General features: G+C 67.4%; 54 protein-coding genes and 2 pseudogenes (2 of these 56 running past the window's edge). 27 read left to right on the top strand and 29 right to left on the bottom strand.

Annotated elements, in window-relative coordinates; genetic code table 11:
• The 3 genes and pseudogenes from IB232_RS17740 to rsmD all read left to right on the top strand — a co-directional run.
• Positions 1-1,329: pseudogene (locus IB232_RS17740) on the top strand (M16 family metallopeptidase); its annotated part reaches 37 nt to the left of the window's first position; the annotation flags it as partial.
• A complete protein-coding gene (locus tag IB232_RS17735) occupies positions 1,325-2,809 on the top strand; it encodes a M16 family metallopeptidase (protein WP_192399908.1) in 1,485 nt (494 codons plus the stop codon). The pseudogene IB232_RS17740 and the gene IB232_RS17735, both read left to right, overlap by 5 nt.
• On the top strand, positions 2,809-3,402 hold the full coding sequence (gene rsmD, locus IB232_RS17730) for a 16S rRNA (guanine(966)-N(2))-methyltransferase RsmD (RefSeq protein WP_192399907.1): 594 nt from the start codon (positions 2,809-2,811) through the stop codon (positions 3,400-3,402). Before IB232_RS17735 ends, rsmD begins: the two co-directional genes overlap by 1 nt.
• Before the next feature lie 248 nt (positions 3,403-3,650).
• On the opposite strand, the gene IB232_RS17725 is transcribed toward rsmD, so the two are convergent.
• A complete protein-coding gene (locus IB232_RS17725; RefSeq protein ID WP_192399906.1) occupies positions 3,651-4,589 on the bottom strand; it encodes a UDP-glucuronic acid decarboxylase family protein in 939 nt (312 codons plus the stop codon).
• 20 nt (positions 4,590-4,609) lie between these two features.
• Here IB232_RS17725 and IB232_RS17720 point away from each other — a divergent pair, with 20 nt between their 5' ends.
• Both IB232_RS17720 and IB232_RS17715 read left to right on the top strand, forming a co-directional pair.
• Positions 4,610-5,503, top strand: coding sequence for a glycosyltransferase family 2 protein (locus IB232_RS17720; protein WP_192399905.1), 894 nt, complete (start codon positions 4,610-4,612; stop codon positions 5,501-5,503).
• A 72-nt stretch (positions 5,504-5,575) separates the two neighbouring features.
• A complete protein-coding gene (locus IB232_RS17715; protein ID WP_192399904.1) occupies positions 5,576-6,559 on the top strand; it encodes a hydrolase in 984 nt (327 codons plus the stop codon).
• On the opposite strand, the gene IB232_RS17710 is transcribed toward IB232_RS17715, so the two are convergent.
• The 5 genes from IB232_RS17710 to IB232_RS17690 form a co-directional block, all read right to left on the bottom strand.
• Positions 6,556-7,590 (bottom strand): HlyD family secretion protein, encoded by a 1,035-nt coding sequence (locus IB232_RS17710; RefSeq protein ID WP_192399903.1) that lies wholly within the window; start codon positions 7,588-7,590, stop codon positions 6,556-6,558. The two genes, IB232_RS17715 and IB232_RS17710, sit on opposite strands and share 4 nt — an antisense overlap.
• Positions 7,591-7,597: 7 nt before the next feature.
• On the bottom strand, positions 7,598-9,658 hold the full coding sequence (locus IB232_RS17705) for a TolC family protein (protein ID WP_192399902.1): 2,061 nt from the start codon (positions 9,656-9,658) through the stop codon (positions 7,598-7,600).
• Entirely contained in the window at positions 9,659-10,987 is a 1,329-nt protein-coding gene (locus tag IB232_RS17700; RefSeq protein ID WP_192399901.1) for a glycosyltransferase family 2 protein, read from the bottom strand.
• Positions 10,988-10,990: 3 nt separating this feature from the next.
• Complete coding sequence (locus tag IB232_RS17695; RefSeq protein WP_192399900.1) at positions 10,991-12,385, bottom strand: diguanylate cyclase domain-containing protein; 1,395 nt, start codon at positions 12,383-12,385, stop codon at positions 10,991-10,993.
• A 138-nt stretch (positions 12,386-12,523) separates the two neighbouring features.
• Positions 12,524-13,186: a TetR/AcrR family transcriptional regulator gene (locus IB232_RS17690; protein WP_192399899.1), complete on the bottom strand. Its 663-nt coding sequence runs from the start codon at positions 13,184-13,186 to the stop codon at positions 12,524-12,526.
• A gap of 145 nt (positions 13,187-13,331) precedes the next feature.
• Between IB232_RS17690 and IB232_RS17685 the strand changes: the two genes are divergently transcribed.
• The 7 genes from IB232_RS17685 to ggt all read left to right on the top strand — a co-directional run bounded on the left by IB232_RS17685 (position 13,332) and on the right by ggt (position 20,034).
• Positions 13,332-14,762 carry a coniferyl aldehyde dehydrogenase gene (locus tag IB232_RS17685; protein WP_192399898.1) on the top strand — a complete coding sequence of 477 codons (1,431 nt, stop codon included), beginning with the start codon at positions 13,332-13,334 and terminating at the stop codon, positions 14,760-14,762.
• 9 nt (positions 14,763-14,771) lie between these two features.
• A complete protein-coding gene (locus IB232_RS17680; protein WP_192399897.1) occupies positions 14,772-15,317 on the top strand; it encodes a twin-arginine translocation pathway signal protein in 546 nt (181 codons plus the stop codon).
• Positions 15,318-15,362: 45 nt separating this feature from the next.
• A complete protein-coding gene (locus IB232_RS17675; RefSeq protein WP_192399896.1) occupies positions 15,363-16,955 on the top strand; it encodes a GMC family oxidoreductase in 1,593 nt (530 codons plus the stop codon).
• 3 nt (positions 16,956-16,958) lie between these two features.
• Positions 16,959-17,345: a phosphopantetheine adenylyltransferase gene (locus IB232_RS17670; protein WP_192399895.1), complete on the top strand. Its 387-nt coding sequence runs from the start codon at positions 16,959-16,961 to the stop codon at positions 17,343-17,345.
• Between the two features lie 78 nt (positions 17,346-17,423).
• The gene (gene coaD, locus IB232_RS17665) at positions 17,424-17,903 is read left to right on the top strand and encodes a pantetheine-phosphate adenylyltransferase (protein WP_192399894.1); all 480 of its coding nucleotides are present in this window, start codon (positions 17,424-17,426) and stop codon (positions 17,901-17,903) included.
• Positions 17,904-18,028: 125 nt separating this feature from the next.
• Entirely contained in the window at positions 18,029-18,280 is a 252-nt protein-coding gene (locus IB232_RS17660) for a YfhL family 4Fe-4S dicluster ferredoxin (RefSeq protein ID WP_137974688.1), read from the top strand.
• A gap of 80 nt (positions 18,281-18,360) precedes the next feature.
• Positions 18,361-20,034 carry a gamma-glutamyltransferase gene (gene ggt / locus IB232_RS17655; RefSeq protein WP_192399893.1) on the top strand — a complete coding sequence of 558 codons (1,674 nt, stop codon included), beginning with the start codon at positions 18,361-18,363 and terminating at the stop codon, positions 20,032-20,034.
• Between the two features lie 58 nt (positions 20,035-20,092).
• Here the strand turns inward: ggt and IB232_RS17650 are convergent, their stop codons facing one another.
• The 4 genes from IB232_RS17650 to IB232_RS17635 all read right to left on the bottom strand — a co-directional run bounded on the left by IB232_RS17650 (position 20,093) and on the right by IB232_RS17635 (position 22,840).
• Positions 20,093-20,431 (bottom strand): multidrug transporter, encoded by a 339-nt coding sequence (locus IB232_RS17650; RefSeq protein ID WP_192399892.1) that lies wholly within the window; start codon positions 20,429-20,431, stop codon positions 20,093-20,095.
• An 83-nt stretch (positions 20,432-20,514) separates the two neighbouring features.
• Positions 20,515-21,093, bottom strand: coding sequence for a lysophospholipid acyltransferase family protein (locus tag IB232_RS17645; RefSeq protein WP_192399891.1), 579 nt, complete (start codon positions 21,091-21,093; stop codon positions 20,515-20,517).
• Positions 21,094-21,143: 50 nt separating this feature from the next.
• Positions 21,144-21,956 carry a bifunctional DNA-formamidopyrimidine glycosylase/DNA-(apurinic or apyrimidinic site) lyase gene (gene mutM, locus IB232_RS17640; RefSeq protein ID WP_192399890.1) on the bottom strand — a complete coding sequence of 271 codons (813 nt, stop codon included), beginning with the start codon at positions 21,954-21,956 and terminating at the stop codon, positions 21,144-21,146.
• Between the two features lie 71 nt (positions 21,957-22,027).
• Entirely contained in the window at positions 22,028-22,840 is an 813-nt protein-coding gene (locus IB232_RS17635; RefSeq protein ID WP_192400073.1) for an HDOD domain-containing protein, read from the bottom strand.
• A 190-nt stretch (positions 22,841-23,030) separates the two neighbouring features.
• Here IB232_RS17635 and IB232_RS17630 point away from each other — a divergent pair, with 190 nt between their 5' ends.
• On the top strand, positions 23,031-23,570 hold the full coding sequence (locus IB232_RS17630; RefSeq protein ID WP_192399889.1) for a type 1 glutamine amidotransferase domain-containing protein: 540 nt from the start codon (positions 23,031-23,033) through the stop codon (positions 23,568-23,570).
• A 189-nt stretch (positions 23,571-23,759) separates the two neighbouring features.
• On the top strand, positions 23,760-24,956 hold the full coding sequence (locus IB232_RS17625) for a class I SAM-dependent rRNA methyltransferase (RefSeq protein WP_192399888.1): 1,197 nt from the start codon (positions 23,760-23,762) through the stop codon (positions 24,954-24,956).
• 49 nt (positions 24,957-25,005) lie between these two features.
• Here IB232_RS17625 and IB232_RS17620 read toward each other — a convergent pair whose 3' ends face one another.
• Positions 25,006-25,842: an alpha/beta hydrolase gene (locus IB232_RS17620; RefSeq protein ID WP_192399887.1), complete on the bottom strand. Its 837-nt coding sequence runs from the start codon at positions 25,840-25,842 to the stop codon at positions 25,006-25,008.
• Between the two features lie 486 nt (positions 25,843-26,328).
• On the opposite strand from IB232_RS17620, the gene ilvD reads away from it, so the two are divergent.
• Entirely contained in the window at positions 26,329-28,167 is a 1,839-nt protein-coding gene (gene ilvD, locus IB232_RS17615) for a dihydroxy-acid dehydratase (RefSeq protein ID WP_192399886.1), read from the top strand.
• 210 nt (positions 28,168-28,377) lie between these two features.
• On the top strand, positions 28,378-28,836 hold the full coding sequence (locus IB232_RS17610) for a metallophosphoesterase family protein (protein ID WP_192399885.1): 459 nt from the start codon (positions 28,378-28,380) through the stop codon (positions 28,834-28,836).
• Between the two features lie 9 nt (positions 28,837-28,845).
• Here IB232_RS17610 and IB232_RS17605 read toward each other — a convergent pair whose 3' ends face one another.
• From IB232_RS17605 to IB232_RS17595, 3 genes are all read right to left on the bottom strand, one after another.
• A complete protein-coding gene (locus tag IB232_RS17605; RefSeq protein WP_192399884.1) occupies positions 28,846-29,490 on the bottom strand; it encodes a YitT family protein in 645 nt (214 codons plus the stop codon).
• 85 nt (positions 29,491-29,575) lie between these two features.
• Positions 29,576-30,088, bottom strand: a complete 513-nt coding sequence (locus IB232_RS17600; RefSeq protein ID WP_192399883.1) for a dihydrofolate reductase — start codon at positions 30,086-30,088, stop codon at positions 29,576-29,578.
• A gap of 28 nt (positions 30,089-30,116) precedes the next feature.
• On the bottom strand, positions 30,117-31,304 hold the full coding sequence (locus IB232_RS17595; protein ID WP_192399882.1) for a sensor domain-containing diguanylate cyclase: 1,188 nt from the start codon (positions 31,302-31,304) through the stop codon (positions 30,117-30,119).
• A 127-nt stretch (positions 31,305-31,431) separates the two neighbouring features.
• Between IB232_RS17595 and IB232_RS17590 the strand changes: the two genes are divergently transcribed.
• The 3 genes from IB232_RS17590 to IB232_RS17580 all read left to right on the top strand — a co-directional run bounded on the left by IB232_RS17590 (position 31,432) and on the right by IB232_RS17580 (position 34,938).
• Complete coding sequence (locus IB232_RS17590) at positions 31,432-32,826, top strand: DUF2868 domain-containing protein (protein WP_318652285.1); 1,395 nt, start codon at positions 31,432-31,434, stop codon at positions 32,824-32,826.
• Positions 32,827-32,904: 78 nt separating this feature from the next.
• Entirely contained in the window at positions 32,905-34,278 is a 1,374-nt protein-coding gene (locus IB232_RS17585; RefSeq protein ID WP_192399880.1) for a GTPase/DUF3482 domain-containing protein, read from the top strand.
• A gap of 144 nt (positions 34,279-34,422) precedes the next feature.
• Positions 34,423-34,938, top strand: coding sequence for a hypothetical protein (locus IB232_RS17580; protein WP_192399879.1), 516 nt, complete (start codon positions 34,423-34,425; stop codon positions 34,936-34,938).
• Between the two features lie 6 nt (positions 34,939-34,944).
• Here IB232_RS17580 and IB232_RS17575 read toward each other — a convergent pair whose 3' ends face one another.
• The gene (locus IB232_RS17575) at positions 34,945-35,826 is read right to left on the bottom strand and encodes a DMT family transporter (protein WP_192399878.1); all 882 of its coding nucleotides are present in this window, start codon (positions 35,824-35,826) and stop codon (positions 34,945-34,947) included.
• An 87-nt stretch (positions 35,827-35,913) separates the two neighbouring features.
• Here IB232_RS17575 and IB232_RS17570 point away from each other — a divergent pair, with 87 nt between their 5' ends.
• Positions 35,914-36,816, top strand: a complete 903-nt coding sequence (locus IB232_RS17570; protein WP_192399877.1) for a LysR family transcriptional regulator — start codon at positions 35,914-35,916, stop codon at positions 36,814-36,816.
• Positions 36,817-36,843: 27 nt separating this feature from the next.
• Here the strand turns inward: IB232_RS17570 and IB232_RS17565 are convergent, their stop codons facing one another.
• The 3 genes from IB232_RS17565 to IB232_RS17555 are packed head-to-tail and all read right to left on the bottom strand — an operon-like array spanning position 36,844 to position 39,228.
• Positions 36,844-37,638, bottom strand: coding sequence for a thymidylate synthase (locus IB232_RS17565; protein WP_192399876.1), 795 nt, complete (start codon positions 37,636-37,638; stop codon positions 36,844-36,846).
• Positions 37,638-38,435 (bottom strand): prolipoprotein diacylglyceryl transferase, encoded by a 798-nt coding sequence (gene lgt / locus IB232_RS17560; protein WP_192399875.1) that lies wholly within the window; start codon positions 38,433-38,435, stop codon positions 37,638-37,640. The genes IB232_RS17565 and lgt overlap by 1 nt, the downstream gene beginning before the upstream one ends.
• A 10-nt stretch (positions 38,436-38,445) precedes the next feature.
• Positions 38,446-39,228, bottom strand: a complete 783-nt coding sequence (locus IB232_RS17555) for a sulfite exporter TauE/SafE family protein (RefSeq protein ID WP_192399874.1) — start codon at positions 39,226-39,228, stop codon at positions 38,446-38,448.
• Between the two features lie 120 nt (positions 39,229-39,348).
• On the opposite strand from IB232_RS17555, the gene IB232_RS17550 reads away from it, so the two are divergent.
• Entirely contained in the window at positions 39,349-40,107 is a 759-nt protein-coding gene (locus IB232_RS17550; protein WP_192399873.1) for an NRDE family protein, read from the top strand.
• 40 nt (positions 40,108-40,147) lie between these two features.
• On the opposite strand, the gene IB232_RS17545 is transcribed toward IB232_RS17550, so the two are convergent.
• Positions 40,148-40,714: a DUF6436 domain-containing protein gene (locus tag IB232_RS17545; RefSeq protein ID WP_192399872.1), complete on the bottom strand. Its 567-nt coding sequence runs from the start codon at positions 40,712-40,714 to the stop codon at positions 40,148-40,150.
• A 110-nt stretch (positions 40,715-40,824) separates the two neighbouring features.
• On the opposite strand from IB232_RS17545, the gene IB232_RS17540 reads away from it, so the two are divergent.
• Positions 40,825-41,766 carry an alpha/beta hydrolase gene (locus tag IB232_RS17540; RefSeq protein WP_192400072.1) on the top strand — a complete coding sequence of 314 codons (942 nt, stop codon included), beginning with the start codon at positions 40,825-40,827 and terminating at the stop codon, positions 41,764-41,766.
• Between the two features lie 91 nt (positions 41,767-41,857).
• On the opposite strand, the gene IB232_RS17535 is transcribed toward IB232_RS17540, so the two are convergent.
• Positions 41,858-42,625, bottom strand: coding sequence for a DUF2059 domain-containing protein (locus tag IB232_RS17535; protein ID WP_192399871.1), 768 nt, complete (start codon positions 42,623-42,625; stop codon positions 41,858-41,860).
• A 63-nt stretch (positions 42,626-42,688) separates the two neighbouring features.
• Between IB232_RS17535 and IB232_RS17530 the strand changes: the two genes are divergently transcribed.
• From IB232_RS17530 to IB232_RS17520, 3 genes are all read left to right on the top strand, one after another.
• On the top strand, positions 42,689-43,300 hold the full coding sequence (locus IB232_RS17530; RefSeq protein ID WP_192399870.1) for a 2OG-Fe(II) oxygenase: 612 nt from the start codon (positions 42,689-42,691) through the stop codon (positions 43,298-43,300).
• Positions 43,300-43,797, top strand: coding sequence for a DUF523 domain-containing protein (locus IB232_RS17525; RefSeq protein WP_192399869.1), 498 nt, complete (start codon positions 43,300-43,302; stop codon positions 43,795-43,797). Before IB232_RS17530 ends, IB232_RS17525 begins: the two co-directional genes overlap by 1 nt.
• Positions 43,798-43,871: 74 nt before the next feature.
• The gene (locus IB232_RS17520; protein WP_225592409.1) at positions 43,872-44,309 is read left to right on the top strand and encodes a DUF4399 domain-containing protein; all 438 of its coding nucleotides are present in this window, start codon (positions 43,872-43,874) and stop codon (positions 44,307-44,309) included.
• 147 nt (positions 44,310-44,456) lie between these two features.
• Here the strand turns inward: IB232_RS17520 and ppk1 are convergent, their stop codons facing one another.
• The 3 genes from ppk1 to IB232_RS17505 all read right to left on the bottom strand — a co-directional run bounded on the left by ppk1 (position 44,457) and on the right by IB232_RS17505 (position 49,065).
• On the bottom strand, positions 44,457-46,673 hold the full coding sequence (gene ppk1 / locus IB232_RS17515; protein ID WP_225592380.1) for a polyphosphate kinase 1: 2,217 nt from the start codon (positions 46,671-46,673) through the stop codon (positions 44,457-44,459).
• Between the two features lie 22 nt (positions 46,674-46,695).
• Entirely contained in the window at positions 46,696-47,709 is a 1,014-nt protein-coding gene (gene hemB, locus IB232_RS17510; protein ID WP_192399867.1) for a porphobilinogen synthase, read from the bottom strand.
• A gap of 126 nt (positions 47,710-47,835) precedes the next feature.
• A complete protein-coding gene (locus tag IB232_RS17505) occupies positions 47,836-49,065 on the bottom strand; it encodes a sterol desaturase family protein (protein ID WP_192399866.1) in 1,230 nt (409 codons plus the stop codon).
• Between the two features lie 172 nt (positions 49,066-49,237).
• Here IB232_RS17505 and elbB point away from each other — a divergent pair, with 172 nt between their 5' ends.
• Together elbB and IB232_RS17495 are read left to right on the top strand one after the other, a co-directional pair.
• Positions 49,238-49,909, top strand: a complete 672-nt coding sequence (gene elbB, locus IB232_RS17500) for an isoprenoid biosynthesis glyoxalase ElbB (RefSeq protein WP_192399865.1) — start codon at positions 49,238-49,240, stop codon at positions 49,907-49,909.
• 94 nt (positions 49,910-50,003) lie between these two features.
• Complete coding sequence (locus IB232_RS17495; RefSeq protein ID WP_192399864.1) at positions 50,004-50,468, top strand: thioesterase family protein; 465 nt, start codon at positions 50,004-50,006, stop codon at positions 50,466-50,468.
• 80 nt (positions 50,469-50,548) lie between these two features.
• On the opposite strand, the gene IB232_RS17490 is transcribed toward IB232_RS17495, so the two are convergent.
• The 6 genes and pseudogenes from IB232_RS17490 to IB232_RS17465 all read right to left on the bottom strand — a co-directional run.
• Complete coding sequence (locus IB232_RS17490; protein WP_192399863.1) at positions 50,549-50,998, bottom strand: YaiI/YqxD family protein; 450 nt, start codon at positions 50,996-50,998, stop codon at positions 50,549-50,551.
• Between the two features lie 11 nt (positions 50,999-51,009).
• A pseudogene (locus IB232_RS17485) lies at positions 51,010-52,542 on the bottom strand (FTR1 family protein); the annotation flags it as partial.
• 193 nt (positions 52,543-52,735) lie between these two features.
• Complete coding sequence (gene rhtB / locus IB232_RS17480; protein ID WP_192399862.1) at positions 52,736-53,368, bottom strand: homoserine/homoserine lactone efflux protein; 633 nt, start codon at positions 53,366-53,368, stop codon at positions 52,736-52,738.
• A gap of 74 nt (positions 53,369-53,442) precedes the next feature.
• Entirely contained in the window at positions 53,443-54,201 is a 759-nt protein-coding gene (locus tag IB232_RS17475; RefSeq protein ID WP_192399861.1) for a TerC family protein, read from the bottom strand.
• A gap of 33 nt (positions 54,202-54,234) precedes the next feature.
• Complete coding sequence (locus IB232_RS17470) at positions 54,235-54,774, bottom strand: mechanosensitive ion channel family protein (protein ID WP_192399860.1); 540 nt, start codon at positions 54,772-54,774, stop codon at positions 54,235-54,237.
• Positions 54,774-54,877: the 3' portion of an ATP-binding cassette domain-containing protein gene (locus IB232_RS17465; protein WP_192399859.1), read on the bottom strand. The gene runs 1,807 nt beyond the window's last position; the window shows 104 of its 1,911 coding nt (coding positions 1,808-1,911); its start codon lies beyond the right edge, outside the window; the stop codon is at positions 54,774-54,776. Before IB232_RS17465 ends, IB232_RS17470 begins: the two co-directional genes overlap by 1 nt.

The following is a 54,877-nucleotide window of genomic DNA, read 5'->3' as shown; positions in this document are numbered from 1 at the left end:
TCAGCGCGTTCTGCATGCCCCTGGCGGCCATCGCCGCCGAACCCCAAGCGACCCACGAATTCCAGTTGGACAACGGCCTCAAGGTCATCGTCCGCGAGGACCACCGCGCCCCCGTGGTGGTCTCCCAGCTCTGGTACAAGGTCGGCTCCAGTTACGAGACGCCCGGCCAGACCGGCCTGTCCCATGCCCTCGAACATATGATGTTCAAGGGCAGCCGCAAGCTCGGCCCCGGCGAGGCCTCGCGTATCCTGCGCGACCTCGGCGCCGAGGAGAACGCCTTCACCAGCGACGACTACACCGCCTACTACCAGGTGCTGTCGCGCGACCGCCTGGCCGTGGCCTTCGAACTTGAGGCCGACCGCCTGGCCAGCCTCAAGCTGCCGGCCGACGAGTTCGCCCGCGAGATCGAGGTGATCAAGGAAGAGCGCCGCCTGCGCACCGACGACAAACCCACCTCGCTGGCCTACGAGCGCTTCAAGGCCATGGCCTACCCGGCCAGCGGCTACCACACTCCCACCATCGGCTGGATGGCCGACCTCGATCGCATGACCGTCGAGGAGCTGCGTGCCTGGTACCAGGCCTGGTACGCGCCGAACAACGCCACTCTGGTGGTAGTCGGCGATGTGACCCGCGACGAGGTGCAGGGCCTGGCCCAGCATTACTTCGGCGCCATCCCGCGTCGTGACGTACCGCCGGCCAAGGCCCCGCGGGAGCTGGCCGAACCGGGCGAGCGACGCATCAAGCTGCACGTGAAGACCCAGCTGCCGAGCCTGCTGATGGGCTTCAACGTGCCCGGCATCGCCACCAGCGCCGACGCGCGCGAGGTGCATGCCCTGCGCCTGCTCTCCGCCCTGCTCGATGGCGGCTACAGCGCCCGTCTGCCATCGCGCCTGGAGCGTGGCCAGGAACTGGTGTCCGGTGCCTCCGCCTGGTACGACGCCTTCGCCCGCGGCGACAGCCTGTTCATGCTCTCCGCCACGCCGAACGTGCAGAAGGGCGTCACGCTGGAGCAGACCGAAGCCGGCCTGTGGGCCCAGCTCGACGACCTCAAGCGCACCCCACCAAGCCCGGATGAGCTGGCCCGGGTCCGCGCCCAGGTGATCGCCGGCCTGGTCTACGAGCGCGATTCGATCACCAGCCAGGCCACCACCATCGGCCAACTGGAAACCGTCGGCCTGTCATGGACCTTGATGGACAAAGACCTCGCCGCCCTCGAAGCGGTGACCCCGGCCGATATCCAGAAGGCCGCACGCACCTACTTCAGCCCGTCGCGCCTGTCGGTCGCCCACATCCTGCCCGAGAAAGCCGCAGAAGGAGCCCAGCCATGAGCGAACGCAACGGCATCCGTTACGGCCTGCTCGGCCTCGGCCTGATCCTACTGATCGGCCTGCTCACCTATATCGCCAGCCGCAGCGCCCAGGCCCCGACCCTGGCGGAAGCGCCCGCGCCATCCACCGGCCTGGAATCGCTGGCCGCCCTGGAAGGCAAGGCGCCGAGCAAGCGCACCCTGGATATCCAGCAATGGCAGACCACCGAAGGCGCCAAGGTGCTGTTCGTCGAGGCGCGCCAGCTGCCGATGTTCGACCTGCGCCTGACCTTCGCCGCTGGCAGCAGCCATGACGACGGCGTGCCCGGCCTGGCCGCCCTGACCAACGCCATGCTCAACGAGGGCGTGCCCGGCAAGGACGTCACCGCCATCGCCGAAGGCTTCGAAAGCCTGGGTGCCGAGTTCGGCAACGGCGCCTACCGCGACATGGCCATCGCCAGCCTGCGCAGCCTCAGCGCTGCCGAGCAGCGCGAGCCGGCCCTGGCCCTGTTCAACAAGGTCGTCGGCCAGCCGACTTTCCCGCAGGATGCCCTGGCGCGGATCAAGAACCAGCTGCTGGCCGGCTTCGAGTACCAGAAGCAGAACCCCGGCAAGCTGGCCGGCCTGCAACTGTTCGAGCGCCTGTACGGCACGCACCCCTATGCCCACCCGAGCGAAGGCAGCGAGCAGTCGATTCCCGGCATCTCGGTGGCGCAGTTGCGTGCCTTCCATGCCAAGGCCTATGCGGCCGGCAACGTGGTGATCGCCCTGGTCGGCGACCTGTCCCGTGCCGAGGCCGAGGCCATCGCGGCCAAGGTCTCCGCCTCCCTGCCCAAGGGTCCTGCGCTGCCGCGCATCGCCCAGCCCGAGGAGCCCAAGGCCGGTCCCAGCCATATCGAATTCCCGTCCAACCAGACCCATCTGATGCTGGCCCAGCTCGGCGTCGACCGCCGCGAACCGGACTACGCCGCGCTGATGCTGGGCAACCAGATCCTCGGTGGCGGCGGTTTCGGCACCCGCCTGATGGAAGAGGTACGCGAGAAGCGCGGGCTGACCTACGGCATCTATTCCGGCTTCAGCGCCATGCAGGCCCGCGGGCCGTTCATGATCAACCTGCAGACCCGCGCCGAACTGAGCGAAGGCACGCTAAAGCTGGTGCAGGACATCCTCAGCGACTACCTGGCCAACGGCCCGACCCAGAAAGAGCTGGACGAAGCCAAGCGCGAGATGGTCGGCAGCTTCCCGCTGACCACCGCGAGCAACGCCGATATCGTCGGACAGCTCGGCAGCATGGGCTTCTACAACCTGCCGCTGACCTACCTCGACGACTTCATGAGCGAAGTGCAGGGTCTGAGCGTGGAGCAGGTGAAGGCCGCCATGGCCAAGCACCTGGCGACCGACAAGCTGGTCATCGTCACCGCCGGCCCCACGGTCGCGCAGAAACCGCTGCCCCCACCCACCGACAAGCCCGCCGAACAACCGGCCGGCCCGCCGGAGCACTGATGCGCAAGTCCCCAGGCAACAAACCCGCAGACCACAACGGCAGCGGCCAGCTGCGTATCATCGCAGGCGAGTGGCGCAGCCGACAGTTCAGCTTCCCAATGGCCCACGGCCTGCGCCCGACGCCCAACCGCGTGCGCGAGACGCTGTTCAACTGGCTGGCGCCCTATGTCGAAGGCGCCCATGTGCTGGATTGCTTCACGGGCAGCGGCGCGCTGTTCCTCGAAGCCCTGTCGCGCGGCGCCAGCAGCGCGCTAGCCCTGGACAGCAACAGCAGCGCCATCGCCAGCCTGCGGCAGATACTCACCACGCTGAAATGCAGCAATGGCCAGCTGCTGCAGACCAATGCCCTGCAGCATCTGGAAAGCCAGACGCCCCACCCCTACGACCTGGTGTTCCTCGACCCACCGTTCGGCCAGGACCTGCTGGCACCAGCCTGCGCGTTGCTGGAAGAAAAAGGCTGGCTGGCCAAGGACGCCTGGATCTACACCGAAAGCGAGACCGCCCCCTCGACCCTGGCCATGCCCGGCAACTGGCGCCTGCACCGCGAGCAGAAGGCCGGGCAGGTGTATTACGCGCTGTGGGCGCGGGGCTGAAGATGCCCAGGCAGCCTTCGTCGCTGAGGGACTTCATTCACGCCAATCTGCCCTACTTGCTGCTGATCGGCCTCGCCCTGCCCTTGCTGCTGACGGAGCGGGAATCGGTCTGGACCTCGCCAGCCGCATCAGTGTGCGCGAAAGGCCGGGCCTGCTGCTCGGCCTGACCACCCAACGCCTCCTGGCCCTGCTGATCCTGTTGTTTGCCGCCTGGAAAATCCTGGCGCGCCCCCGGCGCTAGCCGAACCTCACCTCAGGCCAAGCACGCCACGGAAATAACCGATCGTTTCGCGCAGACCATCCTCAAGCGCGACCCTGGGCTGCCAATGCAGCCGCTCACGGGCCAGGGAGATATCCGGCTGGCGCTGGCGAGGATCATCCTCGGGCAGCGGCATATAGGTCAGCTTCGAGGTAGAGCCACACAGGCCGATGATGGTCTCGGCGATCTCGGTGATGCTGCATTCCGCTGGATTGCCCAGATTCACAGGCCCCGGCAGGTCAACCGGGCTGTCCATCATCGCAATTACACCCTCGACCAAGTCCGAGACGAAGCAGAAGGAGCGGGTCTGCCTGCCGTCACCGTAGATGGTGATATCTTCACCACGCAACGCCTGAACAATGAAGTTGCTGATGACACGACCGTCGTGCAACTGCATGCCTGGTCCATAGGTATTGAAGATACGCACCACTTTTATATCGAGTGCGTGCTGCCGGGAATAATCGAAGAACAAGGTTTCCGCACAACGCTTGCCTTCGTCATAACAACTTCTAATGCCGATGGGATTGACCCGTCCCCAATAACCTTCTGTCTGCGGATGACACTCCGGATCACCGTAAACTTCCGAAGTGGATGCCTGAAGAATCCGGGCACCCGTCCGCTTGGCCAGGCCCAGCATATTGATCGCGCCGTGCACGCTGGTCTTGGTTGTTTGCACCGGATCGCGCTGATAGTGTATCGGCGAGGCCGGACAGGCAAAGTTGAAAATGCGATCAACCTCGACATAGAGCGGGAAAGTCACATCATGGCGCATGGCCTCGAAGCGAGGATTGCTCAACAGGTCTTGGATGTTCTGCCGACTGCCGGTGAAGTAATTATCCACCGATAACACTTCGTGATCATCTTCGAGCAGACGCCGGCATATATGCGAACCAATAAATCCCGCCCCGCCTGTTACCAGCACTCGCATAGTCGACCCTGAGATTACTTATGTATCCGATAGCCTTCGTGACCACCTGCAAAGGCCGCCTGCACCATATACAGCAGACACTGCCGACAATAACTGCGGAGTCACCGGCGGAAATAATTCTGGTGGATTACGGATGCCCTGACAACACGGGGAACTGGGTCGAAGAGCATTACCCAGAAGTCAAAGTCATCCGGGTCAACGATGACCCCGGCTTCTGCCTGCCCCGCGCTCGCAATATCGGCGCCGCTCATTCTTCGGCCCCCTGGCTGTGCTTCATCGATGCCGATATCAAGGTGAAAAGCGGTTGGCTGGATTGGATGCGCCAGAGTCTTGAGGACGGACGCTTCTATCGACCTAGTCTGGCTGATGGCCGGCAGCTGCAGGAGATCGCTGGCACCTTCCTTTGCACCCGCACAGCTTTTACGACAGCGCGCGGTTACGACGAAGTGTTCCGCGGCTGGGGCGGCGAAGATATCGATCTATACGCCAGGCTTCCCCAGGAAGGAAACGCCCAACCAGCCTACTACCCCAACCAGTTCGTCGAACCCATTCCCCACGCCGATGACGAGCGCACCACCTTCCACGAGATCAAGAACATCTCGATCCAGAGCCTGATCAACAGCTGTTATGTAAAGGTCAAGTCGCACCTGCGCGGCCTCGGGATACGGGATATCCCTCTTGAAACCCGCCAACATATGCTGAATAGCATCAGCGACGAGCTGAAACATCATGCGACTCGACCAGGCACTTTCGCCATTCGCCTACAGGCCCACAATCTGGTCACTGTCGATGATCAACTGCTCGACCTGGAGCTCGAGATTGCGAAGCGCCGGCGCTACGGATTCTTCGGTGCGAGAAAAAGCCAGGTGCGCATACTGGGACCAGCAGCGAAGCGGGCCGCCACGATCGACTGACCTCTACCGGGGGCTTCACCTGCTACCCGCTAAACCCTAATCTGCTTCTGTACGAAGTCCGAGCTCCTCCCCATGCCTGAGCCCTTCTCTCCCGCCTGGTGGCTACCCAGCCCGCACCTGCAGACGCTGTTCGGCTCGATTTGCCGCACACCACCTGCGCTTGCACGGCAACGCGAGCGGCTGTGGCTGGAGGATGGCGACTTCCTCGACCTGGACTGGCATGGCCCCCATGAAGCCACGGCGCCGCTGGTGCTGGTGCTGCATGGGCTGACCGGCTCCTCCAGTTCGCACTATGTGCTCGGCCTGCAGCAGCAACTGGCAGCCCAGGGCTGGGCCAGTGTGGCGCTGAACTGGCGTGGCTGCTCCGGCGAGCCCAACCTGCTGCCGCGCGGCTACCACTCGGGGGTCAGCGAGGACGTGGTCAGCGTGGTGCGCCATCTGCAGGCCAAGCGGCCGCTGGCGCCGCTGTACGCGGTGGGCTATTCGCTGGGCGGCAACGTACTGCTCAAGTATCTGGGTGAGAGCGGCACAGACTCCGGCCTGCAGGGCGCGGTGGCGGTGTCGGTGCCGTTCCGCCTGGACCACTGCGCCGAACGCATTGACCGCGGCTTCTCCAAGGTCTACCAGGCGCACTTCATGCGTGAGCTGGTGGCCTACGTGCGCGACAAGCAGCAGCGCTTCACCGACGAGGGCCATCACGAACGCCTGGCGGCACTGCAGCAGTTGGGTCCGCTGGAAGGCATGCGCACCTTCTGGGACTTCGACGGCCGGTTCACCGCGCCGCTGCACGGCTATGCCGACGCCGACGACTACTACCGGCGCGCATCCAGCCGCTACTACCTGGAGCGGATCCGCACGCGCACGCTGATCATCCAGTCCAGTGACGACCCCTTCGTTTTCCCCCACAGCGTACCGCAGGCCCAGGAACTGTCGCGCAGCACCCATCTGGAGCTGCACGGACGCGGCGGGCATGTCGGCTTTATCGGCGGCTCGCCGCGGCGGCCGGAGTTCTATCTGGAGCGCCGCATTCCCGCCTGGCTAGCTGGCGGGCGTTAGTCGGCCCAGGCGTTCAGCCAGCCCCAGCGGTGCGGGAAGCGTGCCGTCAGACCGAGGCGGTCGATGCGCCACTGCTCCGGCAACTCGCCCTGCAGGCGCGCCAGCACTCGCAGGTGACGGCTCGGCGCGCTGAAGGCCGGCTGCAGCTCGGCCGGCACTGCGATGGTGTCCTCGACCCGGCGGATCACCTCTGCCGGTAGGCGGCTGCCGTCGGGCATCAGCAGGCGGAAGCGCTGGCCGGGCACGGCGTACTCGGCGTCGCGCGGGTCGAGATAAACCCATAGCTGAGCCTCGTCCAGGCGGTGCTGGCGCAGCAGCAGGGTGCCCGGGCCGACATTCTCGCCCTCGGCCACCAGCACCTCGCTGACCACGCCGGGCGCCGCGGCTTCCAAGGTCAGGCCCTCGAGACGCGCCTGCAGCCAGGCGCGCTCGAGCAGGCGCTGCTGCTCGCCGGCGTCCGGTACCGTCACCACCCGCTGCTGACGCTCGAACTGCAGCAGGTCGCGCTGGCGACGATCGCGTTCATCGCGCGCCGCCTGCACCTCGCCGCGCGTGGCGGCGCCGGCCGCCTGCAGGCCGGAAAGCTGCCGCAAGCGCTGCTCGGCGCTGACCAGCAGACGCTGCAGAGTGTCGCGCTCACGGGCGCCCAAGGCGTCATCGGTGGGCACCACCGGCGGCGCCGGCGGCTCGGCCAGCAATGCCAGACGCGCGCGCCACTCCGGGTTGTCCAGGCGCACCAACACCTGTCCGGACGTCACCCGCTCGCCCGGGCGCACCAGCACCTGCTGCACCTGGCCCGGCTCACGGGCGCGCAGCTCGCTGGTGGTCAGCTGCAGCTGGGCCGGCGCCTCGATCAGCCAGACGCTGAGCAGCGCGCGGCCGACCAGCCACAGCAGCGGACTGGTGACGGCGAGCAGGATCAGGTACCAGCGCAGCTTGAAGGCCAGGCGCTTGCCGGGCGCGTAGAGCACCTGCAGGCCGTGGTCCTGGGTGGGTTGTTGTTCCTTCGAACTGCTGAAACGGATCTTCATGAAAGGCTCAGTGCGGGTAATGGGTCCAGTCCTGCCAGTCGATGCCGGTGACACCCACCGGCTGCAGGCGCACGCGCCAACGCTCGACCTGCTGCTGTAACTGACGGGGCGACACGCCGGCCCAGCTCTCCTCGGCGGACAGCTGCGGCTCGACGCTCTGCGCCAGGCGGAAGCGCAGGGCCGGCCAGCGCTGGGCGATTTGCTCGGCCAGCTCGGCGCTGCGTTCGGCATTGCGCGTGTAGATCATCAAGCTGACCTGCTGCACGCCGCGCTGCGGCAGGGCGCAGGGCACGCAGGTCTGCCCGGCGGCCGGCTCGGCGAACCAGCGGTGGTGGCTGGACAGCTCCAGCGGCCAGGGATTGAGGCTGGCCACTGCGGCCAGGGTGTCGAGCCAGCCCTGCAGGCGGCTGTCCGGTACCGGCCAACCCAGTTGCTCGACTTCCAGATCCAGGTGCAGGGCATCGAACGGCAGGCCCTGCAGCTGGCCGAGCAGGTTCAGCAGCCCCTGACGCCCGGCCGGTTCGATCCACGCCGGATCGCCCAGCAGCAGGCCGACCTGCAGGCCCTGGCCGTGCGCCTCGTCGAGGCTGCTCTGCAGGCGCTGGCGCAGGGCCGGGATATCCGCCACCTGGGCGGCGGACAGACCGACATAGATGCGCTGCATGCCGGCCCGGCGCAGGTCGCGCAGCTCGGCGCGGCGGCTGGAAGCCTGCAGCAGGCGGCGGCTGTCCCAGACATACACGCCCTGGCTCCATTCGCCGGCAGCGACAGCCGCCAGACTCCAGCGCTCACGAGCGTCGCCGAACAGGCTGGCCAACGCGCCATCGTCTTCGACGAACAGGCGCAGCGCCGCCTCGCGCAGCCAGGCCGCGTGCCAGGCGGCAATCAGGCGCAGGCCGGCGCCATAATGGCCCAGCTCGGCGGCCAGTTCGCCCTGCACGCCGCGCTCCAGCTCAGCATCGCGGCGCAGGCCCTGTTCGTGGCGCGCCTGCTGGGCCGCGCTCAGCTCCTCGCGGGCGCCGCTCAGCTCGTCCATCGCCGTGCGCTGGGCGCGCAGGGCCTGGCCGAGGCCGAGCAGCAGCTGCTCGCGCTCGGCCTCCAGGCGCGCCAGCGCGGCCTGGTGGCGCGCCTCGCCCTCACGGCCACGGGCCTTGCCATAGCTCAGCAGGTCGAAGGGCGCCGACAGGCTGATGCTGGCCACCAGGCCATCGCCGGGCTTGTCCGCACCGCTGCGGTCCTCGTAGCTCTGCGCCAGGCTGAAGCTGGAATCCACTGCGGAATACCAGGGCGACTGGCGATTGCGTTCGGCCTGGCGCAGCTCGTCTTGGCGCTCGCGCAGGCGCGGGTGGTCGTCCAGCGCCTGCTGCCAGGCGGCGAGCGGACGCATCTGCGGCGCCAATGGTTCGGCCTCGGCCTGCTGCTGGGCGTCGATGGCCTGGCCGGCGATACCGGCGAGGGCCGCGCGGGTCTCCTCAACCAGCTCCGGGGCGCGCTGACAACGGCGCTCCAGCAACTGCCATTGGCCCTGCTGCAGGCGCGCCTCGGAGGCCAGCAGCCAGCCCTCGCTCTGGCGCCGCTGCAGGCGCGCGCGGGCCTCGCGGGCGGCCGGCAGCAGGTCGCCGCACCAGCGCTGCTCCTGCTCGGCGCGCCACCAGTCGGCATAGGCGCTGCGCAGGGCCAGGCGCTGCTCGGCGCGGCGCAGCAGACCGCGGGCCTGCTGGCGCTGCTGCTCCAGCTCGACCGCCTCGACCGCCTGCACCTGGCGGCGCAGGCTGCCGAGCAGCGGGTGGCGCACGCCGAGGGCCAGGTCTCGGCCGTAGTAGTCGTCACGCACGTCCTCGGTGATCAACTCGCGGTAATGGCCGGTGCTGGCGGCGGAATACCACTGCCAGCCGGACTCGGCTTCGCGCTGCTCGCGTTGGGCCGCCAGGGCGTCCTGCTCGGCACGCCCGGCACGGGCCACGGCGCTGTCGTCGAGGCCGGCCAACAGGCTCTGCAGCGGCAGCGGTTCGGCCCGCGCCAGGCCGGCGGCCAGCAGCAGGCCGATCAGGGGAAGGGTACGCAGCATCTAGAACCTCTTGGCCTTCTTCAGCACCCACCAGGGCGCCATGCTGGTCTCCTCGTGGCCGCGGCGCAGCGCTTCGTTGAGCATCGCCACGGCGCTCCAGCAGCGCATCACCAGCATGAACAGGGGGAACAGGAAAACGATAGGCAACAATCGCAGGTCCTGGCGCGGCCGCTCGGAAACCATGGCCAGCATGGCCAGGTACATCAGCAGGGTCACTCCCAGGTAAACCAGGTAGATCAGAACGGCCAGCGCCAGGTAGTTGGCCAGCGGCAGGACGAACGCGCCGACCACCAGGTAGCCGAAGATGATGAACGGCAGCACCAGCTGGAAGAAGAAGCCGCTGACCAGGGTCATGAGGAAGTTGGACCAGCCGAGCAGGCGTGGGTTGAAGCTGTGGCGGTGCTTGCGGATGTACAGGAAGTACAGGTCGCCGTCCCAGCGCAGGCGCTGCATGAGGAACTGCCTGAAGGTGGTCGGCGCGTCGGTGTGGCCGATGGCGCGCGGCTCGAATGGAATGCGCAGGGGCTGGCGACCGAAGTAGTTCTTGATCCTCAGGGTGATGTCGAGGTCCTCGGCGGTGTGGGTGTCCCAGCCGCCGATCTTGTCGAGGAAGCTGCGGCGGAACGCGCCGAAGGCCCCGGAGACGTTGTTCACCAGGTTCCACTCGCTGAGGCCGATCTTCGCCATGTGGATCGACAGCAGGTACTCCAGGCCCTGCATCGCAGCCGTCAGCGAGGCCTTCCAGTTGCGCACCCGCAGGCTGCCGGCCACGGCCGGCACGTCGGGGTCGGCGAAGTGGCGGACGATGTTGACCACCATGTCGTTGTCGAACGAGGTATCGCCGTCCAGGGCCATGACGATCTCGCCGGTGCAGTGGGCCAGCCCGGAGTTCAGCGACGACACCCGGCCGCCGCGCTGCCATTTGGCGATCGGGCGCAGCAGGCGCCGCGGGTAAAGCGTGCGGTCGACCTGGAAATCGCGCACCGCCTGCATGGTCGGCTTGTTCACCGCGGCGCCGTCGACCACCGGGATCATCTCGATGTCGCCGGCGTAGGTCTGCTCGCACAGGCTGCGCAGGGTACTCTGCACGTCCAGCCCCTCGCTGTAGCAGGTGATGATGCACGACACCCGCGGCCGGTAGCCGTTGTCGGGCGGCAGCTCGAAGGGCTTGCGCACGAACCAGCGCAGCACACCGAGCAGCACCAGCATGTTGAGAGGCACCTCCAGCAGCAGAAAGGCCGGCAACAGGGTCACCAGCAGGCGCACCAGGCCGTCGCTCTTGCCGAGCTCGGTGAATAGCTGCAACCACTGCTGGACGACCGCCTCCATGGATCAGGCCAGCAGGCCGCCCAGGCGGGCAAGGAGCAGCGCGGCGTCTTCCTGGTCGACCAGTTCCTCGGGGGCAACGAAGCCGACCTGGCGCATTTCGACATGGGTGTCGGCATCGCTGGCCAGGCGTTCGGCGCCCTTGGCCAGGCGCTTCTTCACCACCTCGAGGCCGGGCGCATCGGTGTGCGGCATCAGCAGCCACAGCACTTCCTCGCTCAGCCGGCAGCAGCGGTCGGTCTCGCGCACCGCCTCCTGCAAGCGCTCGACCAGGCCGTCAATCAGCGCGTGGCCGCGCATCTCGCCTAGGCGTTCGAGGGTCTCCAACAGGTTGACGAAGCGCACCCCGAGCAGAGCGAAGTGCGGCGTCTTGTGCCGCCGGGTCAGCTGCAGCTGCCATTCCAGCAGCTCGTGGAAGCTGCGCTGCGACAGCAGGTTGAGGCGGCCGAACTGGTCGTTCTCCGCCGGGCTGGTGTTGAAACCCTGGCGGCAGCGCAGGCGCCCGGCCTCGGCCAGGCGGAAGTGGCGCACCTCGCGTACGCGCAGCTTGTCCGGCGCGTGGCGCTCGCCGCAGTCCAGACAGCGTGCCTCCACCGCGGCATCGACGAAGAACGCCTGGCAGCTGCGGCAGCGGTAGTTCTCCAGCGGCCGGTCGTAGTCGCTGCCGATGTGGCGCAGTCGGCTCAGACAGTTGGGGCAGAGCAACAGGCCGTCCTTGAGGAAATGCTCCTGGGCGCCGACGTGGCCGCAGGTGAAGCAGTGCAGCGACGGCTGGCGGGAGATGTCCAGAGCCTGGCACTCGGGGCAGACGTCGACGTAGTTGAGCCGGCCGGAGCCGCAGTCAGTGCATAGGCGCAGGCGGTCGAGCAGCGCGCCCTCCTCCAGCCAGCCCTGCTGCAGCATCAGCTGCAGCCAGGAGAAATCATTGACGGTCTCGCCGTCGCTGAGCGCTTCCAGCAGCGGGTAGCGATAGTGCTGGGCGACGCCGGCGTCGCGCACCGCGTGCACGTCGCCGCGCGAACGCAGCCACAGCCAGGCCAGTACCCGTGCCTCGAAACGCTCCGGCGCGGCGCCGCGGTTGAACAGGTGGAAGCGCTCCTGCCACAGGCGCCACAACGGCGTGATGGCTCCCAGATCGGCCGGCGGGCGGCCGTCGCCGAGAGCCTCGCACCAGGCGTCCTGGTCCTGGCAGCAATAGACCAGGGCGAAGCGATACTGCTGCTCCAGGCGCAGGCTGCGCAGCAGCTGGCCGGCGGAGGCGCCGGGCAGGTCGATCAGCAGCACGTCGTAGGCGGGCGCGGCCAGCAGACTGGTGAGGTCGGCGAAGCGATCCGGTTCCAGCCCATGGAAACGGGAGAAGGCAGCGCCCAGGACTGCGACACGGGGCGTGTTGGTCGGCATCAGTGCAACTCGAAGATCGACGAAGGCGGCAAACGGCCACCATGACAATGAGCAAATTTAGCATGACGCCGATTTAATGACGATTTTTCTGACGAGTTGTTCAGCTAGTGACGCAGTCGACACAAAGTTGACACCTGTTCACCCAACGACCACCTCCATCGGTACGTGCAGGCGCTGCAGCAGGGCCTGTACCGCGTCGCGCGCGGCGTCGGTGACGTAGCCGCTCTCCAGCGCGAGGATCTGGTACACACCGCGACGCATCAGCTCCTCGCTGAGATCGCCGGGATTGCTGCGGATGGTGCAGAGGAAGCGCACCCAGGAGGTGAGGATGATCCAGCTGTTGAGGGTCAGCGCCTCGATCTGCTGGGCGTCCATGGCCAGCACGTCGGCGGCGACGAAGCCATGGTAGATCTCGGTGGCGGCCTGCAGGCAGCGGTGAGCGAAGGCGCGGTAGCGCTCGGCCAGTTCCGGGTCGCTTTCCAGCAGGTGCTCGAGGTCGCGATGGAGGAAGCGGTAGTGCCACATGGCCGCCAGCAGCGCTTCCAGATAGAAGGTCTTGTCCGCCACCGTCAAGGCGCGGCCTTCGGGCAGGCGCAGGAATACCGCGACCCGACTCTCATACTCGGCGAACAGCTCGGCGATGATCGCCTGCTTGTTGCGGAAGTGGTAGTACAGGTTGCCCGGCGACATGCCCAGGTGGGCGGCGATGTGGTTGGTGGTGACGCTACGCTCGCCCTGGGCGTTGAACAGCTCCAGGCTGGCTTCGACGATGCGTTCGCGGGTCTTGTTCTTCGGGGCCATGGTTCGGCTCACGCGGCAAAGGGGGACAAAAGTACAGGGAAGTGCTCGATCTGACGACCGGCGCAGTCCTCGATTGACAGTTTAGAGCAATTACTCTAAAAATCATCCTCATCCACTCCGCCGTTCCCACAGAGGACGCTCCGCCATGGTCGCCGACGTTGCCTATCTCCAACAAAACCAACAGCAGATCGACGCCCTGGCGCCGCTACTGGCCGCCCAGCGTGCTGCCTACCGCGCCAATCCGATGCCCTCGGCCGAACAGCGCCGCGCCTGGCTCAAGGCCCTGCGCGATCTGATCCTGGGCGAGAAGCAGGCCCTGATCGATGCGGTGTCCAGCGACTTCAGCAACCGCGCCGCCAGCGAGACCCTGCTGGCCGAGATCATGCCCAGCCTGCACGGCATCGACTACGCCAGCAAACGCCTGGGCAAGTGGATGAAGCCCTCGCGCCGCCATGTCGGCATGGCCTTCCAGCCCGCCTCGGCACATGTGGTCTACCAGCCGCTGGGCGTGGTCGGCGTGATCGTGCCGTGGAACTATCCGCTGTACCTGGCCTTCGGTCCGCTGATCGGCGCCCTGGCCGCCGGCAACCGGGTGATGATCAAGATGAGCGAATCCACGCCGGCCACCTCGCAACTGATCAAGGACCTGCTGGCCAAGGTGTTCCCCGAGGACCTGGTGGCCGTGGTGCTGGGCGAGGCCGAGGTCGGCCAGGCCTTCTCCCGCCAGCCGTTCGACCATCTGCTGTTCACCGGTGCCACCAGCATCGGCAAGCATGTGATGCGCGCCGCCGCCGAGAACCTGGTGCCGGTGACCCTGGAACTGGGCGGCAAGTCGCCGGCCATCGTCTCCGCCGAGGTGCCGCTGGATGACGCCGCCGAGCGCATCGCCTTTGGCAAGACCATGAACGCCGGGCAGACCTGCGTGGCGCCGGACTATGTGCTGGTGCCGCAGGACCGTGTCGAGGGCTTCGTCGCCGCCTACCGCGCCGCCGTGCAGCGCTTCTATCCGAAGCTGGAAAACAATGCGGACTACACCGCGATCATCAACGAGCGCCAGCTGGGCCGCCTCAAGGGCTACATCAGCGATGCCGAGGCCAAGGGCGCGCAACTGGTCCCGCTGTTCCCCGGCGATCAGGGTCGCCGCATGGCCCACAGCCTGGTGCTCAACGTCAGTGACGAGATGAAGCTGATGCAGGAGGAAATCTTCGGCCCGCTGCTGCCGGTGGTGCCCTACCAGCGCCTGGACGACGCCTTCGCCTACATCAACGAGCGCCCGCGCCCGCTGGCCCTGTACTACTTCGGCTACGACAAGGGCGAGCAGCAGCGTGTGCTGCACGAGACCCATTCCGGCGGCGTGTGTCTGAACGACACCCTGCTGCACGTGGCCCAGGACGACATGCCATTCGGCGGCGTCGGTCCGTCCGGCATGGGTCACTACCATGGCCACGAGGGCTTCCTGACCTTCAGCAAGGCCAAGGGCGTGCTGATCAAGCAGCGCTTCAACGCCGCGCGCTTCATCTACCCGCCTTACGGCACGGCGATTCAGAAGCTGATCCAGAAGCTGTTTATCCGCTAAGGGGCGCAGATGAGCGATATCTCCAACGCCGCGCCGCAGCTGTCGCGCCGCGGCCTGCTCAAGGTCGGCCTGCTGGGCGGCGCCTTCCTCGCCACCGCCGGGGTCACCGCCAGCCTCAGCGGCTGTTCGGCCGGCGGCCCTGCCGCCGGTTTCGCCGTGCTGCGCGGCAGTGATTTGCCCAGCCTGCGCGCGCTGATCCCGGTGGTGCTGGAGGGTGCCGTACCAGCGGAAGCCATGCAGGCGGCGGTGGACGCCACCCTGCAGGGCATCGACCACAATCTGCATCACCTGTCGCCGGAACTGCTCAAGCTCACCCAGCAGCTGTTCGACGTGCTGGCCATGACCGTTACCCGCGGCCCGCTGACCGGCATCTGGGGCAGCTGGGAAAACGCCAGCGCGGAAGACATCCGCCAGTTCCTCGCCCGCTGGGAGCACAGCTCGCTGGACCTGCTGCGCATGGGCCACGCCTCGTTGCTGCAGGTGGTGCTGATGTCCTGGTATGCCCGGCCCCAGTCCTGGGCCCATTGCGGCTACCCCGGCCCGCCCCAGTTCTGACGCCTACCTCGTCCCTTTGCAGAATTACAAGAAAAGAGCCTGAACATGCCTGTACCCGATATCTTCCGCGACGGCCTGGCCCGTGGCTGGACCACCTATGACGGCTCGCGCCTGGAAAAAGACCTGCTGCTGGAGGCCGACGTCGCCATCATCGGCAGCGGCGCCGGTGGCGGCACCACGGCGGAAATCCTCAGCGCCGCCGGGTTCAAGGTGCTGCTGATCGAGGAAGGTCCGCTGAAGACCAGCAGCGACTTCAAGATGCAGGAGGCCGACGCCTACCCGCAGCTATACCAGGAAGGCATCGGCCGCATGAGCAAGGACGGCGCCATCACCATCATGCAGGGTCGCGCCGTGGGCGGTACCACCTTGGTCAACTGGACCTCCAGCTTCCGCACCCCGGAGCCGACCCTGGCCCACTGGGCCGACGCCCATGGCGTGAAGGGCCACGGCGTCGCAGAGCTGGCGCCCTGGTTCGAGAAGATGGAGCAGCGCCTGGGCGTCGCGCCCTGGGCCATTCCGCCGAACCCGAACAACGCGGTGATCAGCGCCGGCTGCGACAAACTCGGCTATGGCTGGAAGGTGATCCCGCGCAATGTGCGTGGCTGCTGGAACCTCGGTTACTGCGGCATGGGCTGCCCGGTCAACGCCAAGCAGTCGATGCTGGTCACCACCATCCCGGCTGCGCTCGACCAGGGCGGCGCCCTGCTCTACCTGGCCCGCGCCGAACGCCTGATCCACGACGGCAATCACGTCAGCGGCCTGGAATGCCTGGGCATGGACGAGCGCAGCGTGGCGCCCAATGGCCGGCGCATCATGGTCAAGGCCCGCCACTACGTGCTGGCCGGCGGCGGCATCAACTCGCCGGCGCTGCTGCTGCGCTCCAAGACGCCGGACCCGCACGAGCGGGTCGGCAAGCGCACCTTCCTGCACCTGGTGAACTTCTCCGCGGCGCAGTTCGAGCAGGTCATCAATCCGTTCTACGGCGCGCCGCAGTCAGTGTATTCCGACCACTTCCAGTGGGATGACGGCGCCACCGGGCATATGTCCTACAAGCTGGAAGTGCCGCCGCTGCAGCCGGCCCTGGCGGCCACCCTGCTCGGCCGTTTCGGTGTCGACAACGCCATGCGCATGGAGCAGCTACCGCACACCAACGTGATGCTGGCTTTGATGCGCGACGGCTTCCACCCGGACAGCGCCGAGGGCACGGTGGAGCTGCGCGGCGACGGCACGCCGGTGCTCGACTACCGCATGACCGACTACACCTGGGACGGCCTGCGCCGGGCCTTCCACAGCATGGCCGAGATCCAGTTCGCCGCCGGCGCCAAGGCCGTGCTGCCGGTGCATGCCCAGGCCGAGTACGTGAAGAGCCTGGCCGAGACCAAGGCACTTATCGACCGCCTCGACCTGCGCCTGTTCCAGACCCGCCTTGGCAGCGCCCATGTGATGGGCGGCTGCGCCATGGGCGAGGACCAGAAGATGGCGGTGACCGACAGCCTGGGTCGCCACCACCAGCTGGAAAACCTGTCGATCCACGACGGCTCGCTGTTCCCCACCAGCATCGGCGCCAACCCGCAGCTGTCGATCTACGGCCTCACCGCCAAGCTCTCGACCCTGCTGGCCGAGCGCCTGAAGGCCTGAACCATGGCGAACAAGCTGATCGCCCTCCTGCTGCTGGTCGCCGGCATCATCCACCTGCTGCCGCTGGCCGGCGTGCTGGGCGGCGAACGGCTCAACGCGCTCTACGGGTTGGCGCTGGACGAGCCCAACCTGCAGATACTCATGCGCCACCGCGCGGTGCTGTTCGGCCTGCTCGGCGCCTTGCTGGTGGCAGCTGCCTTCATTCCCGGGCTGCGCACTCTGGCGCTGCTCGGCGGTCTGCTTAGCGTCATCAGCTTCCTCCTGCTGTCCTGGAGCGCGCCGCTCTACAACGAGGCCTTACGCCGCGTGGTAGTGGCCGACTGGGTGGCCCTGGCCTGCCTGCTGCTGGTGCTGCCGCTGCACTGGCGCCTGGCCGCTGGCGGCCACTGAGGATTTCCTCTGCTTGGCCGCGGGGGAAACGCTGCGCTACCATCCGCGCACTTCAACCGCTCCGAGCAGGACTTCGCGATGAATCGAGTGTTGTACCCGGGTACCTTCGACCCCATCACCAAGGGCCATGGCGACCTGATCGAGCGCGCATCGCGTCTGTTCGACACCGTGATCATCGCAGTCGCCGCCAGCCCGAAGAAGAATCCGCTGTTCCCTCTGGAGCAACGCGTGGCGCTGGCCCGGGAAGTCACCGCGCACCTGCCGAATATCGAGGTGGTCGGCTTCTCCACGCTGCTGGCGCACTTCGTCAAGGAACAGAACGCCAACATCCTGCTGCGCGGGCTGCGCGCGGTGTCGGACTTCGAGTACGAGTTCCAGCTGGCCAACATGAACCGCCAGCTGGCGCCAGACGTGGAAAGCATGTTCCTCACCCCGTCGGAGAAATACTCCTTCATCTCCTCGACCCTGGTGCGCGAGATCGCGGCGCTGGGCGGTGACATCAGCAAGTTCGTCCATCCGGCGGTGGCCGAGGCCCTGGCCGAGCGCTTCAAACGCTGACCTTCGAGACTCCGTCCGGGTGACCCCGGTCGCCCGTGCGTGGCGCGATGCCCGGCAATCCGGCACAATTCGCCCATTGAATGCCCGAAAGTGCCATGCCCAACGGGTCTGGCAGGAGTTGCCCGATGTCCCTGAAAATCACCGACGACTGCATCAACTGCGACGTCTGCGAGCCCGAGTGCCCCAACGGCGCCATCTCCCAGGGTGAGGAGATCTACGTGATCGACCCCAACCTGTGCACCGAGTGCGTCGGCCACTACGACGAACCCCAATGCCAGCAGGTCTGCCCGGTGGACTGCATCCCGCTCGACGAGGCCCGCGTCGAGACCAAGGAGCAGCTGATGGACAAGTACCGCCTGATCACCGGCAAGGCCTGATCGCGTCAGCGAGTCACAGTCGCCACCACTGGGTATCGATCTCCGCTAGGCTGTTAGGCCTGCCCCGCACGGATCGCCCCATGCTTGCCAAACATCTTCTCGCCGGCGCGCTGCTGGCCTGCACGCTGGCCACCCAGGCCGCTCCAGCCAAGCCACAGCAGGCTGCCGTCGCCACCGCCCACCCCGCCGCTACCGTCGCCGGCCTGGAAACCCTGACCCAGGGCGGCAATGCCTTCGATGCCGCGGTAGCCATCGCCGCCGCGCTGGCTGTGGCCGAACCCTATGGCTCCGGTCTGGGAGGTGGCGGCTTCTTCCTGCTGCGCCAGGCCGGCGACAAGCCGACCTACCGTTTCATCGACGCCCGTGAACGCGCACCGCTGAGCGCCGGCCCGGACCTCTACAGACGTAATGGCACGGTGCAGCGCGAGCTGTCGCTCAACGGCCCGCTGGCCGCGGCCATTCCCGGCCTGCCGGCAGCCTTGGCCCATCTGGCCGAGCGCTACGGCAAGCTGCCGCTGACCGACTCGCTGACCCCGGCCATCCGCCTCGCTCGCGACGGTGTCGGCATCGACCGGGTCTATCGCGAACGTGCCGAGTGGCGCCTGGAGGCATTGCGGCAGGACCCAACCAGCGCGGCCATCTTCCTCGACCAGGAGCGTCTCCCGCCGCTGCATGGCCTGCTGCGCCAGCCGGCGCTGGCGCGCACGCTGGAGCGCCTGGCGCGCGACGGTCACACCGGCTTCTACGGCGGCGAAACGGCGCGCCTGCTGCTGGAAGGAGTCCAGGCCGGCGGCGGTGTGTGGAGCGCCCGTGACCTGCGTGACTACCGGGTAGTGGAGCGCCAACCCCTGCGCGTGTCGCTGGACGGCGGACGCGAGCTGATCAGCGCGCCACCGCCATCGGCCGGTGGCGTGGCGCTGGCGCAGAGTCTGCTGATGCTGCAGCAACTGCCCTGGCAGAAGGCCGGGGCGGTGCAACGCAGCCACTACGTGGTGGAAACCCTGCGCCGCGCCTACCGCGACCGCGGCCTGCTGGGCGACCCCGACCATGTGCGCAACCCCCTGCCCCAGCTACTCGCCCCCGACTACCTGAAGGGGCTGGCCAAAGGCATCGCACTGCAGAACGCCTCACCCAGCGCCAGCCTGCCGCCATCGCCGTCCTGGCGTGAGGGTGACCACACCACCCACTTCACCGTGATTGATGCCGAGGGCAATGCGGTGGCCGCGACCTTGTCGATCAACCTGCCGTTCGGCGCCGCCTTCACCGTACCGGGCACCGGCGTGCTGCTGAACAACGAGATGGACGACTTCGCTGCCGACCCACGCGGCAGCAATGCCTACGGCCTTGCTGGCAGCCAGGCCAATGCCATCGCCGCCGGCAAGCGGCCGCTGTCCTCCATGAGCCCGACCTTTATCGAGAGCGACCAGGAGCTGGCCAGCTTCGGCACGCCAGGCGGCAGCCGCATCCCCAGCATGGTGCTGCTGGCTGCGCTCGACTATCTGGATGGCAAGCCGGTGCAACAGTGGCCGGCCACGCCGCGCTATCACCACCAGTACCTGCCGGACGTGATCGAGTACGAGGCCGACGCCTTCAGCCCCAGCCAGCTGAGCAGCCTGGAAATGCGCGGACATCGGCTCAAGCGCGTGGAGCGCAGCTACGGCAACCAGCAGGTCCTGCTGTGGCACAAGGGCAGCGGTCGGGTGGAAGCGGCCAGCGACCCACGCGGCGTGGGCCGCGCGGAGCTGTGGCCATAGGGCAGAAACGCAGAAGCCGGTCACAAGGACCGGCTTCTTGAGTGGAGCGGCGGAAGGATCAGTCCTTCTTGTAACCGCTCTCGGTGCAGCCCAGGCAGCGTACGAAGGCGGCCATGCCCGGCTCCACCACCAGCGCCTGGCCGGCCTCCTTGACGTTGCCGCCGGCGGCGGTGAACGGCAGGCTGACCAGGAACAGACCCGCGCCGATCACAGTGCCTGCGATCAGCAGCGGACGGGCAATGATCAGGTCACCGGCCATGGCATAGCCCTTGGGTGCGTTGGCGGTGTAGATAGGATCGCCACTGGTATTCTGCTGAACCACCTCCGCCTGCGCCGGCAGTGCCAGCAGGCCAGTGGTCAGAGCCAAGACAGCGGCGGTGGTGCGAAACAGGTTCATGGCGCGATCCTTCATTGTGTAGTTATGGCAGAGCGTTGCAGCTAACTATAACAGCGCTCGCGCAATTGTCAGCGTGAACGCCGTCAATCGCCGTGGAATGCGTATTCGGGCTTCTTCGGCACATAGGGGCGGAAAAAAGCCAGCAATGCCCGGATATCCGCCTCGGCGTCACCGCTGGGCTGGAATGGCGCGCCAATCACCACCCGGCGATGGCCGAAGTCCAGGGCCGCCGGCACTATCGGCACGCCGGCACCCAGGGCGATATGGTAGAAGCCCATCTTCCAGCGCTCTACCTTCTTGCGTGTCCCTTCCGGCGATATCACCAGAATGAACTCGCGGTTATCGCGGAAGCCCTGGATTGCCTGGTCCACCATGTTCAGACTCAGATGGCGCTGAATCGGGATGCCACCCCAGCTGCGCAGCAGGCCGCCGAAGGGCCAGCGAAAGATGCTGTGCTTGCCGAACCAGCGGGCATTCAGGCGCAGGACGAACTTCAGCGCGATGAAGATCACGAAGTCCCAGTTGGAGGTATGGTGGGCGCCGATGGCGACGAACTTGTCGATCCTCGGCAACGCGCCCTCGATGCGCCAGCCCATCAGTCTCAGTGCGCTACGCCCCAGCCATTCGGCGAACGGATTGGGCGGCAGGTAGTTGCCGTGCATCGTTGTTCCTACTGCTTGTTCTTATTCTGTGCGGCTAGAGAGCTGACACCCTAGCGCTGGCATTTCGGGCAGTACACGCTGGCGCGCTGGCCCAGCTTCACCTCGCGCAGGGTGGCACCGCAGATCTTGCAGAACTCGCCACCACGGCCATAGGCGAACAGCTCCTGCTGGAAATAGCCGGGCTGACCGTCGCCACCGATAAAGTCGCGCAGGGTGGTACCGCCGCGCTCGATGGCGTGAGCAAGGATGCGTTTGATCTCCACGGTCAGCGCCACATAGCGCGCCCTGGAGATGGAGCCGGCCTCGCGGCGCGGGTCGATGCCGGCGGCGAACAGCGCCTCGGTCGCGTAGATATTGCCGACCCCGACCACCACCGCGTTGTCCATGATGAACGGCTTGACCGCCATCGAGCGGCCCCGTGACAGCTGGTACAGACGCTCGCCATCGAAGGCATCGGTCAGAGGCTCCGGCCCCAGCCGGAGCAACAACTCGTGGTTGAGCGGGTCATTGCTCCACAGCAGGGCGCCGAAGCGCCGCGGGTCGGTGTAGCGCAGCGCCAGGCCCGACTCCAGTTCGATGTCGACATGCTCGTGCTTGGCCACCGGCGCTCCCACCGGCACCAGGCGCAGGTTGCCGGACATGCCCAGGTGACCTATCAGGGTGCCGCTCTCGGCCTGGATCAGCAGGTACTTGGCGCGCCGCTCGACGCATTCGATGCGCTGCCCGGACAGGCGCACATCGAGGTCTTCGGGGATCGGCCAGCGCAGTCGGCGCTCGCGCACCACCACGCGGCTGACGCGCTGACCGACGAGATGGGGGGCGATACCGCGGCAGGTGGTTTCGACTTCGGGTAATTCAGGCATTCACGCACTCGCGGGGTACAACTCAGCGGAACGCCACCCTAGCAGGAAAGCCACCGAGCAGGGAGACCCGCCTAGCCGGCCCCCAGGTCGTGGATGCTTTCCTTGAGAGTCTGGAAGTCGTACTCGGTGAGGCCGACATACTCCAGCACATGCTGCTGGATGCTGTCCCACTCGTGATCGGCTTCCTGGTTGCCCAGCACCCGGAAGCTGCCGCAGATGTGCTCGGCCATCTTGAGGATCGCCATCAGCGTCTTCAGCTGGGCATCGCGGCCGGTGTCGTCCTCGAAGAACGATAGCGCGTTGTGGTGGTTGGCGATGGCCTCGCACAGGTGCAGCGGCAGGTTCCACGATTTGGCGGTGAAGTAACCCACCACCGCATGGTTGGTGTTGAGCAGGCGGTTCTCGGTATCCACTACGCGACGCTCGCTGCTGGCGTTGAAGTACGCCTCTTCCAGCACCGTCATGTAATTGGGGAAGCGCTTGAGCATCAGCGGGATGCCGCAGTTGTGGAACAGGCCGAGGGTATAAGCCTCGTCCGGCGCCTGGTAGCCAATGCGCTTGGCCAGGGTCAGGCAGGTCATGGCCACGTCCTGGGCGGTGTCCCAGAAGCGGTTGAGGATAACGATGGTCTCGTCGCTCATCTCGCCCTTGATCGACTGGGCGTTGATCAGGTTGATCACCGAATTGCAGCCCAGCAGGTTGACCGCCTGCTGGATCGAGGCGATGCGATTGGATAGGCCGAAGAACGGCGAATTGACGATCTTCAGCAGCGCGCCGGAGAGGCCGGGGTCCTGGCTGATCAGCCGGGCGATGGTCTTCAGATCCGGGTTGGGCAGGAACTGCTCCATCTGCAGATCGACCATGATCTGCGGCTGCGGCGGCACGCTGATGCCCTGCAGCACCTGCTGGATCTGTTCGGCGGAGAGTTCTTGGGCCATGGAAAAGACACGTGGAGAGTGTGAACGAGCCTACAGTTTAACCGAGACACGACGACAAGGCGGTTAAACCTTTGGCTGACCTTTTCCACCCCGGGCCGGTCGGAACAGTGACATTCCCTATGGAGGAGGTTCCACCATGTCGCTGTCCCTGAAAGGCAAACGCGTCGCCCTGCTGGTGACCGATGGTTTCGAACAGGTCGAGATGACCGAGCCGAAGAAGGCCCTGGAACAGGCCGGCGCCCAGGCCGACATCCTGTCCGCCAAGCAAGGCCAGGTGCGCGGCTGGCACCACGACAAACCGGGCGACAGCTTCCCGGTCGACGGCACTTTTGACACCGCCCAGGTCGAGGAATACGACGCCCTGGTCCTGCCGGGCGGCGTGATGAACTCGGACACCATCCGCACCGACACCGCCGCCCTGACCCTGGTGCAGGCCGCGGAGAAATCCGGCAAACCGATCGCGGTGATCTGCCACGGCGCCTGGCTGCTGCTCTCGGCCGGGCTGGTCAAGGGCAAGACCATGACCAGTTGGCCGTCGCTCAAGGACGACATCCGCAATGCCGGTGGCGACTGGCAGGACAAGGAAGTGATCCGCGACGGCAACCTGATCAGCAGCCGCAAACCCGACGACCTGCCAGCGTTCAACCAAGCATTGCTGGAGTCGCTGGCGGCCTGAGAACCTGCCTACGACCTCTTGATCGTCGACCATGCTTCGTTGAGCACGGTCTCGGGCTGCTCATTTACGACTTGTAAACTCCGCGCCCTCACCCGCGCTCGCCTTGCCTGGCTCCAGCTCAAAGCTCGTAAACAGGTTCCGGGTGGGGTGGGCGGGGTATAATCGCGCTCTTTTTTCCGGAGCGCCCCCATGACCCTGCCCGCCCTGCGCCTCAAAGCCAACGCCGATCGTCGCCTGCGCGCCGGTCATCTGTGGGTCTACAGCAACGAGATCGACGTGGCCGCCACCCCGCTGCACGGCTTCCAGGCCGGCGACCAGGCGATCCTCGAAGCAGCCGGCGGCAAGCCGCTGGGCGTCGTGGCGATGAGCCCGAACAACCTGATCTGCGCCCGTCTGCTGTCGCGCGATGTCAAGCATGTGCTGGACAAGTCGCTGCTGGTGCACCGCCTGAACGTGGCCCTGAGCCTGCGCGAGCGCCTGTTCGACAAGCCCTTCTACCGCCTGGTCTACGGCGACTCCGACCTGCTTCCCGGCCTGGTGGTCGACCGCTTCGGCGATCACCTGGTGGTGCAGCTGGCCTCCGCCACCATGGAGCGCAGCAAGCACGCGCTGATCGAGGCCTTGGTCCAGGTGCTCAAGCCGCGCGGCATCCTGTTCAAGAACGACTCCGCCGCCCGAGATGCCGAGGGCCTGGAGCGCTACGTCGACACCGCCTTCGGCGTGGTGCCGGAGTGGGTCGACCTGGAAGAGAACGGCGTGAAGTTCCAGGCCCCGGTGCTGGAAGGCCAAAAGACTGGCTGGTTCTACGACCACCGCATGAACCGCGCGCGCCTGGCACCCTATGTCCAGGGCAAGCGCGTGCTCGACCTGTTCAGCTACATCGGCGGCTGGGGCGTGCAGGCTGCGACGTTCGGCGCCAGTGAAGTGTTCTGCGTCGACGCCTCCGGCTTCGCCCTCGACGGCGTGGAGCGCAACGCCACCCTCAACGGCGTCGCCGAGAAGGTCACCTGCGTGGAAGGCGACGTGTTCGCCGCCCTCAAGGAGCTGAAGTCCGCCGAGGAGCGCTTCGACGTGATCGTTGCCGACCCGCCCGCCTTCATCAAGCGCAAGAAGGACATCAAGAACGGCGAGGCCGCCTATCGCCGCCTCAACGAGACCGCCATGCGCATGCTCAACAAGGACGGCATCCTGGTCAGCGCCAGCTGCTCCATGCACCTGGAAGAAGACAATCTGCAGAACATCCTGCTGACCAGCGCCCGCCACCTGGACCGCAACATCCAGCTGCTCGAGCGCGGTGCCCAGGGCCCGGACCATCCGGTGCACCCGGCCATCGCCGAGACCCGCTACATCAAGAGCCTGACCGTACGCCTGCTGCCCAACAGCTGAGCAGCATAAAGCCCCGCCCGCTGCTGCGGACGGGGCCCGCTCACCCGCCTCAGAAGCCCTTGCGCTTCACCGTCCACAGCGGACTGACGCACAGACTGCACAGGGTGCCGTTGAAAGTGCTGCTGGCGCTCTGATCGTTCATCAGCTGGTAGCGGAACCAGGCCGTGGCCGGGCCGCGATAGGCCCCGCCGCTGCCGACCGGCTCGAAGTGCGAGACCGTGCGGCGCTCGCCCCAGAACACCGGCACGTTGGCCCGGGTATAGACCGGCTGGGCATTGAGGTAGGGGAAGGCGATGGTGTCGCCGCCGCCGGTCATCAGGAACATCGGCCCCTTCTGCTTGCTCTGCGAACTGCTGTTGTGACCGAGCCCGAGGGTATAGGGCTGGATCGGCGCCGTCGTGCGCACACGGTCATCCTGGCCGGCCATGATCGAACCACCACCACCCTGGGAATGGCCCGAAGTGCCGACGCGCCCGGCATTCAACTTGCCGGCATAGGTGCCGGAGCTGCTGCCGCTTGCCTGCACCAGGTAGCTCAGGCAGGCGAGCATCTCCTGGCCGGTGCCGGCATCGGACGTTTCCGCGGCGGCCACCACGAAACCATGGCTGGCCCAGTGAGTCAGCAATGCCGCATAGGTGTCGGGCGTGGCGCCGGTGCCGTTGCCCCACAGGATGATCGGGTGGCGCACGCCGTTCTGGCCCAGGGTCGCGGGCCGGTAGATGCGGCAGCTGGGCCCCTCGGCCTGGCTGGTGGTGGCGTAGGGGCCGCTGTTGTCGAAACTGCCGACAGCGGGGAACGGCGTGCCGGGGGTGTCCGGCAGTGCCGCGAGAGCAGAGGCCGAGAAGGCGAAGAGTGTGGCCGCCAGGCCGAGTCTGGAATCGAGCATCTAAGGGAGTCCTTGTTGTTATTCGTCGAGTAGGGATTCGCCATGGCCCTCCCCGACCCACTGCATCGGACTGGGCTGCACTGCTAGTACTTCGCCGGCGATTGCGGGCGCCCGGCAAACCGCCGGCGCTCACCGCCAAACACCGTACGTGACCAACCGGTCACGACCACAGTCGCCCGAACGGCGAAACCGGATGAACGGCATAACCCCAAAGAGCTAACTCCCCAGGCCGACCGCCGGGCTGCCATACCGGTCGCCATCAGACCGCGAGCTACCGCCAGCCTTTCCCCGGCGGGCGCGGGCGGCGTAGAATCGGGGCATTCCTCGCCAACCATCCCCCGGCGGGTCCGTGAGCCCGGGCCGAACGAACGGAGACCCCGTTTCGTCCTGCGGCCCCCTTCCGAACGCACGGCCATCTCCCGTTTGCATCCGGTCCAGTCGACGCTCACCATACGAACATCACCTGATTAGCCGCAGGAACGTGTCATGCCCGATTACCGCTCGAAAACCTCCACCCACGGCCGCAACATGGCCGGCGCCCGCGCCCTCTGGCGCGCCACCGGGATGAAGGACGAAGACTTCAAGAAGCCGATCATCGCCATCGCCAACTCCTTCACCCAGTTCGTGCCCGGCCACGTGCACCTGAAGGACCTGGGCCAGCTGGTCGCCCGCGAGATCGAAAAACACGGCGGCGTAGCGAAGGAATTCAACACCATCGCCGTGGATGACGGCATCGCCATGGGCCACGACGGCATGCTCTATTCGCTGCCGAGCCGCGAGATCATCGCGGACTCCGTCGAGTACATGGTCAACGCCCACTGCGCCGACGCCATCGTCTGCATCTCCAACTGCGACAAGATTACCCCCGGCATGCTGATGGCCGCCCTGCGCCTGAACATCCCGGTAGTGTTCGTCTCCGGCGGGCCGATGGAAGCCGGCAAGACCAAGCTGGCCAACCATGGCCTGGACCTGGTCGACGCCATGGTGGTGGCCGCCGACGACTCCTGCTCCGACGAGAAGGTCGCCGAGTACGAGCGCAGTGCCTGCCCGACCTGCGGCAGCTGCTCCGGCATGTTCACCGCCAACTCGATGAACTGCCTGGTCGAGGCCCTCGGCCTTGGCCTGCCGGGCAACGGTTCGACCCTGGCCACCCACTCCGACCGCGAGCAGCTGTTCCTGCGCGCCGGGCGCCTGGCCGTCGAGCTGTGCCAGCGCTACTACGGCGAGAACGATGCCAGCGTGCTGCCGCGCAATGTCGCCAGCTTCAAGGCGTTCGAGAACGCCATGACCCTGGACATCGCCATGGGCGGCTCGACCAACACCATCCTGCACCTGCTGGCCGCCGCCCAGGAGGCGGAAATCGCCTTCGACCTGCGCGACATTGATCGCCTGTCGCGCAAGGTGCCGCAGCTGTGCAAAGTCGCGCCGAACATCCAGAAGTACCACATGGAAGACGTGCACCGCGCCGGCGGCATCTTCTCCATTCTCGGCGAGCTGGCCCGTGGCGGCCTGCTGCACACCGACGTGCCGACCGTGCACAGCCCGAGCATGGCCGACGCCATCGCCCAGTGGGACATCACCCAGACCAGCGACGAGAAGGTGCACACCTTCTTCAAGGCAGGCCCTGCCGGTATCCCGACGCAGACCGCCTTCAGCCAGAGCACCCGCTGGGACACCCTGGACGATGACCGCGCCGAAGGCTGCATCCGCTCGGTCGAGCATGCCTATTCGCAAGAGGGCGGCCTGGCCGTGCTGTACGGCAACATCGCCCTCGACGGCTGCGTGGTGAAAACCGCCGGCGTCGACGAGTCGATCCACGTGTTCGAAGGCAACGCCAAGATCTTCGAGAGCCAGGACAGCGCCGTGAAGGGCATCCTCGCCGACGAAGTGAAGGCTGGCGACATCGTGATCATCCGCTACGAAGGTCCGAAAGGCGGTCCGGGCATGCAGGAAATGCTGTATCCGACCAGCTACCTGAAGTCCAAGGGCCTGGGCAAGGCCTGCGCCCTGCTCACCGACGGCCGCTTCTCCGGCGGCACCTCGGGCCTGTCCATCGGCCACGCCTCGCCGGAAGCCGCCGCTGGCGGCGCCATCGGCCTGGTGCTCGACGGCGACAAGATACTGATCGACATCCCCAACCGCAGCATCAACCTGCTGGTGAGCGATGAGGAACTGGCCGCCCGCCGTATCGTGCAGGACCAGAAGGGCTGGAAGCCGGTCGCGCCGCGCGCGCGCAAGGTGACCACCGCCCTCAAGGCCTACGCCCTGCTGGCCACCAGTGCCGACAAGGGTGCGGTACGCGACAAGTCGCTGTTGGATGGGTGAGCCGGATTAAGGCAACGCATGCGTTGCCCCGGCCCGGCCATGGATGGCCGGGCCGGGGCCTACCGCTACTCGCTGCGTCGGCAGGGATGCCATCACAGTAGCAACCTACCTATCCTGATAAGCCCGGCCATGCGCCGGGCTTATGCTTTGTATGGCAGGTGAAACCCGCGAACGACCACGCGGGCTCACCCGCCCTACGCGGAGCCTTGCATGAAAATTGGCCTGATCAGCGACACCCACGGCCTGCTACGCCCCGAGGCGCTGGCGGCGCTGCAGGGTTGCGCGCATATCGTGCATGCCGGCGATATCGGTAAGCCGGAGATTCTCGACGCCCTGCGCGAGCTGGCGCCGCTGAGCGTGGTGCGTGGCAATAACGACGAGGGGCTGGACTGGGCCGCCGAGCTGCCGCACCAGGTCGAGCTGCGGCTCGGCGGGATCGGCCTGTACCTGGTGCACGAGCTTGCTCATGTGCCGACGCAACTGCCGGAGGGCGTGCGCGTGGTGATCACCGGCCATTCGCACAAGCCGCTGATCGAAGAACGCGCCGGCCTGCTGTGGATCAACCCCGGCAGCGCCGGACCACGGCGCTTCAAGCTGCCGATCAGCGTCGCCATGCTGTATATCGACCATGGCGAAGCGCGCGCCGAGCTGGTCGAACTCCAGCCTTAGAGCCTGGGCTCAGCTGACCCCGGTGTAGCGATCGGCGCGGTGGTTGATCGCCAGCACCAGGTTGAGCATCACCGCACCGAGCACCGACAGGGCCACCTTGTCCGGCGTCACCACGAACACCGCCGCCAGCACGATGACCGCGTCGATGGCCATCTGCACCGCGCCGGCGCGCAGGCCGAAGCGCTCCTGCAGGAACAGCGCGAGGATATTCACCCCACCCAGGCTCGCCCGATGGCGGAACAGCATCAGCAGGCCCAGGCCCATGGCCGCACCGCCGAACAGCGCGGCATACAGCTCGTTGAGGTGGGTGAAGGCGACCCAGCCCGGGGTCAGTTCGGCCAGCAGCGACACCAGCAGCACCGCGCAACCGGTGCGCAGGGTGAAGCCCCAGCCCAGGCGCCAGATGCCCAGCGCGTAGAACGGCAGGTTGACCAGGCAGAACACCAGGCCGAAGGGCCAGCCGGCCAGGTACTTGGCCAGAAAGGCCACGCCCACGGTGCCGCCGGTGAGCAGCCCGGCATGGGTATAGAAGGCGATGCCCAGGGCCACCAGGGCGGTGCCGAACAGCAGCGCCAGGGCATCCTCCCACAGCGGGTGGCGGACGAAGATGGCGGCGACGGTTTCCGCCTCGGGCGTATCGATAGGGTCGGTCATGGGCGAATTTCGGCGGGTAAAGGCAAAAGCATAGGGCGCCGCCTTCGAACGAAGGCGACGTCGATCAATATCAGTGCAGAAAAGTCTAGCGGCGCTGCCAGGTCTCGAAGCGGTAGGCCGGCGCAGCGTCGGTCGCCGCGTGCGCTTCGCTGTCGCTGCGCTGCCAGTCGCCCTCGGCGAAGGCCGGGAACCAGGCATCGCCCTCGGGCTGCAGCGCCACGCGGGTCAGGTACAGGCGCGCGGCCTGGGCCAAGCCCTGCTCGTAGAGCTGGGCACCGCCGATCAACATCAGCTCGTCGACGCCCTGCTCACGCGCCCACTCGTCGGCGCGCAGGATCGCGGCGTCCAGTGACGGGAAGACTTCCGCGCCCTCCAGTTGCAGCCCGGCCTGGCGACTGACCACCAGATTGAGCCGGCCCGGCAGCGGGCGGCCCAGCGAATCCCAAGTCTTGCGCCCCATGATGATCGGCTTGCCGAGGGTCTTGGCCTTGAAGTGCTTGAGGTCCGCCGGCAGGTGCCAGGGCAGCTGATTGTCGCGGCCGATCACGCGGTTGTCGGCGAGGGCGGCGATCAGGCAGAGGGGAAGAGTCGTTTTCATGGGCGCGAGGATACCGGCTGGCGCCGCCTCAGGCCACCTGACTACTGCCCGGCCGCTTGCCGACCACCCGGTTGCGCCCCTGCTCCTTGGCCAGGTACAGCGCCACATCGGCCAGGCGCAAGGCGTCGGCCAGGCGCTGGTGGGGCTCCGGCACCAGCCAGGCCAGGCCAATGCTGAGCGTCACCACCGGCGCGATATCGGACTTGGCGTGCGCCAGGCCCAGGGCCTCCACCTCGGCGCGCAGCTGTTCGAGAATCTTCATCACGGCGGCCTCGTCCAGGCCGTACCAGAGGCCGACGAACTCCTCGCCGCCGTAGCGCGCGGTCATGTCCAGCGGGCGCCGGGCCTGGGCGCCGATCACCCGGCTCACCCCGCGCAGCGCCTCGTCGCCCGCGCTGTGGCCGTAGTGGTCGTTGTAGCGCTTGAAGAAGTCCACATCCATCATCACCACGGCGAGCGGCTGCTGCTCGCGCAAGGCCTGGCGCCAGCTGGCCTCGGCGCGCTCGCCGAAGGCACGGCGGTTGAGCAGGCCGGTGAGCGAGTCCTTCTCCGCCAGGTCTTGCAGCAGACCCTGGGCGAGGAAGTTCTGCCGCGTGGCGTATTCGAGGAAGTAGCAGCCCACCGAGCCGATCACGTTGGCCGTGCCCAGGAAGAACAGGTTGTACAGCAGCACAGCACCGTCCAGGTCGTTGATCAGCTCCATCGTCAGGTAGGCGAGGAAGATCAGCCAGCCGCACAACGAGGCGACCACGAAACGCAGGCCGGTGAGGAAGTAGAAGAACACCGTGACCAGGATGATGCCCTCGTAGGGCAGCGGGTAGTCATGAGCCCGAGCGACCCAGATGATGCCGATGACGCCCAGCCCGCAGACCAGCGCGCAGACCCCACCCAGCAACTGCAGACGGCCGAGCAGGCGGCTCCGATAGGTAGCCAACCAGGTCAGCAGCAGCATCGGCCCGATCACCCCCAGGCGGATCTTCAGCGTCTGGCTACGCACCTCGCCCGGCAGGCTGATGGTGTCCAACACGGCGAAGGCCAGGAACAGCACGATGGCCACCAGCAGCGACCAGCGCATGCGGATCAGGAACACCCTGGCGTGGTAGCGGTGGTACGCCGCCTCCATCTCGCCGTCGAAACTGAGCAGGCGAAAGCCCTCACGCAACTGGCGCAGGTAGGGCGAGTCGCGGTTGACCCAGTCCAGATGGGGCAGCTTCATGGCTGTGCTCTTCTCGTTGTTCTACCTGAAGCCTAGCCGCAGCCGACGGCGCGCCACAACTCGGGCTTTTCCCCAGGCGCGGCGCAGCGGTTATGCTTTGGCCCTCGACCCGCAGACGGAACGCCGCGTGACAGACAGTCCCCCGCCTCCCCGCTCGCGCCTGCAACGCCTCTGGCTGTGCGAAGCCATTCGCCTGCGCGAGGACCACGCCGGCCCGCTGGAAGATGCCGAGGCCAATCGCCTGGCACGCCAGGCCGATGGCGACCTGGCGCGCCGCATCGAGGCCCGCGCCCTGTTCCTGGCCAAACGCGATGGCCAGATGCAGGCCCAGCGTCACTGGCTGCAGGGCGCACGCCTGGCGCTGCTGGCCCTGCTGATCCTGGCCCTGGTCGGCGGCGCCGGGCTGGCCCTGGCGGCGCTGGGCGACGGCAGCCGCCCGGTCAATGTGTTCTGGGCCCTGGGCAGCCTGCTCGGCATTCATCTGCTGACCCTGCTCGGCTGGCTGCTGGGCCTCGCCTTCGCCGGCGAGCACCAGGCCGCGCTCGGCCGCCTGTGGCTGTGGCTCAGCGAGAAGCTGGCGCGCGACGCCGCGGCCGCCCAGCTCGGCCCGGCGCTGGTCCTGCTGCTGCAGCGCCGGCGCCTCAACCGCTGGCTGCTCGGCGCCCTGGTCCACGGCCTGTGGCTGGTGGCGCTGCTCGCCGCCACGCTGATGCTGCTGCTCCTGCTCAGTACCCGGCGCTACGGCTTCGTCTGGGAGACCACGCTGCTCGGCAGCGATGCCTTCGTCGCGCTCACCCACCTGCTCGGCGCCCTACCCGCCCTGCTCGGCTTCCCGCTACCGGACGTGGACACCATCCGCGCCAGCGGCGAGTCCGCCCTGGCCGTGGAAGCGGCGCGCCATGCCTGGGCCGGCTGGCTGCTCGGCGTGCTGCTGGTGTTCGGCCTGCTGCCGCGCGCCCTGCTCCTGCTGCTGTGCCTGTGGCGCTGGTGGCACGGCAGCGCGCGCCTGCGCCTGGATCTCGCCCAGCCCGCCTACCGGCTGCTGGCCGAGCGCCTGCAACCGCCAGCCGAGCGCCTCGGCGTGCTGGATGCGGAGCCGCAGACCCTGCATCAGCCACAGGGCGGGCACAGTGCGCTGGCCACGGACGGCGCGCTGCTGGTGGCGGTGGAGCTGGACGGCAGCCGCCCCTGGCCGCCACCCCTGGGCAAGGGCGTAGCCGATGCCGGCGTGCTCGATAGCCGCGAACAGCGTCAGCACCTGCTCGACCAGCTGACCCGTTTCCCGCCGGCACGCCTGGCCATCGCCGTCGACCCGCGACGCTCGCCGGATCGCGGCACCCTGGCGCTGCTCGGCGAGCTGTCGCGCACGGCCGGCGCCACCCGTGTCTGGCTGCTGCCGCCACCGCCCGGCGAAGCGCTGGACAGCCAGCGCCTGGGCGACTGGCACGAGGCCCTGCAGCGCCTCGGCCTGGCCTTCTCCGATTCGGCGCCACTGGTCTGGCTGGAGGCTGGACATGACTGATCGGGTAGCCCGGATGCAATCCGGAAAGCAGGCAGCTCCGCCCCGGCTTACATCCGGGCTACCAACTGGAGAGCTGCCATGACTAAACCGCTGCGCCTGGCCGTGGTCGGCCACACCAATGTCGGCAAGACCTCGCTGCTGCGCACCCTGCTGCGCGATGTCGGCTTCGGCGAGGTCTCGCACCGCCCCAGCACCACCCGCCACGTCGAGGGCGCGCGCCTGTCGGTGGACGGCGAGCCGCTGCTGGAGCTTTACGACACCCCCGGCCTGGAAGACGCCATCGCCCTGCTCGACTACCTGGAACGCCTGGAGCGCCCCGGCGAGCGGCTGGACGGCCCGGCGCGCATCGCCCGCTTCCTCGACAGCGCCGAGGCGCGCCAGCGCTTCGAGCAGGAGGCCAAGGTGCTGCGCCAGCTGCTGACCAGCGACGCCGGGCTGTACGTGATCGACGCCCGCGAGCCGGTGCTGGCCAAGTACCGCGACGAACTACAGGTGCTGTCCGACTGCGGCAAGCCGTTGCTGCCGGTACTCAACTTCGGCGCCGCCGCGGCCCAGCGCGAGCCGGAGTGGCGCGAGGCCCTGGCCCGTCTCGGCCTGCACGCGCGGGTGGCGTTCGACACAGTGGCGCCGCCGCTGGATGGCGAGCGCCGCCTGTACGAGAGCCTGGCCCTGCTGGTGGAAACGGCGCGGCCGCAACTGGAGCGACTGATCCTCGACCACGAGGCCCAGGGCGAGGCACGCCACCAGGCCGGCGCGCGACTGATCGCCGAGCTGCTGGTGGACTGCGCGGCCTGCCGGCGCAGCGTGGCGGCCCAGCCGCAGATCGAACAGGGCGAGATCGCCGCCCTGCACCAGGCCGTGCGCCAGCGCGAGCAGCAGTGCGTCGACGCGCTGCTGCGCCTGTATGCCTTCCGCCCGGACGATGCCCAGGCCGGCGACCTGCCGCTGGCGGACGGGCGCTGGGGCGACGACCTGTTCAACCCGGAGACCCTGCGCCAGCTCGGCGTCAAGGTCGGCGGCGGCATGGCCGCCGGTGCAGCCACCGGGGTGGGCATCGACCTGTTGGTGGGCGGAGTGACCCTGGGCGCAGCCGCACTGCTCGGCGCCCTGGCCGGCGGCGGACTGCAGACCGCGCGCAACTTCGGCGGCCGCCTGCTCGGCAAACTCAAGGGCCAGCGCGAACTGACGGTGGACGACAACGTACTGCGCCTGCTCGCCCTGCGTCAGCGCCAGCTGCTGGCCGCCCTGCTCGCCCGCGGCCATGCGGCGACCGCGGCGATCCGCCTGGACCAGCCGCAGGACAGCGCCTGGCGCGAGGCCCGCCTGCCCGAGGCACTGCGTCGGGCGCGGGCGCATCCCGAATGGTCGTCGCTGAATCCCGCGGCGCGCCTGGAGCAGGCCGAGCGGCGCGAACAGGTGGATGCTCTGACCAACGAGGTGCTCGGCGGCTGACAGCGGCAATACCGCGCCGCCGCTGGCCAGATGCTGCCGCTCTGGTCGCCTATTCATCACGCAAGCCATTGATTTGAAAGCCAGGAAAACCCTGGCACGGGCCTTGCTCCAATGCCCCCGCGCATAGCTACGCGCGGAGGGAACATGAATATCGCTGGCATCGGATCGCAACAGGCCCTGGCACTCTTCGACAGGCGCCTGAAGGAAAAACAGCTGAGCGAGGAGCTCGGACCCGCCGCTGTGGCCACATCTCAGCAGCCACGTACCTTCTCCGGCTCGACGGCCGACTACCAGGCCGAACAGGCCTTCGAGGAATCCTTCGCCAAGCTGCGCGTCGGCCTGCAGAGCGGCGACGCTTCCGGCAGCAGCCTGGCCGGCAAGGCCGAATCGTCCAGCAGCCGGGCCCGTGACGCATTCCACGAGTACATGGCCATGAGCGATGCCGAGAAGATGCGCGACGCCATCCTCAAGGAAATGGGCCTGACCGAGGAGGAAGTCGACGCCATGTCGCCGGAGCAGCAGGAGGCCATCGAGAAGCAGATCGCCGAGCGCATGCAGCAACGCGCCGAACTGCAGGCGGCCAAGGAGCAGGAGGAGAAATCCGATGGCACCCCGGCCAATAACGCTTCCGCCGAAGAGGAAAAGACGCTGCTTTCCTGAGCCTGATCAGCGCCTGGCGAGGCTGGTCCACAGGGTGGCGGCGACGATCAGCAGTCCGCCGATCCACGCCTGCAGGCTCAGCTCCTCGCTCAGCCAGAGCACGGCGAACAGTGCGCCGAACAGCGGCTCGCTGCCCATCAGCAGGCTGACCCTAGTTGGGCTGCTGCGGCCCAGCGCCCAGTTCTGCACGTAGAAGGCGAACAGGGTGGCGAACAGTACTAGGTACAGGCTGCCGACCCAGAACGCCGGCGCGCTCGGCAGCGGTGGCAGGCCGCCCGGCAGCAGCAGCGCGCCGAGCAGCAGGCAGCCGAAGCCGATCACCCCGGACTGCACGGCGGTCAGCGCCAGCGGTGGCACCTCACGGTCGGCGGTGAGGCGGCGGGTCAGGCACACCTGGAAGGCGCGCAGCAGCGCCGCGGCCAGCATCAGGCCGTCGCCCAGGCCGAAGTCGAGATCGACGCCACCACTGAGCAGCCAGGTACCGAGCAGCGACAGCACCACCGCTGGCAGCAGGCGCGCGTCCGGGCGCTGGCCGAGCATCAGCCACTCGACGAAGGGCGTGAGCACCACGCACAGACTGATCAGGAAGGCGGCATTGCTCGCAGTGGTCAGCTGCACGCCGTAGGTCTCGCAGAGGAAGATCGCCAGCATCGCCAGGCCCAGCGGCAGGCCGGGCACCCAGGCACGCCGGCCTTCGCCGCGCAATTGCGGCGCCAGCAGCAGGAAGGTGATGCCGAAGCGCACGGCGAGGAAACCCAGCACCGGGTAGAACACCAGCGCCTGCTTGGCCACGCCGTAGCTGGTACCCCACACCAGCGCCACCAGCAGTAGGGGCAGGTCGCTGCCGTGCAGCAGGCGGGAACGGTAGGCGGCGGTCAGGCTGGTCATGGCGGTGGCTCACGATGGAAATATGGCGATTGTCCATTGCCAACCTCATCGCGATAATCAGGTCATTCCGTATGAGACTCGTTCCTCATGAGCATGAATAATCTGCTGCCGTTGATGGCCAGCTTCGTCCGCGTGGTGGAGTGCGGCAGCTTCTCCGCCGCCGCGCGCCAGCTGCACACCAGCGGCTCGGCGCTGAGCCGGCAGCAGGCCCAGCTGGAGGCGGCACTGGGCCTGCGCCTGCTGGAACGCACGACCAGGCGCCTGCGCCTGACCGAGGCCGGCAGCGAGGTGTTCGAGCGCTGCCGGGAGATGCTCGGTGCCGCCGAGGCGGCCGTAGCGGTGGGCGAGCGACTGATGAGCGATGCCCGTGGCCAGGTGCGCCTGTCGGTGCCCAAGGCGTTCGGCAAGTATCTGGTCGCACCGCTGATGGCGGATTTTCTGGCCAGACACCCGGAGGTCGACGTCAGTCTCAACCTCAGCGACCGCAGCCCGGATCCGATCGCCGAGGGCTTCGACCTGATCATCCGCATCACCGAGCAGCCACCGGAACAGATGGCCGGCCGCCCCTTGTGCCAAGTCGAACATTTGCTCTGCGCCACACCGCAGTACCTGGCCGACCAGGGTGCGCCGCAACACCCGCAGGACCTGGTGCGCCATCGCTGCCTGTACCTGGACGAACGCGCCGACGACCACCGCTGGCACTTCGCCAAGGATGGCGAGCAGTGCACGGTGGCCGTGCGCGGCCGTTTCGCCAGCAACCACAGCGAGGTGCGCCTCAACGGCGCGCTCAATCATCTGGGCATCGCCTGCCTGCCGAGCTTCACCGCCGCCGAAGCGCTAGCGGATGGCAGGCTGGTGCAGGTACTCGGCGACTGGCGCTACACCGGCTCCTACCACGGCACCGCATGGGCGCTGTACCCATCCAACCGCCACCTGCCGCCGAAGCTGCGGGTGCTGATCGACCACCTGGCGGCCGGGCTGGCCGGCTAATCGGCGGCCAGACGCCGCCGACGAGGCTTACACCGCGACCGGCGCGGCGATGTGCGGGTGGGCCTGGTAGTTCTGCAGCTCGAAGTCCTCGAACTTGAAGGCGAACAGGTCCTTCACCTCGGGGTTGAGCTTCATGGTCGGCAGCGGCAGCGGCTCGCGGGTCAGCTGCAGGTCGGTCTGCTCGATGTGGTTGGCGTACAGGTGGCAGTCGCCGCCGGTCCAGACGAAGTCGCCGGGCTGCAGGTCGCAGACCTGGGCAATCATCAGGGTCAGCAAGGCGTAGCTGGCGATGTTGAAGGGCACGCCGAGGAAGATGTCGGCCGAGCGCTGGTACAGCTGGCAGCTCAGACGGCCTTCGGCGACATAGAACTGGAACATGGTGTGGCACGGCGGCAGGGCCATCTCGTCGACCAGCGCCGGGTTCCAGGCGGAGACGATCAGGCGGCGCGAGTCCGGGTTCTTCCTGATCATCTCGATCAGCTTGCTGATCTGGTCGATCGACTCGCCGTTCGGCGCCGGCCACGAGCGCCACTGGTAGCCGTACACCGGGCCAAGGTCGCCGTTCTCGTCGGCCCACTCGTCCCAGATGCGCACGCCGTTGTCCTTCAGGTACTTGATGTTGGTATCGCCCTGGAGAAACCACAGTAGCTCGTGAATGATGGATTTCAGGTGGCACTTCTTGGTGGTCACCAGCGGGAAGCCGTCGGCCAGGTTGAAGCGCATCTGGTGGCCGAACACCGAGTAGGTGCCGGTGCCGGTGCGGTCGCTCTTGAAGGTGCCGGTCTGGCGCACCAGGCGCATCAGGTCGAGGTACTGTTTCATCACGCGGCTCCTTGAACGGCCTGGCGGCGGTAGGCGTAAATCATAAGGCCGAGGCCGCCGAGAATCATCGGCAAGCACAGCACCTGGCCCATGGTCAGCCAGCCGCCGGCAAGGTAGCCGAGCTGGGCGTCCGGTACACGGACGAATTCGACGATGAAGCGGAAGATGCCGTAGCAGATGGCGAACAGGCCGGACACCGCCATGGTCGGACGCGGCTTGCGCGAGTAGGCCCAGAGGATCAGGAACAGGGCCACGCCTTCCAGGGCGAACTGGTACAGCTGCGACGGGTGACGCGGGTCCGGCCCGCCATTGGGGAAGACCATGGCCCACGGCACGTCGGTGACCTTGCCCCATAGCTCGGAGTTGATGAAGTTGCCGATGCGCCCCGCGCCCAGGCCGATCGGAACGAGAGGGGCGATAAAGTCCATCAGCTCGAAGAAGCTCTTGCCGTTGCGCCGGCCGAACAGCCAGGTGGCCAGCATCACGCCGATCAGCCCGCCGTGGAAGGACATGCCGCCTTCCCAGACGCGAACGATCTTCAGCGGGTCGGCCATGTAGGCGGACAGGTCGTAGAACAGCGCGTAGCCCAGGCGGCCGCCGAGGATCACGCCCATGGCCACCCAGAACACCAGGTCGGAGAGCTTCTCCTTGCTCCAGCTGGCGTCGAAGTCCTTCAGCCGGCGGCTGGCGAGGAACCAGGCGCCGCCGATGCCGACCAGGTACATCAGGCCGTACCAGTGGATCTTCAGCGGGCCCAGGGCAATGGCCACCGGGTCAATCTGCGGATAAGGCAGCATCAGTAACTCCTTAGATCAGGAAGCTCACGCCCACGCACAACAGCAGCAGGGCGAACAGTCGTTTCAGTACGGCGGCCGGCAGGCGGTGCGCCAGGCGCGCGCCGAGGCGGGCGAAGAACATGCTGGTGATGGCGATGCCGGCCAGCGCCGGCAGGTAGACGAAGCCCAGGCTCCATTGCGGCAGGTGCGCCTCGTTCCAGCCCAGGACCATGAAGCTCAGGGCGCTGGCCACGGCGATCGGCAGGCCGCAGGCCGATGAAGTTGCCACCGCCTGCTGCATGGGCACGCTGCGCCAGGTGAGGAACGGCACGGTCAGCGAACCGCCGCCGATGCCGAAGATCGCCGAGGCCCAGCCGATCACCGCGCCAGCCACCGTCAGCCCGGGCTTGCCTGGGACCGCGCGACTGGCCTTGGGTTTCAGACCCAGGCCCATCTGGATGGCGATGACGATGGCGAACACGCCGATGATCTTCTGCAGCAGCGGGCCCTGGATGGCCGCTGCGGTGAGCGAGCCGAGGGCGGCGCCGAGCAGGATGCCCACAGCCATCCAGGTGAACACCGGCCACAGCACGGCGCCCTTGCGCTGGTGCTCGAGCACCGAGTTGATCGAGGTGAAGATGATGGTGGCCAGCGAAGTGCCCACCGCCAGGTGGGTGAGGATCGCCTGATCGAAGCCCTGGGCGGTGAAGCTGAATACCAGCACCGGCACGATGATGATGCCGCCGCCGACACCGAACAGCCCGGCCAGCACCCCGGCCGCCGCGCCGAGCAGCAGATAGAGCAGGAATTCCATGGAGTCCCCCGAAAACGAAGCGGCATGGTAACGGATGGGCACCCTGCCCTCCAGCCGAGGCGATGGACGCCTAGCTCTTTGTTAGACTCCTGGCACCTGACCACAGGCCTTGGAGGTGGTATGTGCCTGATCGTATTCGCCTGGCGCCCCGGACACCCGCAGCCGCTGGTACTGGCCGCCAACCGTGATGAGTTCTACGAGCGAGCCACCCTGCCACTGGCTGAGTGGGAAGAGGCGCCTGGCGTCTATGCCGGCCGCGACCTGCTGGCCGGCGGCACCTGGCTGGGTGTGACGGCCGAGGGCCGCTTCGCCGCCCTGACCAACATCCGCGACCCCCGCCAGCCCCGCGGCGAACGCTCGCGCGGCGAGCTGCCGCTGCAGTTCCTGCGCGGCGAGCAGGACCCCGAAGCCTTCCTCGCCGAGCTGAAACCCCGGCTCGAGCACTACAGCGGTTTCAACCTGCTGCTCGGCGACCGCCGCGCCCTTTACTTCTTCAACTCCGAGCTAGGCGAGATCCGCCGCCTGATGCCCGGCCTCTACGGCCTTTCCAACGCCGACCTGGATACGCCATGGCCCAAGGTGCTGCGCTCCACGGCGGCGCTGGCCAACACCCTCGACGATCCGCAGCCGGCCAACCTGCTGGCGCTGCTCGGCGACCGCCAGCAACCGCCACGAGTGCTGTTGCCGGATACCGGCGTCGGCGTCGACTGGGAGATGCTGCTGGCCACCGTATTCATCGTCGGGCCCGGCTACGGCACCCGCGCCAGCAGCGCCCTGGTGCTGCACGGCGACGGCCGCGTGCGCCTGGTGGAACGTAGCTTCGGCAGCGGCGGCGAGCTGCTCGGCGAGGTGGACCTGCGCCTGGGGCCGCAGGAGTAGGTCAGAACCTGTTTACGATCCGCTGAGCGCAGGCAGGCGCTCAGTCCTGCCAGTCGCAGAAACAGCCCACGGCCAGATTGCTGTCGGCACGCACCGGCCGGCCGGCTAGCAGCGCCTCGATGATCGGCTCGATGAAGCTGTTGCTGGAGGTGCACAACGCGCCTTCGCTGTAGGGGCCGAAGTAGGCCAGGCGGCCCTGCTGGTCCCAGATCGCCACGGCCGGGCTGGCTGGCAGCCGCTCGCTGCCGGGCAGTTCGGCCAGGGGCTGAAGCGCCTGCAGGTTGTCCGGCAGGCGGCCGTGGCTGCCGGCCTTCTGCAGCGCGTAGAACTGCACACCGCGCCCCGAGTAAGCCTGCACCAGCTCGCCAAGATGCTGCTGGTTGCCGACATTGCACGGGCAGCCCGGGTCCCAGAAGTGCACCAGGCGGATCGGCCCCGGCCCGGCCAGCTCGGCCGGCAGGCGCAGCTCGGCGCCCGAGAACAGCTCGGTGCGCGCCTCGAAGGGGCGAATGTAGCGGGCCTGGAACCACCAGAAGGCGGCCAGCATGGCGCCCAGCCAGAGGATGGCGACGAGGCTGGCGAGAATGGCTTTGCGACGCGGGGACATGATCGGCGGTACGGAGAAAAGGTGCCTAGCTTGCCACGCCGCGCCCGACAGCTGAATATCGGCTGTCCCTCATAACCGCCGAAGACGCCATGACCGCCATGCCCCAGACCCTGCCAGAGCCCTTCCAGCCCGAGCGCCTGCGCGCCGGCCTGCGACCCTTGGCCGCGGCCACCGCGCCCCTGGCGGACGAGGCCCTGGCCTACCAGCGCTACTACGGCCTGGATCTGCCGCAGCACGCCGGGGTACGCAGCCGCCTGGGGCGCTTCGAGTGCGACGGGCTGAACCTGGTGGCGCAGCTATGGGCGCCGGCGGAACCCAAGGCCACGCTGATCCTGCTGCACGGCTACTACGACCATATGGGTCTCTACCGCCACGTGGTCGACTGGGCCCTGAGCGAGAACCTCGCCGTGCTGGCCTGCGACCTGCCCGGCCACGGTCTGTCCGAAGGCGCACGCGCCAGTATCGATGACTTCTCCGCCTACCAGCGCACCCTGCAGTGCCTGTTCGCCGAGGCCGCCAGCCTCGACCTGCCTCAGCCCTGGCATCTCTGTGGACAGAGCACCGGCGGCGCCATCCTGCTGGACTTCCTGCTGCTCGGCGAGCCGCGCCCGGAACCCGGCGCCACCATTCTTCTGGCGCCGCTGGTAAGGCCGCGGGCCTGGGGTCTGTCCAAGCTCAGCTACCACCTGATCGGCCCGTTCCGCCGCGAGATTCCCCGGCGTTTCTCGGCCAACTCCAGCGACGCCGAGTTCCTCGACTTCCTGCAGAACCGCGACCCGCTGCAGCCGCGCAACCTGCCGACCGCCTGGGTCGGCGCCCTGGCCAAGTGGATTCCGCGCCTGGAGAAGGCCCCGCGCAGCCCGTTGCGACCGCTGGTGGTGCAGGGCGAGGCGGACATGACGGTGGACTGGCGGCACAACCTGCAGGTGCTGCAGGCCAAGTTCGACCAGCCGGAAATCCTGCGCATCCCCGGCGCCCGCCACCATCTGGTCAACGAGAGCGAAGGCATTCGCCGCGAGTACTTCGCCTTCCTCAGCGAGCGCCTGCGCTAATCACCTGGTAGCCCGGATGCAATCCGAGGACGGCGCTGGCTGTGCCCCGGATCTTATCCGGGCTACGGGACTACGTAGCTGGCAGTGAACGTCAGATGCCCTGCTGGGCCGGCTGGATATTCTGCTCGCTCTGCCCCGCCGCGAGTCCCGCGCGCAGGGCGGCCACGGCGGCCTGATAGTAGGCCTTGCCGGCCGGCGACTCGGCGAAGGCGACGAACTCGTCCAGCTCCGGATCAGACAGGTCGCGATAGACGTGCAGCAGGGTATTGTCGATATCCGCCTCGATCTGCTGCATCAGCCGCTCGCGCTGGCTCTGCACCAGCATCTGCGCCTGGTCGCCGCCGAACAGCCCGGGCACCATCGAACTCAGGCTGTCCGCCGCGACACCGGCCAGGGCCAGGCTGACCTCGGCACCGGCCTCGGTGGCCGGCACGACCTGGGCCAGATGGCGGATCAACAGGCGGCGGGTGGCATCGGCCTGCACCGGCGGCAGGCCGTTGGCGTGGGCGGTCAGCTGATCACGGGCGCTGGCGCGGACCTCGGCGGCGACCACGCGTTTGCCCAGCGGCGACTCGAAGAACTGCAGCGCCGGCAGCGGATCGGCCAGCGCCGTGCGCAGCGCGGCCTGGGCGCGCTGGTCCATGGCGGCCGGTTCGAAACGACGGTTGCTGTTGGTCACCAGGGCCTGGAACACCGCCGGCGGCAAGGTGCCCTGGTAGCGCTGCTGGGCAAGCTTGAGCGCCTCGCCGAAATGCGCGCGCTGCTCGGGCCAGCCGGCGGCCTGGTAGAGGCGGGCATGGTCATCGGCGGAAACGGCGAAGCTGCATAGCAGCATGAACAGAGCAAAAACGGCGCGCATGAATAACTCCTGTCTGGCGCGGCTATTGTAGGGGCCCGCAGGCGGCGCTGGTAGAATCGGCGCATGAACGACCAGCACCTGCAGCGGCTCCTGCCGCAGATCATCGACGACCTCGCCAGCCAGGGCTGGTCGCGGCAGGCGCATGCCCTGCCGCAGTCTCTGACCCGCGAACTGGCCGCCGAGTGCCACAGCCGCGCGCAGAATGGCGCGCTGAGCCCGGCCGGCGTCGGTCGCGGCCAGGGCCTGGCGGTACGCGAAGGCATCCGCGGCGACAGCATCCAGTGGCTGGAACCCGGCCAGAGCGCGGCCTGCGACCAGTACCTGCAGGCCATGGACGAGCTGCGCCAGGCCCTCAACCAGGCGTTCTACCTGGGCCTGGAAGATTACGAGAGCCACTTCGCCCTGTATCCGCCGGGCGCCTTCTACCAGAAGCATCTGGACCGCTTCCGCGACGATGATCGCCGCACCGTGTCCGCCGTCTACTACCTCAACGACGACTGGCAGGACGACCAGGGCGGCGCCCTGCGCCTCTACCCGCAGGACGGCGCCGAGTTGGACGTGCTGCCCACCGCCGGCACCCTGGTGCTGTTCATCTCCGCCGAGCTGCCCCACGAAGTGCTGCCGGCGACCCGCGAGCGCCTGTCGCTGACGGGCTGGTTCAGGAGGCGTGCCTGATGGAAAAGCTGCTGGTCAGCCGCTGCCTGCTCGGCCACAAGGTGCGCTACGACGGCGGCGCCCACGGGCCCTACGACCTGCTGCAGCGCTGGCAGGACGAAGGCCGCATCGTCGCCCTGTGCCCGGAAGTGGCCGGCGGCCTGCCCACGCCGCGGCCGCCCGCGGAAATCCCCGGCGGGCAAGGCGGTGAAGTGCTGGATGGCCGCCTGCCGGTGCTGACCGGCAGCGGTGAGGATGTCACCGCGGAATTCGTCGCCGGCGCCGAGATCGCCCTACGCCTGGTCCAGCAGCACGGCCTGCGGGTGGCCGTGCTCAAGGCACGCAGCCCCTCGTGCGGCAACACCCACAACTACGACGGCAGCTTCAGTGGCAGCCTGGTCGCGGGCGAAGGGGTGACCGCCGCCCTGCTGCGCCGCGCCGGCGTGCGGGTGTTCAACGAAACCCAGCTGGCCGAGGCCGCCGCCGAGCTGGCGCGCCTGGAGCAGCACGACGACTGACCGGGCAGGTGCCGCGCCCGCGCACTAAGGTCAGTGCAGGACCACCGCGAAAGGAGCCTGCCATGCGTCCCTCCCTGCGTAACTCCCTACGTACCTTGGGCCTGTGCGCCCTGCTGTGCACACCGCTGTCGGCGCTGGCCGAGAATGCGGTGCCGCAACTGCCGGCGCCGCCGGGAGCCGAGGTGTACTTCATCGAGCCAGCCGACGGTGCCAGCGTCGGCCAGACCTTCAGCGTCAAGTTCGGCCTCAAGGGCATGGGCGTGGCGCCCGCCGGCGTCGACTTCCCCGCCACCGGCCACCATCATCTGCTGGTGGACGTGGACACCCTGCCGCTGCCGGATGTGCCTTTGCCGGCGACCGAGAAGATCCTGCATTTCGGCAAGGGCCAGACCGAGACCGAACTGAGCCTGCCGCCGGGCACCCACACCCTGCAGCTGCTGGTCGGCGACAAGAACCACGTGCCGCTGGACCCGCCGGTGATCTCGAGCAGAATCACCATCACGGTGCAGTGAGGCATACCGCATGTAGCAACGAGCTCTGCTCGCGAAGCTCTTCAGGGGTCGATTCGCGAGCAGAGCTCGCTCCTACGGTTTGCCTTGAGCAAAAAACGCCGCGATCCTGCATGAGCATCGCGGCGCTTCTTCAGGTGGAGCCGTTACTCAGCGCACCTGCGGCGCGGTGAGCTTGTCCAGCAGCGCCGCCTGGGCGTTGCGCGGATTGGCGTTGCCGAACGGGCTGAGGCGTAGGTAACGGCCGTCCGGCTGCAGCACCCAGGCCTGGGTGTTGTCGGACAGGTAGCTTTCCAGCTCCTTCTTGACCCGGGTGATGAGCTTCTTGCCCTCCATCGGGAAGCAGGTCTCCACGCGCTTGTCGAGGTTGCGCTCCATCCAGTCGGCGCTGGAGAGGAACAGCTGCTCGTCGCCGCCGTTGCCGAAGTAGTAGATGCGGCTGTGCTCGAGGAAGCGGCCGACGATCGAGCGCACCTGGATGTTGTGCGACACCCCCGGCACGCCGGGACGCAGGCAGCACATGCCGCGCACCACCAGGTCGATGCGCACACCCATCTGGCTGGCCTTGTATAGCGCGCGAATGATCTTCGGATCGGTCAGCGAATTGACCTTGGCCATGATGTGCGCCGGCTTGCCCTCGCTGGCGAACTGCGCCTCGCGGGCGATCATGTCGAGCAGGGTCTTCTTCAGGGTGAAGGGCGCGTGCAGCAGCTTCTTCATGCGCAGGGTCTTGCCCATGCCGATCAGCTGGTTGAAAAGCTTGGACACATCCTCACCGAGCGCCTCGTCGGCGGTCAGCAGGCTGTAGTCGGTGTACAGCTTGGCGTTGCCAGCGTGGTAGTTGCCGGTGCCGAGGTGCGCGTAGCGGCGCAGCTCACCGTTCTCACGGCGCAGGATCAGCATCATCTTGGCGTGGGTCTTGAAACCGACCACGCCGTAGATCACCACCGCACCGGCGGCCTGCAGGCGGCTGGCCAGCTGCAGGTTGGATTCCTCGTCGAAGCGCGCGCGCAGTTCGATCACCGCGGTGACCTCCTTGCCGCTGCGCGCCGCCTCGACCAGGGCATCGACTATCTCCGAGTTGGCCCCGGAGCGGTACAGGGTCTGCTTGATCGCCAGCACGTGCGGGTCTTTCGCCGCCTGGCGCAGCAGGTCGACCACCGGAGTGAAGGACTCGAAGGGGTGCATCAGCAGGATGTCCTGCTTGCCGACCACGCTGAAAATGTTCTCGGCATTCTGCAGCAGCTTAGGGATCACCGGGGTGAAGGGAGCGTGCTGCAGCTCCGGGTGGCTTTCCAGCCCGGTGATGCTGAATAGGCGGGTCAGGTTGACCGGACCGTTGACCCGGTACAGCTCGCTCTCGCTCAGGTTGAACTGCTTGAGCAGGTAGTCGGACAGCTGCGCAGGGCAGGTCTCGGCCACCTCCAGGCGCACGGCGTCGCCGTAGCGGCGGCTGAACAGCTCGCCACGCAGCGCGCGGGCCAGGTCCTCGACGTCCTCGGTGTCCACCGACAGGTCGGCGTTACGGGTCAGGCGGAACTGGTAGCAGCCCTTGACCTTCATACCGGGGAACAGGTCGTCGGCGTGGGCGTGGATCATCGAGGAGAGGAACACGTAGTTGTCCCCTGCCCCGCCCACTTCCTCCGGCACGCGGATGATCCGCGGCAGCAAGCGCGGTGCCGGGATGATGGCCAGACCGGAGTCGCGGCCGAAGGCGTCGACGCCCTCCAGCTCGACGATGAAGTTGAGGCTCTTGTTCACCAGCAGCGGGAACGGGTGCGTCGGGTCTAGGCCGATCGGCGTGATGATCGGCGCGATCTCGTCGCGGAAATAGCGGCGCACCCAAGTCTTCAGCTTGGTGGTCCAGTAGCGCCGGCGGATGAAGTTGACCTGGTGCTTGGCCAGCTCCGGCAGCAGCACGTCGTTGAGCAGCGCGTACTGGCGGTCGACCTGCTCGTGGGCGATCTCGGAGATGCGCGCCAGCACCTGGCTCGGCAGCAGGCCGTCGGCGCCGGCCTGCTCGCGGGCGAAGTTGATCTGCTTCTTCAACCCGGCGACGCGGATCTCGAAGAACTCGTCGAGGTTGCTGGAGAAGATCAGCAGGAACTTGAGCCGCTCGAGCAGCGGATAGGACTCGTCCAGTGCCTGCTCCAGCACGCGGATATTGAACTGCAGCTGCGACAGCTCGCGGTGGATGTACAGGCTGCTGTCATCCAGACCGGGGATCGGCGGTATCGGGGCGGGGGCCGGCTCGGGCTCCACCACCGGTGCAACGACCACCTCGGCCACGACCTCCACCGGTGCCTGCGGCTCGGCCTCGAGCTGGGCGTCGGCGATCTGCTTGTTGCTGAGTCCCTCGGTATTCATTGCCTTGCTTCCCTGGGGCGGCTCAGCGCCCCGCGTTCAAGAGTTCTGCCGCACGCACGGCGAAGTAAGTGAGGATGCCATCGGCGCCGGCGCGTTTGAAAGCGGTCAGCGATTCGAGGATCACCGCCTCGCTCAGCCAGCCGTTTTGGATCGCCGCCATGTGCATGGCGTACTCGCCACTGACCTGGTAGACGAAGGTCGGCACGCGGAATTCACTTTTCACCCGCTGCAGGATGTCCAGGTAGGGCATGCCTGGCTTGACCATGACCATGTCGGCGCCTTCGGCCAGGTCCGCCGCCACCTCGTGCAGGGCCTCGTCGCCGTTGGCCGGGTCCATCTGGTAGCTGGCCTTGTTGGCCTTGCCCAGGTTGGCCGCCGAGCCGACCGCGTCGCGGAACGGGCCGTAGTAGGCGCTGGCGTACTTGGCCGAGTAGGCCATGATCCGCACGTTGGGGTGATCGGCCAGTTCCAGGGCCTCGCGGATCGCCTGCACGCGGCCGTCCATCATGTCCGACGGGGCCACCACCTGGGCACCGGCCTCGGCATGCGACAGGGCCTGCTTGACCAGGGCGTCGACGGTCACATCGTTCATCACGTAGCCGGAGTCATCGAGGATGCCGTCCTGGCCGTGGGTGGTGAACGGGTCGAGGGCCACATCGCTGATCACCCCCAGCTCCGGGAACTTGGCGCGCAGAGCGCGGATCGCGCGCTGGGCGATGCCGTCCGGGTTCCAGGCCTCGCTGCCGTCGAGGGATTTCTTCTCCAGCGGGGTCACCGGGAACAGCGCCAGGGCCGGAATGCCCAGCTCCACCCAGCGCTCCGCTTCCTGCAGCAGCAGGTCGATGGACAGGCGTTCGACGCCCGGCATCGAGGGAATCGCCTCGCGGCGATTGTCGCCGTCGAGGACGAACACCGGCAGGATCAGGTCGTCGGTGGTCAGCACGTTCTCGCGCACCAGGCGACGGGAAAATTCGTCGCGACGGTTGCGACGCAGGCGGGTAGCGGGGAACAGGCGATTGGCGGGGGTAAAGCTCACGACGGACTCCAGAACCCGCACGGCGGGCGAGTGTGACAGTTGTACCCGGCCATTATGACCAAATAATGACTGCCACACCCAGACTGCGACGGGCAGCCGCAGTTCCGTCGTCGCCAGCGGTGGCGATCAGGCGACTTGCGTCTGCTCACCGCGCGGCCAGCACAGCCAGATCAGGCTGCCCAGACTCCAGGCCGCCAGCAGCGCCCAGGACAGGCTACCGCCGCCGATCAGGCCGACCTGCTGGGCCCAGAACAGCGCCGGCAGGTTGAGCCCCAGGCGCAGCACCTCCAGCGAACGGGCGAACGGGCGGTTCTCCAGCCAGGTACCGATGCAGTACAGACCGAAGGCCACCCACAGCCAGGCGCCGGCCAGCACGCCGAGGCCCTGCTGCGCCGCCATCGCCAACAACCAGCTGGTACCCGCCACGTAGCTGGCGAACTGCAGGCCGGCGTAAAGCTTCTGGCCGCGGCTCAGCGGCACGTCGAACTTGCGGAAGGCGGCCAGGTCCGGCTTTTCGATCGGATAACGCGCCGCCACATCGGCCGGGCGCCAGCCGGTGGGCATGAACCAGATGCGCAGCTTGTCCCACCAGGACTCGGCGCGCCGCGCATCGCGCCACAGCTGCACGTAGAACTGCACATTGGCCCACAGCGGATTCCAGCTGCGCAGCGGCACGCTCACGCCGAACACCACCGGATGCTCGTCCAGCTCCTCCTGGAAGGTGCCGAACAGACGATCCCAAAGGATGAACACGCCTCCGTAGTTACGGTCCATGTAGATAGGGTTCTGCGCATGGTGCACGCGGTGGTTTGACGGCGTGATGAAGAACCACTCGAACCAGCCCAGCTTGGGTATGTGACGGGTATGCACCCAGTACTGGTAGAGCAGGTTGAACGCGCCGACGGTGACGAACACCACCGGCGGGATGCCGGCCAGGGCCATCGGCAGGTAGAAGATCCAGCTCAGCAGGAAGCCGGTGCTGGTCTGGCGCAGGGCGGTGGAGAGGTTGTAGTCCTCGCTCTGGTGGTGCACCACGTGGGAGGCCCAGAACACATTGCGCTCATGGCCGATGCGGTGGCTCCAGTAGTAACAGAGGTCGTAGGCGAAGAAGGCCAGCACCCAGACCCAGGGCTCGTCCGGCAACACGGTCAGGTGCAGGTGCTCGTAGGCGAAGGCGTATCCGAGCACGGCGATGGCCTTGCTCAGCAGGCCACTGGCCTGAGACAGCACACCGGCGCTGAGGCTGTTCAGCGAGTCGGCCAGGCGGTAGGTGCTCACCCCGCGCACGCGATCGGTGATCAGCTCGGCGATGATGAGCAGGAAGAAGAAGGGTACGGCGAGCAGGATCAGGTTCATGGTTCGGCACTGCACAGGTTGACCTAAGCTGATCCTATTCCTGCCCGCCCGACCACTCGCGGCGGCGAATGCCAGCCCGGGTGGCATTTGGCGACATGCCGTCGCTCGACGCTGTGTCGGGCGATCGGCGACACTGGGACATCGACTTATTGCTTGGCCAATGGAGAACAGCATGCACAAACGAGTCGCGGTCATCCTTTCCGGCTGTGGCGTCTATGACGGCGCGGAAATCCACGAAAGCGTGATCACCCTGCTGCGCCTGGATCAGCGTGGCGCCCAGGTGCAGTGCTTCGCCCCCAACATCGCGCAAATGCACGTGATCAACCACCTCACCGGCGAGGAAATGCCGGAGAGCCGCAACGTGCTGACCGAAGCGGCGCGCATCGCCCGTGGCGACGTGATGGACGTGCGCGAGCTGCAGGCCGAGCAGTTCGATGCGCTGATCCTGCCGGGCGGTTTCGGCGTAGCCAAGAACCTCTCCAACTTCGCCGTGGAAGGCGCCGGCTGCAGCGTGCAGCCGGACGTACTGGCCGCCGCCCAGGCCTTCGCCCAAGCCGGCAAGCCGGTGGGGCTGATCTGCATTGCCCCGGCCCTGGCGGCGAAGATCTACGGCGAAGGCGTGACCTGTACCCTGGGCGCCGAGGACGATCCTGCCGTCGCCGGCCTCACCGCCATGGGTGGCCAGCACATCGAATGCACGGTGGAGGACATAGTCGAGGACGCCGAGCGCAAGCTGGTTACCACCCCGGCCTACATGCTCGCCGAGTCCATCGCCGAGGCCGCCGCCGGCATCAACAAGCTGGTCGACCGCGTGCTGGAGCTGGCCCAGCCGGCGCAAGGCTGATACGGCCATAGTGCGCGGCACACCCGCCGCGCCCCTGGCCAGCGCCGTCGAACTTCGGCAGCGTGGGGCCTCGACCCGCAGGACAGAGCGCCCCATGCAACCCTTCGAACTCACCACCGAGCTGCGCGACGCCGTCGCCAGCTTCTTCCAGCGCATCCCCTTCAACCAGGTACTGGGCATTCGCCTGGAACAGCTGAGCGTCGACAAGGTGGTGATGAGCCTGCCGATGAAGCCCGAGCTGATCGGCAACTTCGTCCAAGGCATCCTCCACGGCGGGGTGATCTCCTCGCTGCTCGACGTGGCCGGTGGCGCCATGGCGCTGATCGGCGCCTTCGAACGCCACCAGCACCTGCCGGCACCCGAGCGCATGGCACGACTGGCCAAGCTCGGCACCATCGACCTGCGCGTCGACTACCTGCGCCCCGGTCGCGGCCAGGCCTTCACTGCAACGGCAGTGCTGCTGCGCTCGGGTAACAAGGTGGCGGTGGTGCGCACCGAACTGCACAGCGACGACGGCACCCTGGTGGCGGTGGGTACCGGCACTTATCTGTGCGGCTGATCTTGTAGGAGCGAGGGCGGCGCCTAGCCCTCTGCTCGCGAATCTTTACGCTGGCCTGGCTTCGCGAGCAGAGCTCGCTCCTACCGCATCAGCCGAGTAAGAATCCGATCCAGTGCATTGGCGAAGGCCTGGCGGTCCTTCTCCGAGTAGGCCGCCTGACCGCCGCCCATCTGGCCCTGGTCACGCAGATCGGCGAACAGGTTGCGGGTGGCCAGCTTGTCGCCCATGTTGCGCTCGTCGAACTCGCGACCGCGCGGGTCCAGCGCCGCCACGCCCTTCTTCACCAGGCGGTCGGCCAGCGGAATATCGCTGCAGATCACCAGCTCGCCGGGCACGGCGTGCTCGACCAGATAATCGTCAGCCGCATCCGGGCCGCTCGGCACCACCACCAGCTTCACGCAGGCGAAGTTCGGCCGGGCCACAGCCTGCCCGGCCACCAGCACCACCTCGAAGCCGCGTTTGAGGGCGAACTTCACCAACTGGTCGCGGGCCAGGCGAGGGCAGGCATCGGCGTCGATCCACACACGCATCTTCGGCACTCTTATTCGGAGGAGGCCGGCATGTTAGCCGCTGCGGCGCGGCGCCGCTCGCCCAGCCAGCTGCGCCCATAGAGGGTGGCGATGCCGGCCAGGGCCAGGGCCTGCGCGGAGAGGCTCCAGGCGTCGGCGTGGATGCCCAGCCAGTCGAACTCGAAGAACGCCACCGGCCGCGTGCCGAGCACGCCGGCTTCCTGCAGGGCCGCCACGCCGTGGCCGGCGAATACCACCGAGAGTACGCACAGCAGCACCGCGTTGGCGCTGAAGAAGGCGGCCAGCGGCAGCTTGCGCGAGCCGTGCAGGATCACCCAGGCCAGGCCTATAAGCAGCACCAGGGCGCAGGCGGCGCCGGCCAGCACCATGCCGTGGCCGGCCGGGCCGGCCTGTAGCCAGAGGGTTTCGTAGAACAGGATGACCTCGAACAGCTCGCGATAGACCGAGAAGAACGCCAGCACGGCGAAGCCAAATCGCCCACCACCGCCGACCAGGCTGCTCTTGATGTAGTCCTGCCAGGCCGCCGCATGCCGGCGGTCGTGCATCCACACGCCGACCCACAGCAGCACCACGCTGGCGAACAGCGCGGTGGCGCCTTCCAGCAGTTCGCGCTGGGCGCCGCTGATATCGATCAGGTAGGCCGCCACCGCCCAGGTGGCGAAGCCGGCCAGCAGCGCCAGGCCCCAGCCGACGTGCACGCTGCGTGCAGCCTGTTGCTGACCGGTGTTGCGCAGGAAGGCGAGGATCGCCGCCAGCACCAGGATCGCCTCCAGGCCTTCGCGCAGGAGGATCAGCAGGCTGGAGAAGAAACTCAGCGAGTCGCCCATCGCGCCGTCGGCGAGCAGCGCGGCGGACTTGTCCAGCTCGGCCGTGGCGACGGCCAGGGCCTGCTCCGCCTGCGCGACCGTGGCTCCATCCTGCAGCCCTTGCCGGTAGGCCATCAGCGCCTTCTCGGTGGTCTTGCGCTGCTGCGGGTCAAGGTTGTCGAGGGCGCTCTCGACCAGCTCGAAGCCTTCCAGATAGGCGCCGACGGAAAGATCGAAGGCCTGCTCGTGCTCGCCGGTGCGATAGGCCTGCAGGCTCTGTTGCAGCGTGCTGCGGGTGTGCTCGATCAGCTCGCCCGGGCCGCGCTGCTGCAGCGGCGGGTGCGCGCGCTGGGCGCGGAAGGCGGCGACATCGCCACCACTCGCGGCGACTTCGGCCGGAGTCTTGCCGGCCAGGTCGGCCAAGGCGAACGGCTTGCTCGCGGCCGCAACCGGCGCGGCGGAGAAACCGGCGATATAGCTGGCCAGGTCCCAGCGCTGGCGCTCATCCAGCTGGTCGGCGAAGGCCGGCATGTCGCTGCCGTCCCTGCCCTGGCCGATGACGGCGAACAGGTCTTGCAGGCTCAGGCGGTCCAGCCGCGCACTGTCGCGCAGATCGCCGGGCGGCGGTTCCAGGCCCAGGGCGGCGGGGCCGTCACCGGCACCGGCGTCGCCGTGGCAGACGGCGCAATGTTGCGCGTAGAGCGGCGCGCCGCGGCTCGGATCGGGAGTAATGGCCGGCACGGCGGGCTGGGCCAGGGCGGCCAGGCTGCCCAGCATGAGCAGGGGCAGCAGGCAGAAACGCAGGAGGCGAAGGACAGACATCGGGGCATCCCGGAAGAGCGGAATGCGAATTGTTGCCTGGCTAACGATTTCACTCAAGCAGAAACCGACACATCCTGTAACAACAACTCGAACAGTCTGTTCGAGTCGCTTACACCGGTGCGCGGCGCACCGTGGCCAGCAACGCCGCAGCGCCGACGAACAGGCCGGCGAAGGTGCGGTTCAGCAGGCGCTGCTGGCGCGGCGTGCGCAGGGCGCGCAGCACACGGGAGGCAAGGCCGGTGTAGCCGGCCATGACGATCAGGTCGACCACGATCATGGTCGCACCCATGATCAGGTACTGCGGCACTAGCGGCTCCTGCGGATGGATGAACTGCGGCAGCACGGCGAGCATGAAAACCACGGCCTTGGGGTTGCTGGCATTGACCAAGAAGCCGCGCAGCACCAGGGTCAGCGGCCGGCCGATGGGACGCTCGGCGGCGCCGGTGGCCAGGTCGCTGGGCAGCGCGCGCCACTGGGCGATGGCCAGCCACACCAGGTAGGCCACGCCGAACCACTTGATCAGACTGAAGGCCAGCGCCGAGGCCGAAAGAATCGCACCGACGCCGGCGGCGACGATGGCGATCTGCAGGGCCAGGCCGATCTGCAGGCCGAGGGCGTTCCAGTAGCCGCGCCAGAAGCCGTATTGCAGGCCGCTGGACATCGAGGCGATGGCGCCGGCACCCGGCGACAGGCTGATCACCCAGCAGGCGACGAAGAAAGCGAGCCAGGTTTCGAGTGCCATGGCGGATACCTCGGAAAAGCAAAAGGGGCAGGCCTTTCAGCCTACCCCTCCGCTTCAATGCTGCCCAGTATCAGTCAGTCCGGCGAACCCTTGCGCAACTGTACCGGTTCGCTGTCCCTGCGCCGCGCCATGGCGCCACGGATGCGAATGTTGATCGCCTCCACCGCCAGGGAGAAGGCCATGGCGAAGTAGACGTAGCCCTTCGGCACATGGACCTCGAAGGCCTCGGCGATCAGCACGGTGCCGACCACGATGAGGAACGACAGGGCGAGAATCTTCAGCGACGGATGCTTGTCGATGAAGGCGCTGATGGTGCTGGCGGACAGCATCATCACCAGGACCGAGATGACGATGGCCGCGACCATCACCGGCACGTGCTGCACCAGGCCGACGGCGGTGATCACCGAGTCCAGACTGAAGACGATGTCGATGATGGCGATCTGGATGATGATGCCCATGAAGCCGCGGGCCTTGCCGCCGTTCTGCTGCGCCTCTTCGGCACCCTCCAGGCTGTGGAAGATTTCCATGGTGCTCTTGAACAGCAGGAACAGGCCGCCGAAGAACAGAATCAGATCACGCCCGGAAATGCCCTGGCCGAACAGCTGGAACAGGTCGTTGGTGAGCTGCATGACCCAGGTGATCGACAGCAGCAGCAGGATGCGCGTGCCCATCGCCAGGGCCAGGCCGAAGAAGCGCGCCTCCGGCTGCTGGGCTGCCGGCAGGCGGCTGACCAGGATCGAGATGAAGATGATGTTGTCGATACCGAGGACGATTTCCAAGGCGGTCAGGGTCAGAAATGCGACCCAGATTTCCGGGCTGGTCAGCCATTCCATCTGCGGGATGCTCCGTGAGAGTGAGAAAAAGAGTTAGCGCCAGCGGCGCACGGTCTTCTGGAAGAACAGGCTGTTGGGCACTTGCAGCAGGCCGCCGCTGGCGTCCGCGCCGTGGTCTTCCAGGGTGGTGTAGAACAGGTTGACGCCGATGACCCGGCCCTTGATGCCGGGCTTGTCGCCGCTGTCGAGCAGCTCGACCGTGTCGCCGATGCGGAACGGCCCCATGCTGAAGATCAGCAGGGCACAGAACATGTTGGAGAGCACGCTCCAGATGGCAAAGAAGGCCACCGCGGCGACGGCGGCGAAGCCGGTCAGGGCGGCCCACAGCACTTCGGCGGATACGCCCAGGCGCTCCAGCACCAGCATCGCCGCGCTGCCGACGATCAGCCAGCGCAACAGGCCGCGCAGCGGCAGCAGGATCTCCGGCGGCAGCAGGCTGTAGCGCGAGCCCAGCCCGGTGATGCCGCGAGTGACGATGCGCTGGGCCAGCCAGGCCAGCACCAGGATCAGCAGTATCTGCGCGGCGACCACCAGCGGCTCGCGCCAGGCAGCGAGCAGATCCAGCTCTTCCATCAGTCGGCTTCCTCCAGTTGGCGCTGCAGCTCTTCGAGGGTTTCCAGGGCCAGCAGCCAAGCCTCTTCCAGCTCGGCCTCGGTGCCCTTCAGACGCGTCTGTT

Origin of the sequence: Pseudomonas sp. PDM15 (assembly GCF_014851565.1) — a bacterium.
Taxonomy (GTDB): Bacteria; Pseudomonadota; Gammaproteobacteria; order Pseudomonadales; family Pseudomonadaceae; genus Aquipseudomonas.
The sequence above is the reverse complement of the archived record's forward strand: the minus strand, read 5'-3'. Positions and strand labels throughout refer to the sequence as shown.

What these genes read in the sequence shown, in the direction of transcription:
- IB232_RS17735 (WP_192399908.1), top strand. Translation starts at nt 1,325, where the DNA reads ATGAGCGAACGCAACGGCATCCGTTACGGCCTGCTCGGCCTCGGCCTG.
- rsmD (WP_192399907.1), top strand. Translation starts at nt 2,809, where the DNA reads ATGCGCAAGTCCCCAGGCAACAAACCCGCAGACCACAACGGCAGCGGC.
- IB232_RS17725 (WP_192399906.1), bottom strand. Translation starts at nt 4,589, where the DNA reads ATGCGAGTGCTGGTAACAGGCGGGGCGGGATTTATTGGTTCGCATATA.
- IB232_RS17720 (WP_192399905.1), top strand. Translation starts at nt 4,610, where the DNA reads ATGTATCCGATAGCCTTCGTGACCACCTGCAAAGGCCGCCTGCACCAT.
- IB232_RS17715 (WP_192399904.1), top strand. Translation starts at nt 5,576, where the DNA reads ATGCCTGAGCCCTTCTCTCCCGCCTGGTGGCTACCCAGCCCGCACCTG.
- IB232_RS17710 (WP_192399903.1), bottom strand. Translation starts at nt 7,590, where the DNA reads ATGAAGATCCGTTTCAGCAGTTCGAAGGAACAACAACCCACCCAGGAC.
- IB232_RS17705 (WP_192399902.1), bottom strand. Translation starts at nt 9,658, where the DNA reads ATGCTGCGTACCCTTCCCCTGATCGGCCTGCTGCTGGCCGCCGGCCTG.
- IB232_RS17700 (WP_192399901.1), bottom strand. Translation starts at nt 10,987, where the DNA reads ATGGAGGCGGTCGTCCAGCAGTGGTTGCAGCTATTCACCGAGCTCGGC.
- IB232_RS17695 (WP_192399900.1), bottom strand. Translation starts at nt 12,385, where the DNA reads ATGCCGACCAACACGCCCCGTGTCGCAGTCCTGGGCGCTGCCTTCTCC.
- IB232_RS17690 (WP_192399899.1), bottom strand. Translation starts at nt 13,186, where the DNA reads ATGGCCCCGAAGAACAAGACCCGCGAACGCATCGTCGAAGCCAGCCTG.
- IB232_RS17685 (WP_192399898.1), top strand. Translation starts at nt 13,332, where the DNA reads ATGGTCGCCGACGTTGCCTATCTCCAACAAAACCAACAGCAGATCGAC.
- IB232_RS17680 (WP_192399897.1), top strand. Translation starts at nt 14,772, where the DNA reads ATGAGCGATATCTCCAACGCCGCGCCGCAGCTGTCGCGCCGCGGCCTG.
- IB232_RS17675 (WP_192399896.1), top strand. Translation starts at nt 15,363, where the DNA reads ATGCCTGTACCCGATATCTTCCGCGACGGCCTGGCCCGTGGCTGGACC.
- IB232_RS17670 (WP_192399895.1), top strand. Translation starts at nt 16,959, where the DNA reads ATGGCGAACAAGCTGATCGCCCTCCTGCTGCTGGTCGCCGGCATCATC.
- coaD (WP_192399894.1), top strand. Translation starts at nt 17,424, where the DNA reads ATGAATCGAGTGTTGTACCCGGGTACCTTCGACCCCATCACCAAGGGC.
- IB232_RS17660 (WP_137974688.1), top strand. Translation starts at nt 18,029, where the DNA reads ATGTCCCTGAAAATCACCGACGACTGCATCAACTGCGACGTCTGCGAG.
- ggt (WP_192399893.1), top strand. Translation starts at nt 18,361, where the DNA reads ATGCTTGCCAAACATCTTCTCGCCGGCGCGCTGCTGGCCTGCACGCTG.
- IB232_RS17650 (WP_192399892.1), bottom strand. Translation starts at nt 20,431, where the DNA reads ATGAACCTGTTTCGCACCACCGCCGCTGTCTTGGCTCTGACCACTGGC.
- IB232_RS17645 (WP_192399891.1), bottom strand. Translation starts at nt 21,093, where the DNA reads ATGCACGGCAACTACCTGCCGCCCAATCCGTTCGCCGAATGGCTGGGG.
- mutM (WP_192399890.1), bottom strand. Translation starts at nt 21,956, where the DNA reads ATGCCTGAATTACCCGAAGTCGAAACCACCTGCCGCGGTATCGCCCCC.
- IB232_RS17630 (WP_192399889.1), top strand. Translation starts at nt 23,031, where the DNA reads ATGTCGCTGTCCCTGAAAGGCAAACGCGTCGCCCTGCTGGTGACCGAT.
- IB232_RS17625 (WP_192399888.1), top strand. Translation starts at nt 23,760, where the DNA reads ATGACCCTGCCCGCCCTGCGCCTCAAAGCCAACGCCGATCGTCGCCTG.
- IB232_RS17620 (WP_192399887.1), bottom strand. Translation starts at nt 25,842, where the DNA reads ATGCTCGATTCCAGACTCGGCCTGGCGGCCACACTCTTCGCCTTCTCG.
- ilvD (WP_192399886.1), top strand. Translation starts at nt 26,329, where the DNA reads ATGCCCGATTACCGCTCGAAAACCTCCACCCACGGCCGCAACATGGCC.
- IB232_RS17610 (WP_192399885.1), top strand. Translation starts at nt 28,378, where the DNA reads ATGAAAATTGGCCTGATCAGCGACACCCACGGCCTGCTACGCCCCGAG.
- IB232_RS17605 (WP_192399884.1), bottom strand. Translation starts at nt 29,490, where the DNA reads ATGACCGACCCTATCGATACGCCCGAGGCGGAAACCGTCGCCGCCATC.
- IB232_RS17600 (WP_192399883.1), bottom strand. Translation starts at nt 30,088, where the DNA reads ATGAAAACGACTCTTCCCCTCTGCCTGATCGCCGCCCTCGCCGACAAC.
- IB232_RS17595 (WP_192399882.1), bottom strand. Translation starts at nt 31,304, where the DNA reads ATGAAGCTGCCCCATCTGGACTGGGTCAACCGCGACTCGCCCTACCTG.
- IB232_RS17585 (WP_192399880.1), top strand. Translation starts at nt 32,905, where the DNA reads ATGACTAAACCGCTGCGCCTGGCCGTGGTCGGCCACACCAATGTCGGC.
- IB232_RS17580 (WP_192399879.1), top strand. Translation starts at nt 34,423, where the DNA reads ATGAATATCGCTGGCATCGGATCGCAACAGGCCCTGGCACTCTTCGAC.
- IB232_RS17575 (WP_192399878.1), bottom strand. Translation starts at nt 35,826, where the DNA reads ATGACCAGCCTGACCGCCGCCTACCGTTCCCGCCTGCTGCACGGCAGC.
- IB232_RS17570 (WP_192399877.1), top strand. Translation starts at nt 35,914, where the DNA reads ATGAGCATGAATAATCTGCTGCCGTTGATGGCCAGCTTCGTCCGCGTG.
- IB232_RS17565 (WP_192399876.1), bottom strand. Translation starts at nt 37,638, where the DNA reads ATGAAACAGTACCTCGACCTGATGCGCCTGGTGCGCCAGACCGGCACC.
- lgt (WP_192399875.1), bottom strand. Translation starts at nt 38,435, where the DNA reads ATGCTGCCTTATCCGCAGATTGACCCGGTGGCCATTGCCCTGGGCCCG.
- IB232_RS17555 (WP_192399874.1), bottom strand. Translation starts at nt 39,228, where the DNA reads ATGGAATTCCTGCTCTATCTGCTGCTCGGCGCGGCGGCCGGGGTGCTG.
- IB232_RS17550 (WP_192399873.1), top strand. Translation starts at nt 39,349, where the DNA reads ATGTGCCTGATCGTATTCGCCTGGCGCCCCGGACACCCGCAGCCGCTG.
- IB232_RS17545 (WP_192399872.1), bottom strand. Translation starts at nt 40,714, where the DNA reads ATGTCCCCGCGTCGCAAAGCCATTCTCGCCAGCCTCGTCGCCATCCTC.
- IB232_RS17535 (WP_192399871.1), bottom strand. Translation starts at nt 42,625, where the DNA reads ATGCGCGCCGTTTTTGCTCTGTTCATGCTGCTATGCAGCTTCGCCGTT.
- IB232_RS17530 (WP_192399870.1), top strand. Translation starts at nt 42,689, where the DNA reads ATGAACGACCAGCACCTGCAGCGGCTCCTGCCGCAGATCATCGACGAC.
- IB232_RS17525 (WP_192399869.1), top strand. Translation starts at nt 43,300, where the DNA reads ATGGAAAAGCTGCTGGTCAGCCGCTGCCTGCTCGGCCACAAGGTGCGC.
- ppk1 (WP_225592380.1), bottom strand. Translation starts at nt 46,673, where the DNA reads ATGAATACCGAGGGACTCAGCAACAAGCAGATCGCCGACGCCCAGCTC.
- IB232_RS17505 (WP_192399866.1), bottom strand. Translation starts at nt 49,065, where the DNA reads ATGAACCTGATCCTGCTCGCCGTACCCTTCTTCTTCCTGCTCATCATC.
- elbB (WP_192399865.1), top strand. Translation starts at nt 49,238, where the DNA reads ATGCACAAACGAGTCGCGGTCATCCTTTCCGGCTGTGGCGTCTATGAC.
- IB232_RS17495 (WP_192399864.1), top strand. Translation starts at nt 50,004, where the DNA reads ATGCAACCCTTCGAACTCACCACCGAGCTGCGCGACGCCGTCGCCAGC.
- IB232_RS17490 (WP_192399863.1), bottom strand. Translation starts at nt 50,998, where the DNA reads ATGCGTGTGTGGATCGACGCCGATGCCTGCCCTCGCCTGGCCCGCGAC.
- rhtB (WP_192399862.1), bottom strand. Translation starts at nt 53,368, where the DNA reads ATGGCACTCGAAACCTGGCTCGCTTTCTTCGTCGCCTGCTGGGTGATC.
- IB232_RS17475 (WP_192399861.1), bottom strand. Translation starts at nt 54,201, where the DNA reads ATGGAATGGCTGACCAGCCCGGAAATCTGGGTCGCATTTCTGACCCTG.
- IB232_RS17470 (WP_192399860.1), bottom strand. Translation starts at nt 54,774, where the DNA reads ATGGAAGAGCTGGATCTGCTCGCTGCCTGGCGCGAGCCGCTGGTGGTC.